Annotated in this window: 28 protein-coding genes; 10 read left to right on the top strand and 18 right to left on the bottom strand. The window is 37.7% G+C overall.

From position 1 onward, the window contains the following. Nucleotides 1–657 precede the first annotated feature (657 nt). Nucleotides 658–1,065 carry a DUF4332 domain-containing protein gene (locus tag ACOVQ4_RS07605; RefSeq protein ID WP_421820054.1) on the top strand — a complete coding sequence of 136 codons (408 nt, stop codon included), beginning with the start codon at nucleotides 658–660 and terminating at the stop codon, nucleotides 1,063–1,065. Between the two features lie 397 nt (nucleotides 1,066–1,462). Continuing rightward, on the top strand, nucleotides 1,463–3,085 hold the full coding sequence (locus ACOVQ4_RS07600) for an NADP-dependent glyceraldehyde-3-phosphate dehydrogenase (RefSeq protein ID WP_421820053.1): 1,623 nt from the start codon (nucleotides 1,463–1,465) through the stop codon (nucleotides 3,083–3,085). A gap of 245 nt (nucleotides 3,086–3,330) precedes the next feature. Here ACOVQ4_RS07600 and cdaA read toward each other — a convergent pair whose 3' ends face one another. From cdaA to rpoN, 6 genes are all read right to left on the bottom strand, one after another. After that, complete coding sequence (gene cdaA / locus ACOVQ4_RS07595) at nucleotides 3,331–4,113, bottom strand: diadenylate cyclase CdaA (RefSeq protein ID WP_421820052.1); 783 nt, start codon at nucleotides 4,111–4,113, stop codon at nucleotides 3,331–3,333. A 28-nt stretch (nucleotides 4,114–4,141) separates the two neighbouring features. Next, on the bottom strand, nucleotides 4,142–4,822 hold the full coding sequence (locus ACOVQ4_RS07590; RefSeq protein ID WP_421820051.1) for a peptidoglycan DD-metalloendopeptidase family protein: 681 nt from the start codon (nucleotides 4,820–4,822) through the stop codon (nucleotides 4,142–4,144). Between the two features lie 29 nt (nucleotides 4,823–4,851). Further along, entirely contained in the window at nucleotides 4,852–5,874 is a 1,023-nt protein-coding gene (locus ACOVQ4_RS07585; protein WP_421820050.1) for an SPASM domain-containing protein, read from the bottom strand. Nucleotides 5,875–7,141: 1,267 nt separating this feature from the next. Further along, the gene (locus ACOVQ4_RS07580) at nucleotides 7,142–7,921 is read right to left on the bottom strand and encodes an enoyl-CoA hydratase/isomerase family protein (protein ID WP_421820049.1); all 780 of its coding nucleotides are present in this window, start codon (nucleotides 7,919–7,921) and stop codon (nucleotides 7,142–7,144) included. A gap of 146 nt (nucleotides 7,922–8,067) precedes the next feature. After that, nucleotides 8,068–8,787 (bottom strand): hypothetical protein, encoded by a 720-nt coding sequence (locus ACOVQ4_RS07575; RefSeq protein WP_421820048.1) that lies wholly within the window; start codon nucleotides 8,785–8,787, stop codon nucleotides 8,068–8,070. 21 nt (nucleotides 8,788–8,808) lie between these two features. Beyond that, a complete protein-coding gene (gene rpoN / locus ACOVQ4_RS07570) occupies nucleotides 8,809–10,278 on the bottom strand; it encodes an RNA polymerase factor sigma-54 (protein ID WP_421820047.1) in 1,470 nt (489 codons plus the stop codon). A 372-nt stretch (nucleotides 10,279–10,650) separates the two neighbouring features. On the opposite strand from rpoN, the gene asnS reads away from it, so the two are divergent. The 3 genes from asnS (at nucleotide 10,651) to ACOVQ4_RS07555 (ending at nucleotide 13,465) form a co-directional block, all read left to right on the top strand. Beyond that, complete coding sequence (gene asnS, locus ACOVQ4_RS07565; RefSeq protein WP_421820046.1) at nucleotides 10,651–12,096, top strand: asparagine--tRNA ligase; 1,446 nt, start codon at nucleotides 10,651–10,653, stop codon at nucleotides 12,094–12,096. Between the two features lie 270 nt (nucleotides 12,097–12,366). Next, complete coding sequence (locus tag ACOVQ4_RS07560; protein ID WP_421820045.1) at nucleotides 12,367–12,834, top strand: nuclear transport factor 2 family protein; 468 nt, start codon at nucleotides 12,367–12,369, stop codon at nucleotides 12,832–12,834. A gap of 232 nt (nucleotides 12,835–13,066) precedes the next feature. Further along, complete coding sequence (locus ACOVQ4_RS07555) at nucleotides 13,067–13,465, top strand: diacylglycerol kinase family protein (protein ID WP_421820044.1); 399 nt, start codon at nucleotides 13,067–13,069, stop codon at nucleotides 13,463–13,465. Nucleotides 13,466–13,634: 169 nt separating this feature from the next. Here ACOVQ4_RS07555 and ACOVQ4_RS07550 read toward each other — a convergent pair whose 3' ends face one another. The 4 genes from ACOVQ4_RS07550 to ACOVQ4_RS07535 all read right to left on the bottom strand — a co-directional run bounded on the left by ACOVQ4_RS07550 (nucleotide 13,635) and on the right by ACOVQ4_RS07535 (nucleotide 22,501). Next, the gene (locus tag ACOVQ4_RS07550) at nucleotides 13,635–15,329 is read right to left on the bottom strand and encodes a CRTAC1 family protein (RefSeq protein ID WP_421820043.1); all 1,695 of its coding nucleotides are present in this window, start codon (nucleotides 15,327–15,329) and stop codon (nucleotides 13,635–13,637) included. Between the two features lie 468 nt (nucleotides 15,330–15,797). Next, entirely contained in the window at nucleotides 15,798–17,174 is a 1,377-nt protein-coding gene (locus tag ACOVQ4_RS07545; RefSeq protein WP_421820042.1) for a vanadium-dependent haloperoxidase, read from the bottom strand. 231 nt (nucleotides 17,175–17,405) lie between these two features. Then, nucleotides 17,406–19,289, bottom strand: coding sequence for a RagB/SusD family nutrient uptake outer membrane protein (locus ACOVQ4_RS07540; protein WP_421820041.1), 1,884 nt, complete (start codon nucleotides 19,287–19,289; stop codon nucleotides 17,406–17,408). A 14-nt stretch (nucleotides 19,290–19,303) separates the two neighbouring features. After that, nucleotides 19,304–22,501, bottom strand: a complete 3,198-nt coding sequence (locus ACOVQ4_RS07535) for a SusC/RagA family TonB-linked outer membrane protein (protein ID WP_421820040.1) — start codon at nucleotides 22,499–22,501, stop codon at nucleotides 19,304–19,306. Nucleotides 22,502–23,251: 750 nt separating this feature from the next. Here ACOVQ4_RS07535 and ACOVQ4_RS07530 point away from each other — a divergent pair. Next, entirely contained in the window at nucleotides 23,252–26,566 is a 3,315-nt protein-coding gene (locus tag ACOVQ4_RS07530) for a VCBS repeat-containing protein (RefSeq protein WP_421820039.1), read from the top strand. A gap of 200 nt (nucleotides 26,567–26,766) precedes the next feature. Here ACOVQ4_RS07530 and ACOVQ4_RS07525 read toward each other — a convergent pair whose 3' ends face one another. The 3 genes from ACOVQ4_RS07525 to ACOVQ4_RS07515 all read right to left on the bottom strand — a co-directional run bounded on the left by ACOVQ4_RS07525 (nucleotide 26,767) and on the right by ACOVQ4_RS07515 (nucleotide 30,942). Then, complete coding sequence (locus tag ACOVQ4_RS07525; protein WP_421820038.1) at nucleotides 26,767–27,744, bottom strand: DUF2167 domain-containing protein; 978 nt, start codon at nucleotides 27,742–27,744, stop codon at nucleotides 26,767–26,769. A 338-nt stretch (nucleotides 27,745–28,082) separates the two neighbouring features. Beyond that, a complete protein-coding gene (locus ACOVQ4_RS07520) occupies nucleotides 28,083–29,513 on the bottom strand; it encodes a circularly permuted type 2 ATP-grasp protein (RefSeq protein WP_421820037.1) in 1,431 nt (476 codons plus the stop codon). Between the two features lie 202 nt (nucleotides 29,514–29,715). Next, nucleotides 29,716–30,942 carry a serine hydrolase domain-containing protein gene (locus tag ACOVQ4_RS07515; protein WP_421820036.1) on the bottom strand — a complete coding sequence of 409 codons (1,227 nt, stop codon included), beginning with the start codon at nucleotides 30,940–30,942 and terminating at the stop codon, nucleotides 29,716–29,718. Nucleotides 30,943–31,127: 185 nt separating this feature from the next. Here ACOVQ4_RS07515 and ACOVQ4_RS07510 point away from each other — a divergent pair, with 185 nt between their 5' ends. After that, nucleotides 31,128–31,631 (top strand): DUF4494 domain-containing protein, encoded by a 504-nt coding sequence (locus tag ACOVQ4_RS07510; protein WP_095166543.1) that lies wholly within the window; start codon nucleotides 31,128–31,130, stop codon nucleotides 31,629–31,631. A 137-nt stretch (nucleotides 31,632–31,768) separates the two neighbouring features. Next, nucleotides 31,769–33,457 (top strand): PHP domain-containing protein, encoded by a 1,689-nt coding sequence (locus ACOVQ4_RS07505; RefSeq protein WP_421820035.1) that lies wholly within the window; start codon nucleotides 31,769–31,771, stop codon nucleotides 33,455–33,457. 255 nt (nucleotides 33,458–33,712) lie between these two features. Here ACOVQ4_RS07505 and ACOVQ4_RS07500 read toward each other — a convergent pair whose 3' ends face one another. Beyond that, complete coding sequence (locus tag ACOVQ4_RS07500; protein WP_421820034.1) at nucleotides 33,713–34,543, bottom strand: Rpn family recombination-promoting nuclease/putative transposase; 831 nt, start codon at nucleotides 34,541–34,543, stop codon at nucleotides 33,713–33,715. Nucleotides 34,544–34,873: 330 nt separating this feature from the next. Further along, nucleotides 34,874–36,271, bottom strand: coding sequence for a hypothetical protein (locus ACOVQ4_RS07495; protein WP_421820033.1), 1,398 nt, complete (start codon nucleotides 36,269–36,271; stop codon nucleotides 34,874–34,876). Nucleotides 36,272–36,445: 174 nt separating this feature from the next. Between ACOVQ4_RS07495 and rbfA the strand changes: the two genes are divergently transcribed. Both rbfA and ACOVQ4_RS07485 read left to right on the top strand, forming a co-directional pair. Beyond that, on the top strand, nucleotides 36,446–36,826 hold the full coding sequence (rbfA, locus tag ACOVQ4_RS07490) for a 30S ribosome-binding factor RbfA (protein WP_421820032.1): 381 nt from the start codon (nucleotides 36,446–36,448) through the stop codon (nucleotides 36,824–36,826). Nucleotides 36,827–36,968: 142 nt separating this feature from the next. Continuing rightward, the gene (locus tag ACOVQ4_RS07485) at nucleotides 36,969–38,177 is read left to right on the top strand and encodes an FtsX-like permease family protein (protein WP_421820031.1); all 1,209 of its coding nucleotides are present in this window, start codon (nucleotides 36,969–36,971) and stop codon (nucleotides 38,175–38,177) included. 44 nt (nucleotides 38,178–38,221) lie between these two features. Here ACOVQ4_RS07485 and ACOVQ4_RS07480 read toward each other — a convergent pair whose 3' ends face one another. From ACOVQ4_RS07480 to ACOVQ4_RS07470, 3 genes are all read right to left on the bottom strand, one after another. After that, the gene (locus ACOVQ4_RS07480; protein WP_421820030.1) at nucleotides 38,222–38,458 is read right to left on the bottom strand and encodes a hypothetical protein; all 237 of its coding nucleotides are present in this window, start codon (nucleotides 38,456–38,458) and stop codon (nucleotides 38,222–38,224) included. Between the two features lie 21 nt (nucleotides 38,459–38,479). After that, nucleotides 38,480–38,668, bottom strand: a complete 189-nt coding sequence (locus ACOVQ4_RS07475; RefSeq protein ID WP_421820029.1) for a hypothetical protein — start codon at nucleotides 38,666–38,668, stop codon at nucleotides 38,480–38,482. Between the two features lie 481 nt (nucleotides 38,669–39,149). Further along, nucleotides 39,150–40,379, bottom strand: coding sequence for a dicarboxylate/amino acid:cation symporter (locus tag ACOVQ4_RS07470; RefSeq protein ID WP_421820028.1), 1,230 nt, complete (start codon nucleotides 40,377–40,379; stop codon nucleotides 39,150–39,152). Nucleotides 40,380–40,681 lie beyond the last annotated feature (302 nt).

The raw sequence follows: 40,681 nt of genomic DNA, 5'->3' as shown, positions 1-40,681 counted from the left end.
AGGTATACTACTAGAAAGGCACTTAGATTTATCATTCATTTAATCTTTCCTGTTAAGTAGCAGGAAAGATTAAACTCACATTATCTTAAAAGTAAAAATTGAGTATAACCTTTTGATTCTGATTATATTACAATAACTGATATACTGTTAACTAATAACGTCTCTTTACTTACTCAATTAGGGAGTGCTAAATTATTTTTAACATTTGTGTGAAAAAGAAACCAATGAACTTATACCCTTTATACAAATAACATATTGCAAAAAACAAGGATTTTAAACTACTTGAATAGAAAAAAGCTTAAAAATCCTTGTTTTTTTTATAGATATATTTCTAAATTTACTCACAACAAGATAAAGCCTTGGTAGTAGTTTTTGAATCTCTAATATGTTAAATATTGCTATTGCTTCGAGTACTTCTTATAATACTCGTAAATCATACTTTCAACAATCAATAGTCAGTACTTGGCGTCTAAATCTTCTATCGTATTCTTGTAAATTAATTTTTCGAAAAGTCTAGCATTCATACAATATTTCAGCCTACGTAAGGTTAGCTTAAACAAGCTGAACACATTTGGCCTAGGATTTTTCTTTGTAAAAAATAGGCACAATCAATTACAACAATCTAACAATCAATCTTTTATTTAACTTTTAGAAAAAATGGCTTATAACATCTTAGACATTGAAGGAATCGGTCCTGTTTATGCAGAAAAATTAGCTGCCGTTGATATCAAAACTGTTGAACAATTACTCGAAGCTGGCGCTACCAAAAAAGGACGCTCTTCGCTTGCAGACACAACCGGGATTGATGAAAAACGTATTCTTCGTTGGGTAAACATGGCAGATTTGTTCAGAATCAAAGGCGTTGCAGAAGAAACATCTGACCTTTTAGAGGCAGCTGGCGTAGATACTGTAAAAGAGTTAGCAACTCGTAATGCCGCTAACTTACATGCTAAAATGCTAGAAACAAATGAGGCAAAAGGCCTAAGCGGCCGTGTTCCGAGCTTGTCACAAGTGGAAGGATTTATTGAGCATGCAAAAACTTTAGCGCCTGTGGTGACTTATTAATTTATCAAATTTTATCGTAGGAATATATCTTTTTATAGAGTAAAAATACCCTCAACATGGCTTTGTTACAGCAAGTGTTGAGGGTATTTTTTTGGCTCAATTTTTTTCCAAAACCAAAAAATAAAATGCTCAAAACAGAAACTTAGTACAGATAATTTAGCTTGTATACATAGAGCTATTGTGCAAAGCTGAAAAGATATTTTTTGAATAAAACCAATTCAAGATGGTAAAATTTCAATAAATCATCAAAGCCTGACGGATGAAATTAGCTTTTTATTGAACTTTGGCAAGAAATCAATCAGCGAAAATTGTACAATTCGTAGCATATTCAAACACTATAATAAAACTGTTAACTGAAACAAAAATTAATCTCAAGCCAATTTTTTTTTAGCGCAAAATGAACACATCCCAACTCGAAAATTTATTCCCTGCTGAAGCTGATATTCCAGCAGAATATAATATCACCGAGCCTATCGAGCAACGTGAATACTTGGTAAATGGTGAGATGCGTCAATGGACTGGTAAAACCCAAGATGTTTGGTCGCCTGTTTATGTAAAAACAGAAAAAGGATTAGAACAAAAACGTATAGGTTCTTATCCTATTACCGATGCCCCAGATGCCATCGAAGTACTATATGCCGCCGTAAAAGCTTACAACAACGGCCGTGGTGAGTGGCCGTCAATGAGCGTTACTCAGCGTATTGAGTGCGTAGAACGCTTTACCCAAAAAATGATTCAAAAACGCGATGAGGTGGTTAAATTGTTGATGTGGGAAATCGGTAAATCTTTGGGTGATTCACAAAAAGAATTTGACCGTACTGTACAGTATATCTACGATACCATCGACGCATTGAAGGATATCGACCGTAACTCTTCTACTTTCTTAATTGAAGAGGGTATTATCGGTCAGGTACGCCGTTCTCCTCTAGGAGTTGTATTGTGTATGGGACCATTCAATTATCCTTTGAATGAAACGTTCACTACATTGATTCCTGCCCTAATCATGGGGAACACCTTGTTGTTTAAGCCACCAAAACACGGTACTTTATTGCACTACCCATTATTGGAGGCCTTCCGTGATTCGTTCCCTGCTGGAGTAATCAACACCGTTTATGGTCGTGGAAACTCGGTTATTCCTAGCTTGATGGAGTCAGGCAAAATTGATGTATTGACCTTGATTGGTTCATCAAAAGTAGCAGATAAATTGAAAAAAATGCACCCTAAAGTAAACCGTTTGAGAGCAATCTTAGGTTTGGATGCAAAAAATGCTGCTATCGTAACCGAAAGTTCTGACTTAGAATTAGCCGTTAAAGAATGTATGCTAGGTTCGTTGTCATTCAATGGTCAGCGTTGTACAGCACTCAAAATTATGTTTGTTCATGAAACATTAATCGAGAGATTTAACCAACGTATGGCTGAAGAAATTGGCAAGCTAAAATTAGGATTGATGTGGGAAAAAGGTGTAAACATTACGCCACTTCCTGAGCCTAACAAGCCAGCCTACTTGAAAGAACTTATCGAGGATGCCAAATTACACGGCGCTAAAGTGATTAACGAAAACGGTGGCGAAAGCTTCAAATCTTTTGTTTTCCCAGCTTTACTTTCGCCTGTAACTAGCCAAATGAAAATCTGGCATGAAGAGCAATTTGGCCCAGTGGTACCCGTAGTTCCGTTTAGCAACATTGAAGAGCCAATCGAATACATTACAACCTCTTCGCATGGTCAGCAAGTTTCTATTTTTGGAACAGATATCAACCAAATCTCCGAATTGATTGATGCTGCTGTAAATCAGGTCTCTCGTGTAAATATCAATGCTCAGTGCCAGCGTGGACCGGATACATTCCCATTCACAGGTCGTAAAGACTCTGCCGAGGGAACTTTGTCTGTAACCGCAGCACTTCGTTCGTTCTCTATTCGTACGGTAGTAGCTACCAAGCAAACACCCGAAAACAAAGCTTTGGTCAACCAAATCGTTGAGAATCAAGAATCGAACTTCCTATCGACTCGATTTATCTTGTAGGTAAAAGTTATTGGTTATTAGTGTGATAGTTATTAGTGATTGTTCAGCTTGACTTCAATAGTAGAATTTCTCCAACTATTAGCCAATTATAGCTTTTACTCATCATAAAAACAAAATGGCTGTTTCAAATCTGAAACAGCCATTTTGTTTTTATGATGAGTTGTGAATGAATACTTGACAGCACCCTTCTGATTATGACCACCTTCAAATAACGGATATACGGTTAACGAATAGCCTCTTTTTACCTAATTCAATAAATACTCACCCAATTTTGTTTCCAAATCTTTACTAGACATATTTCTAAAAATACCTCCATGTGAAACAAATGAAATTTCGCCTTTTTCTTCTGAAACTACAATCACAGCAGCGTCGGTTTGTTCGCTCATACCAAAAGCAGCTCTATGCCTAAAACCTAAAGTAGGAGAAATTGTACCACTTTCAGAAATAGGCAACATACAACGAGCAGCAGCCAAGCGATTATTCTTGATAATCACAGCGCCATCGTGCAAAGGTGAGTTTTTATGAAAAATTGTCAACAGTAACCTTTTAGATACCTGAGAATCTATTTCGTCTCCCGACTCAATAAATTTCTTTAAATCATCTTCTTTTTCAATTACAATCAATGCACCCGTATGCGTAGCGGCCATAGTTCGGGTAGCCTCTACAATCGCCTGTAAATTAGAAACTTTTTCTTTTGAAATTTTTGGTGTATAAAATCTTTTCAAGATAGCATTTTCCTGAAACGAAGTTGACCTTCCGAGCATCAATAAAAAACGACGAATTTCTTGTTGAAATATTATTAACAAGGCCAGCACACCAACATTCATAAATTGCCCCAAAATGGCAGATAGCAATTCCATGCCAAAGGCAGTTGCTAACAGATAGACAACATATACGATGATAAAGCCAAAAAATATTTTATTCGCTATACTCCCCTGAATAAGTCGATATATTTGATAAAGCAAGAAGGCGACGAATAATACGTCGACTATATCTATAAAATCAATATTTAAAAAGCCAATATGCATATAATTTAAAGTTTTTGCGATTAAAGTATTAATATAAAGTGTCGGTTTTCAATATGATATGAGCATTTGGACAAATGGCTCGATAAAAGTCAATCTTAGATGGTTCGCATACGCCTGGAAAATCTCCGACCTTACCTAGCATATCTGTCATTACTTGAAAATGCAAGTGCGGAGGCCAGTTCCCATTTTCAGGAAAATTGCCGAATTCAGCTATACGCTGCCCCCTCTGTACAGCTTGCCCAATTCTTAAGTCCTGCAAGGATTGGAGACTTAAATGTCCGTACAATGTATAAAAAGTATACCCCTCGATGGTATGTTCCAAAATGATTGTAGGACCATAATCGCCAAAATTATCATTATTGGCAAAGCTATGGACGTAGCCCTCTATCGGGGCAAATACTGCAGTACCTGCGGGCGCCCAAATATCTACCCCCAAATGAATCGAACGAGCTTCTTCTGTCTGCTGAAAATGTTGGCTTCTACGATAAATATATCGATTTTCAAAGTATCCTCCTATGGCACAAACCGCTTCAACCTTCTGAATTTTTTCAAAGACATATTCAGTAAAAATAGCGGTATCTGTGAGGTCTATTTTTGCTAAATCAGCATTTTGTGCCGTAAGGTCTATTTTCAACAGTCGTTCTTTCGTCAAATCGAAAGGTACCACTGAGGCAAAATTTTGCTTTTTTAAAATATCTTCGAATAACATACTGATTTAAAAACCTTTAAAATACCGAATTAAGCCCACACTTGTGTGCCTTCTGTGCAATTTTTACACATTTCTATCTCACTCCTAGATTTTAAAACAATTTGTCTAAAACTTTGATAGGATTCTGCACGCCAAAGAGTCTTGAAAGAGGTTTGGCTCAAATCGCCTAATCGATGCTCTGCATCTTTATCGAAACAACATGGCACTACCAAGCCATCCCAAGTAATCACACAAGAATGCCACATTTTCCAACAATGATTGAGTAGCCTATTTTTTATTTGAAAACTACCATCTGCTTGTTGTTGATATCTGGCATATTTCTCAATGGTCGGAATAAGCGACGAGCCTTGCTCGTAGTCATAAATTTGGGCAGTTTTGAGCGCTACTTCGTCTACTCCTAGCTCTTTGGCCAAAGCCTTTACTTCTTCTATTTGGTGTTCGTTGGGTCGAACTACCAAAAACTGAAACACAATGTGCGGAGTAGTCGAATTCAAAGCCTTTTTCCATTTAATAATATGCTTTGTACCCTCCAACACCTTATGTAGTTTTCCACCAACTCTGTACTGTTCGTATACCTCTTGCGTAGTACCGTCTATTGATATAATCAAGCGATCCAATCCTGATTCCACCGTCTTTTTTGCTTGGGATTCGCTCAAATAATGGGCATTTGTGGAAGTTGCCGTATAAATTTTTTTTCGAGAAGCATACTGTACTAGCTCCAAGAACTGAGGGTGAAGGTATGGTTCGCCCTGAAAATAAAAAATTAAATACATCAAGGTATCCGAAAGCTCATCAATAGTTTGCTGAAATAGATGATCTGAAAGCATACCTGTTGGCCTAGTAAATGAACGCAAGCCACTCGGACATTCGGGACATCGAAGATTACATGAAGTAGTGGGCTCAAACGAAATACTAATCGGAAGTCCCCAATGATAGGCTTTACCCGTAAGTTTTGCAAAAAAATAACTCATGAAAACTTTCGTCGCATTAAAAATGCGCTTCCATGTAAATTTAGAGATAAAATTTAGTCCATCGGTAAGGTTTCTATTCATTACAGAGAAAACAAAATGTAGTGAAGATTACCAGCATCCTATTCAAAACACCACATCTGCTCGATTTAATTGAGAGTATCCAACTAGGTTCAAGTCTTTTTTTTGGACAAAATCTATTCAAAAGTAAAGGACTTGGTTTTGATTTCTATTAACCTTGCAAATTACTCAATAATTGTCAAAACATCGGTTTATAATCTCTATTTCCTTCGAAAAGACTGACGCTTTCTTAAATAAATAGGTAGAATCTAGGAAGTTCGTCGGAGAAAGGAGCACTTTGGCAGATAGACAATTTAGGTATTAGGCAATAAGCTTTAGGTCGTAGGCTAAAGAAAAAAGGTGTTTTTATAGAATTACAAAGACCTGTGCTTGCCTAGGCTTTAGGTATTCAGCAAAAATTTTCCATCGATACCTAAAACACAAAACATAAAAGTAGTAAGTACTAAAAAATCAAGAGATAAAGCTCCACTTTTTTTATACGCTTCAAGCCACTCAAAATATTCTGTAAGCTAAATTCGAATAGTTTTTATCGAAAAACAAAATGAATAAATGTTCGAGAGGATTCAAAAACAAATCACCTTATTTTCTCGAAAATCATGATTTTTCAACGGTAAATAAAGAATGGTTTCTAAATATTATATTTTTTTCACAAAAAAAGTGTGAAAAAAAATTGTTATTTCAACAATTCTAATGCAAATTGCTATGGTTATAGATGTCCTCAAAGCATACCGCCAGATGTGATGACGATATGATATAATTAGTGAAAATTATAACCTTACTTAATTTAAAACTAATTTCTTCATACTTGTTTTGGAGCAACAACTCCGCACGTCCTTGGCATTTCCAACCTAATCATTCGGACATCAACTTTACCAAGATTTTAATCATTAAATAAAGATATTTCGCTGCAAAAACAGCAATGATACTAACTAAGTAATCTTTTATTAGATTATTTTTTTATGGGTTCGGGTTACAGAAAAAGTCAAGAGTGATGCTCTTGACTTTTCTAATTTAACGACATTAATGAATGGTTTTTATTTTTGAACTTTCGACCCTGCACAAAAACATATCTTATGTTAAAAAAAGCAGTTAACACTCTTTGCCTTAAGTCTAAAACAAAAAACTTAAAGCTAATTGTTGAGCTCTCAGTTATTCACTAAAACATATCTTATTTTACTAAAAAAACATTTATCACTCTTTGCCTTGTGCCTGTTGCCTTGTGCCTGTTGCCTGTTGCCTAAAATCTAATTTTGCACAAATACATCATTCATTATCTTCCTTTAAATTGCGCTGGTCTTTTTTGTAGAAATGCAGATACCCCTTCCACAAAATCATAGCTCTGAGCTGCCTCGTCTTGATGAATAGCCTCCAGTTCCAACATTTGTTCAAGTGAAGAGTGTGATGATTGATTCAAAACTTTTTTGATAAGTCCAATAGCCTTAGTTGGGGCATTGGCATACTGCTGAGCAGTGGCCTCGAGGGCTTCTCTAAACTGATTTGCAGGCACTACCTTTGACACTAATCCAAGGCTCAAACATTCCTGTGCACTAAGTCTTCGTCCTGTAGAACATAATTCGAAAGCTCGCTGAGACCCAACTATCCTAGGGAGAAAATACGAAGACCCTGCGTCTATAATTAAGCCAATACTGACAAATATTTCGGACATAGCGGCATTCTCCGAAGCAATCAAAATATCACAAGCCAAAGCAAGCGAACATCCTGCCCCTGCAGCTATGCCATTTAGCCCTCCGATAATAGGCTTTGGAGAATTTCGCATAGCCAAAATCATAGGATTATAATTTTTCCGAAGAGATTGGCTAGGGAGTTTAATTTCTCCTAATCCCTCCTTCAAATCAGCACCCGAGCAAAATGCTCTCTCCCCTTCCGAAGTCAAAACAATAACTCTAACTTCTTCATCTTCGGAAGCAAGATTAACAGCCTTAGTAATCTCTTGAATTAAAGCGGGGTTGAGTGCATGATAAACTTCAGGACGATTAAGTACAATAGATGCAACGGCATCCTTAACTTCATATTTCAGTAAAGCAAACATAGATTTTCTGTTAAAAAGGTTTTAAAATCAATGCTTGAATTTCTTAAAAAAAAAATTGTTATGCAAGCATACTATTTTATTTATCTTTATCCTCAATAGAATATCCAACAAGTAAAACTGATTTAGGAAGCATTAATGAATTGAAACTACAATAAGATAAGCGTTGCAGAAAGGCTTATCACTAATCCTAATACTACGCCAGCAATGATTTGAGCAAGCGTATGAGCTGCTAATTGCAAACGTGCAGCCAATAAAAAACCCGCTAACAAAATCAAAAAACCAAAGGTATGTATTAATTGAGTTTCGGGATAATGAATGGCAACCCCCAATACTGCCCCTATAGTACCTGATATACCGACGGCATGGGCAGATATTTTCCAATACAGACTAATAAAAGCTACCACCGCAATAGAGAAAGTAATACTAGACATCAAAACTGCAATTTCGGGAAACTGGCTAATAGATTTGGTATAAAAAGCCGTGATAAGAGTATAAATAATTACCGTGATAAGATAAGGTAGGCGACGGTCACGAAGAGTTTGCATTTCGAGGGTTTTGATATAGCCCAAACGATAAATAAAGTAAATAGCCAGTGCAGGTACGATGAAAGTCTGTAGCAAAATTAATAACAGAAGCCCTTGTTTTAGACTTAAAAGACCAACTTTGGTAGCGCCACTAAAGAGATCCAGATTTGCAATAGCCACAGGAGCTTGATAAAATATAATCCCAAACAATAAGGTTGGCATTAAGAGAGGGTGCAACAAAACCGAGAGTATATATGCTAAACGGGTGTTCAATGTCTGTAAAAGTAAAAGTGAATGACGAAACGCTTTATTTGCTAGAGCAAATTTAAGACTATTCATCATTCACTTTTGTTTGGTTCACAATTAAAGTTGTTTACGAAGGCGCGCCACAGGAATATTTAGCTGTTCACGGTATTTGGCTACAGTTCTTCGAGCAATGTTATAACCTTTTTCGTTTAGATATTTTTCTAATTTATCATCCGAGAGCGGATTCTTTTTAGGTTCGTTTTCTATCAACTCTTTCAAAATATTTTTTACTTCACGACTCGAAGCATCCTCGCCCGACTCGGTAGAGATACCCTCCGAGAAAAAGTATTTGAGTAGATATAGGCCAAACTCTGTTTGCACCGATTTGCTACTTGCTACCCTAGATACGGTAGAAATATCCATTTCGATTTCATTGGCAATATCTTTTAATATCATCGGCTTGAGTTTTGATTCATCTCCAGTCAAGAAAAAATCCTTTTGATAATCAACAATTGCCTGCATGGTTTTCAAAAGTGTTTGCTGTCGTTGCTTAATGGCATCGATAAACCATTTGGCCGAATCTAGTTTTTGTTTGATAAAAGTAACCGTTTCTTTTATTGACTTATTATTTTTATCACTTTTATCATAAGTTTCTAGCATTTCGTGAAACGAAGTACTTACACGAAGTTCAGGGGCATTTTTTGAGTTAAGAAAAATTTCAAGTTTCCCATTATTATTTGTCAAGATAAAATCAGGCATTAAAAATTGTGTGACGCTAGAATCATCGTCAGAGGCACCTGGTTTTGGGTTCAACTTAGTAATCAACGAAATAGCCTCTTTCATGAGTTCATCGTTGATATTTAGGCGTTTTTGAATTTTCTCGTAATGCTTTTTAGAAAATTCGTCAAAGTATTCGTCAACTATCCGAATGGCATTCTGAACGCGTTCCTCATCATGCGGTTTGCGGTCAAGCTGCAAGAGCAAGCATTCTCTCAAATCTCTAGCTGCGATACCAGCAGGGTCAAACATTTGGACTGCTCGCAAAACCTCCTCTACTTCGGCAATACTAGTGTAGACTCCCTGTGTAAAGGCGAGGTCGTTGACGATAGCCTGCAAGGGACGTCGAATATAGCCATCGGCCTCTATAGAGCCGATAATTTGTTTACCAATAGTTTCCTTAGTTTCATCCAAGCGTAAAAATCCAAGCTGGGTAGTAAGATGGTCAGATAGGCTCTCTACCATCATAATAGGCATTTCCTTCTCCTCATCCTCTGTGCCATTCCCATCGCCCTGCATTTTGTAGCCACTGTAATCGTCATGGAGATATGAATCTATATCTAAATCTCTATCCTCAAAATCTGAAAACTCATCCTCTTTAAAATCATCAAACTCTTCATCAAACTCCTCTTTTTGCTCTTGGACGTCATTATCCATCTCCATACCTTCTTCTAAGGCTGGATTTATCTCAAGCTCCTCTTCGATTCTTGCTGCAAGCTCAAACGTTGGGATTTGTAGGAGCTTTATAAATTGAATCTGCTGCGGCGATAGTCGCTGCTGGAGCGACTGGTTTAAGGATAATTTTTGCATATTTTATGACATGTAAGGATTAATGTAGAAACATCCAACAAAATTGGTATAAGGTTTGTGGACACTCTTCTATTTCACCCTATAACAACTATCTTGCCATTTTTTTCAATAAAAATAATTAAGATGTTTGAAAAATCCCAAATACAAGCAAACATTCCGTACAAATAGTTACAAATCAGTATTTTACGAAAAATATTTTTTTTCTTAAAAAGACAAAAAACTTATGAAAAGCGATTCATCATTCGGTATTTGACAGAATTGTAAGTAATTTTGAAAAGTAGGCTTACCGAAAGGTAGTCAATTTGAGTAAAATACATACGTTTTGATGTATAAAGTGGATTTTTTTAATACATTTTTTTGTAAAACTAGACAATGCAAATCAAACAAATCTTAGCAGAAGCAGCCGTTGGCGCGGAAATTACGGTAAAAGGCTGGGTAAGAACCAAGCGTGAATCAAAAAACGTAACATTCATTAATATTAATGACGGTTCGGTAATTCACAATATCCAGGCTGTAGCTGAGGCAGGTGTTTTGAGCGAAGAAACCCAAAAGCTTATTACAACTGGTGCATGTGTAGCCATTACAGGAACTTTAATCGAGTCACAAGGTTCAGGTCAAAAAGTGGAGTTACAAGTAAAATCAGCACTTGTATATGGTACTGCTGACCCTGAGAAATACCCATTGCAACCTAAAAAACACTCGTTAGAGTTTTTGAGAGAAATTGGTCACTTGCGTCCTCGTACAAATACATTCTCAGCAATTCTTCGTGTTCGCCACACTTTGGCTTATGCGATTCATAAATACTTCAACGACAATGGTTTCTTCTATCTTCACACCCCAATCATCACTGGTTCGGATGCTGAAGGTGCAGGTGAAATGTTTCGTGTTACTACACTCGACCCTAAGAATCCTCCATTAAACGAAGACGGTTCTGTGAACTACAAAGAGGACTTCTTTGGTCGCGAAACCAATCTTACTGTATCTGGTCAGCTTGAAGGTGAGTTGGGTGCAATGGCTTTGTCGAAGATATATACTTTTGGTCCTACTTTCCGTGCCGAAAACTCTAACACCGCTCGTCACCTAGCAGAGTTCTGGATGATTGAGCCAGAAGTTGCTTTTTATGAGTTGGAAGACAACATGGCCTTAGCTGAGGATTTTACCAAGTATGTAATTAGATATGCCCTTGACAACTGCTACGATGACTTGGTATTCTTGGAAAGTCGATTAAAAGAAGAAGAGAAAAACAAAAAACAAGAAGAGCGTTCGGAGTTGGCGCTTATCGAAAAATTAAGATTTGTGATTGATAACGACTATGTCAAATTGACATATACCGAGGCAATCAAAATTCTATTGAACTCAAAACGACATAAAGAAGGTAAATTCCAATATCCTGTAGCTTGGGGTATCGATTTGCAGTCTGAGCATGAGCGCTATTTGGTAGAAAAACACTTTAAAAAGCCAGTTATCTTAACCAACTATCCAAAAGATATCAAGGCCTTTTACATGAAATTGGATGAAGTAACCGAAGATGTTCCGGGTCAAACTGTTCGTGCGATGGACGTGCTATTCCCTGGAATTGGCGAAATTATCGGTGGCTCACAACGTGAAGATAATTACGAAAAATTAGCTCAACGTTGCCAAGAAGTAGGTATTCCGATGGAATCTATCTGGTGGTACCTCGAAACTCGTCAGTTTGGTACAGCACCACACGCTGGTTTTGGAATTGGTTTTGAGCGTTTGGTAATGTTCGTAACGGGTATGACTAATATCCGCGACGTAATTCCTTTCCCTCGTACACCAAAAACTGCTGAATTCTAGGAACTAGTTAGTAGTTATATGTATATCTGTTATTTGAAAATAACCTGAAAGATATATCTTGTATGCTACAGAAATAAATAACGTTAAAGGTTGTGTTGATATTTGTAAAAATGTCGACACAACCTTTTTTATTATTCAGCATTTGTATCATTTATTTAAAATCCTGACATTGGCATTGTATTTCTTCAGCCATGGAAAAATGCTTGAAAATGAATATCTTTATTACAACATGCACTTCAGAGTAGACACACGCATTTAAACCTTTTTTTTATGAAAAAAATCATACTAACCTTCTTCTTCATCGCAGCAATTACAGCAACACTATCTGCTCAGTCTACCGACGAAAAAGCAGTAAAAGCGGTCATCGACCAGCTATTTACTGGCATGCAAAAGCATGATACGACTATGATTAAAGCGGTTTTTCACCCATCTATCCGTATGCAATCGATAGGAATGAGTCGTAAAACACAACAAATGGAACTTACCACCGAAAATGGAATTGCCGATTTTGTCAAACAAATTGGTTCGCTACCTGCCAGTTTGGCAATTGAAGAAAGATTATTGAGTTATGAAATCAGAATTGATGGGCAGATGGCAACCGCTTGGACGCCTTATGAATTTTATGCCAATGGAAAATTCAGTCATTGTGGTGTCGATGCCTTTCAGCTATTCAAAACTCCCGAAGGTTGGAGAATTATTGCCTTGGCAGATACTCGTAGAAAAGATTGTGGCAAGTAAATAGTAGTGCAGAGTTGTGAATTAAGAATTGTGAATTTAATTTCTAATCATTAGCATTTAACCGTATCACCTAGTTTGAGACTAAGTCTCGGACTAGGTGATACGGTTGTAGAGATACAATGATTTGCGTATTTACAATTTAGGCATATCGATTTAATAGCATTAATTTAGTAGGTCAGTTCAGGGGACTGGCCTTTTTTTAGTTATTTTGCGAGGGGAAACACCTTATTAAATGTCTTTAACTATTAACTATCCCATGATTCAATTTCTCAAATTTTTTAAAAGTCTTACTTATGCTTTTCAGGGCTTAGGAATGTTGCTAAAAGAAAATAACTTTCGGATACATCTGCTTATTTTCGGTTTTGGGCTTTTGTTTGGCTGGTTTTTCGAGATAAATACGGTAGAATGGCTCTTTGTGGTATTAGGAAATGGTCTTGCGATTGCTTCGGAAGGATTTAACTCTGCCATTGAAGCTATTGTCGATTTGGCTTCACCAGATTTTCATGCTTTGGCCAAAAAAGCCAAAGATATTGCTGCGGGTTCGGTTTGGATTACGGCTATGGCATCGATGACCTGTCATATTATAATCTTCCTACCCAAAATTATCGCTTTTGTAGAGCATTTTTTATAGAAATATGAATCATCCCAGATTTAGTGATTGAATGAAGAATGATTAGTATTCTAGCAGTAGAGACGCAATGATTGCGTCTCTACTGCTAGAATCTAAATTTTAACATAATCACTCATTCGCTAAATTAGGAATGACTCATGTTATTTATTCAAGGTTCATTCATAAAAATCTATTTCTTTTTGCTCACTTTTTTCCAAATAAAGTAAGCTCCTATCAGCACCAATAACACAAGAGATATTAGCAGCAATTTTGTCCAAACAAGAGGATTCACGTGTTCCTCCTCTGTAATGACTAACAACTGATTTACTTTTTGGTTTTTTAGCACTTGCTTATATCCACCCGTCCAATGCACAATGACTTCGTCGATTGTTGTAGCATCACCTAGTCCGAAGTGTGCAAAAGTGGCATTTTGGGATAAATGGCTCGAACCACCTCCATCAATTTCTCTAATTTGATGTTTGCCATTTACGACAATCTCAATCTTTGAACCAATCCCATGAGATTCAGCCTGAATACCCTGAAGAACAATTTTTATCCAATTTCCTTTTGCTCCATCATTTCGGAATAAATGCGTTACAGACACCGTAGGGAAGTTGGGAAGCACAGGTTTTTGATTGACAACCAACAAATCCAAATCTCCATCATTGTCATAGTCTAGTACCACCGAACCACGCCCTATCCCATAATCATTTAGGCCTTTGAGTCCAGCAAGATCTACAAACTTCCCTCCATTGTTTTCATAATAAGCATCTGCCATTGGTACACAATTGGGATTTAAGTCTCCATTGGCAACAAATAAGTCGAGGTCGCCATCGTGGTCAAAATCGGCAAAATTTGCGCCCCAGCTAATCGTAATTGTATTTACTCCTACTTCCGCTGATTTTTCAGAAAAGGGCTTACCGGGGCCGTTATTCACCATGAATTTATTGAATCGGATGTTTGTAAAAAAATAGTCCATCAAACCATCATTGTTGTAGTCACCAACCGCGGTACCCATCGAATTAATTTTCAAATCCATACCTAATTTTGGTGCAACATCATTGAAGTAACTCATAGGATATTGATTATCTAGCAGAAGATTTGGGGTACGCTTGTACCCAAAATCATGGTTTACTACCAAATCTTGATCACCATCGTTATCATAATCGGTAAAAACACCCCCAAAACCGAAGCCTTTGTGTGAAAGACCATATTTTGTATATTCGTCTTTGAAGCCTTTCCCTTCTTGATTGATTAACAAATACCCCTCTCCTATTTGATTTGCCCCAACAATCATGGAGGCATTAATCGTACTCAAATCGCCAGGATATTGGGTAAAATAATTTCCTACATACAAATCTGGATAACCATCGGCATTGACATCCCCAAAGTTGGCACCAGTGCTGAATGAGTTCAATTCACCCAAGCCAAACTCTTTCGTTGCATCTCTAAAGGTATTGTTTTTATTGTTGAGAAATAAAAGATTAATCTCACGAGGAATCACCTTTTTGGAGCCTTTGGAAGTAATAGTAGTAATGTATAAATCTACCCAGCCATCACGATTGACATCGGCAGCCACTGCCCCCTGTGTGAGGTATCTTTTGGTAACCGATAAGCCAGAACTTTGATAAATATTAGTAAAAGTACCATTCCGATTATTGAGATACAAGATATCATCGGCTTTGCCACCAGCAAGAAAAATATCGTCATAACCGTCTTTATTGATATCCAACACACAGGCTCCTCCACCCAAAAACCCTTCAAATACTTCGAATTGATGGTTAATGCCCGCTTGCTTCGTAACGTCCGTAAACATTTTTTGTCCTTGAACACAAGTGGTGCTCACAAGGAATAATAATCCTAATTTTAGTAAAGGTTTAATCATAGAAATTATGCTTAAAGAGCTAAAAAATTGTTGACTTTTAAAATGAGTAGAGCTGCCAGAACGGCGATAAAAAGTCAGGGAATGAATAGATACTCATTCCGATTTCAGGTGATACGAGAGGCTCAATAAAATAGTGTTAGGTGACAAACTTAAGCCTCAATCAATTATTGTTTTCAATACTTGTAGGTTTTAATTAGTAGGCATCTGTAAAGATGCATTAGGCAGTAAGCAATTAGCTAAAGAAATAAAAATGTTAGTTACACGACAAAATTGAATTTACTAATTCAAGACTAAGTTTTGGACTGATTTTTAAATAGCTTTAAACTGTGTTTAAAAATCTAATAAAAAAGTCAATACGCTTGAATCACACTTTCTCGTTTTGTCGAGCAATCTGATAAAAATATTTTTGTGAAGATTTTTACCCGATGCTTATTGCCTTATGCCTCTCGCAAGAATATTCTTTAAATCCTATTTTCCTTTGTGGAAAAGACTTTTTTGCCAAATTAATTTATTGATATTTTCGCCAATTTCCTTACCTTTTTGCAGGCCAGCATCATTATCCATGGGTGTGTGGATTCCTCCATAGAAACGAGAACGCGCCGTTTCGTCAGCGATTTCCCAAAGAGAATTAAAAGTACGAGCCTTAAATTCTGTATTGCGCAAACCGTCGGGTTTTCGGCCCACATGCGCATCGTCGACGATGGTGATAGTATTTCCGTACAGATTTCCCAAGACAGTAGCTGTTGCGGCAGCTTGAATAGCATGCCCAGAGGGAAAAGCTGGAAATGGAGGGTCTGGCCAAAAAGATTCCCAAAATTTATCGATATACTTTGGAATAAAGGTATTCGGACGTTCGGTAAAGAACTGATACTTCCATTTCCAACAATCGATAAATGCATCAGCTACTCCCATTCCTACGCGGGCATAGGTTTCGGCTGATTTAATCAAAGAAGGTTTGATTTTTTTTACAACCAAGGTAGCTATATAATACGAATGACCAGGAGGCGTAAAAGTTTCGTCTGGATCGTCGCCCCACCATACAGCAGCTTCTTTTTGTTGTTGAGTCAAGGCATTTCTTTGTCGGTAAACTGCCAAAAATTGCTGATAATATTCCGACTGAGGAACAGAGTCAAAGGGAATTGGTTTGGGAGCTACGATTTTATGGTCTGCTATTAGAAAAGTTCTATTTTTGCCCCAATCTGGATGTAATGGCGAACGACTAAAAGATTGGCTATACAATGGTGGTTGCCATCCGCCTAGTTTTTGAGGATAAACTCTTTTTTTATCAAAATTTCTTAAATATCCTTCATGCCCTCCATCAGTTTTAGACCATTCAAATATTTTGTGGGCCACCGCACGTCCATAAGCCACAGAGCGTTTTGTAATTTCGGGGTCTTGGATATTTACTGAACGCGCCTCTAGCAAAGCTTTCTCAAGTGAATCTATTTTTGCTTTATTCAAATCTGAGGTATGCTGATACATATCTTTGATGATTGCAGCTTGAGCAGCATTCATCGAAAGTATCCAATCATACTTTTGGTTGGGTTCGGGCAAAGGCAAGCTTGAAAGACTATCAAGCTGACCAGCCATCGAGGCATAGGTAGAGTCACTATGTACTACCGATTCATACATGGTAAGACCAATATACCCTAAACTTCTGGAAGCATAAGTTGGAGAATTCCCCGGCGTGTTTTTGGTGATAAATAGAGCCATTTCAGACCAATTTGTCGTATACTCATGGTCTTTTAAATCTTTCTGAAAAAACTGGCAACTGATACAAAAGCCAACGAAGGCAAGCAACATCACCCTATTCAAAACACCCAAGCCTTTTATTGAAGATTTCATTTTTCTATAAATTAATGTTGAAAGAGGAATGGCTAGTGATTTTATTCCTGCTTATAAAACCTAATTATTTACCGATTAGTGCACAATATAGGTATATTTTATATTGACAAAATCATAAAGTGAAATAAATCATTGAATTAGTAAGCTGGTGTATCTAAAGATATAAAACGCCTTAACCAAATTAGGCAGTCATTTCTGACTGCCTAACTGATATTTGGATTAGGGATAGGATTAATTCGTATATCCTGGGTTTTGAACCAATTTGGTATTTCTCAATACTTCATTTCTGCTCAAAGCACGATAATACATTTTATCATTCCAAGTACGAGTTTCGTTAGAAGTGTTATCTTCAACTGTATAGGTATAATTGTAGCGATTTTTGTCGTACTTGTACACCGCAGGAGCTGTCATACCCGGTTTGAGCTTAGCCTCGATATGAATAGATTTGATTCCACGGCCCACAGTAGATGCAGGAATCATCCAACGGCGAGCGTCATGATAGCGATGTTCTTCGTAAGATAACTCTATACGGCGTTCATTTCTCAATCTATCACGAAGAGCAGTACCCTTATCGTTTACGGCAGGCATCCCCACACGGAAACGAATTCTGTTAATCCATTTCAAAGCTTCAGCTTCATCACCCGTTTCGATACAAGCCTCTGCATAACTCAAGGCCATCTCGGTATAACGAATAAATGGCCAAGGAATCACCTGAGCAGACGATTGGTTATCAGCCAAGGCAGGGTTCGGGTCGATAAATTTACGAGTATAGTAGTGAGTACGGCTACCATTCCAGTTTTCGATGGCTGATTCGCGCGTATCGATACCGTTAAGAGTTCCACCTTTTCCGTCGTCATAGTAACCTGTTTGGATTTGGTTGGCAGGGTCTAGAGCCGTAACATCGGAAGGACGAGGCTTCCATGGAGCTCCATCATAAAGAACCGATACATAGAAACGAGGGTCACGGTTTTCGTAAGGAGCTGCTTTGTGAGCTGGATTACTCCAGTCAAACTTCGTACCATCCATCATTTCATAATCATCTACCAATTGTTGAATTGGTGTATTACCAGCCCAGTTGTGATAACCATTTGGTCCATTGTTGATACCATAGTGAATACCACCCAAAGGCCAGTTATCTTCTTGCGTGTACAAGGCTGTATGCGTACGTTGGAAAAGTAACTCTACCGATGCTGCAGCATCAGCCACGGCACTCTGCCCACCCATTGCAATAGCATTATAATTACTTTTTCCTTCTTCAGCAGATACTGGAGCTGTCAAGTTCAATTTATAACCCGAAGTTGCATCCAACACAGCTTTTGCAGCAGCTTTGGCAGCTTGCCAACGAGCAGCACGATCGCCTGAAGGGTATGCCAACAAATCAATATTCTGATATGAAGCCAATACTGAAGATTTAGCTTTGGCAGTTGGTCCATCATGCAAATCACTAGCTGCATACAATAATACACGAGCTTTTAGGGCCATAGCCGACAATTTGGTAGCACGACCAGGAGTTGCAGGTTTTCCATCAAGAAGTTTGATAGCATTATCCAAATCACTTATAATAAACTTCACACACTCATCATAAGAGCTTCTGGCTACGGTATAATCTTCATTCAAACCATAAGATTTACTAATCAATGGTACGCCACCGTAAAAGCGAAGTAACTGCTGATAGTAATACGCACGTAAGAAATAGGATTCACCAATCAAACGATCTTTGAGCGTAGCGTTATTAAAAGTTGCCGTTGGAAGGTTTTCCAAAGCCACATTTGCCTCACGAATGGCAAGGTACATTCTATCCCAGCTGTAGGTATCACTCGTCCAAGCAATATTGTTTGGGCTTTCGGTACCTTCTGTAAAAGTATTGATGTTACGTCCTGCGTGGGTAAACATCGCCTCATCGGTGTAGGCAGCTAAAGCTTGCTCTTCAAAACCACCATATCCTAAGAAAGAGTAGACATTGAAAACGAAAGCCTCCGAAAGAGGACCATCACCCCATGTTGCCGCACTCGAAATTTTATCTAAAGGTTTGGTATTCAAAAATTCTTGATCACAAGATAAAGTAAGGCCCATAAGAGCAGCAAACAAGCCTACTTTTATACTAAATTTCTTCATGTTAAATTACGTTTTTAGAAGGTTAGACTTAAACCTGCATTTACCACACGTGATTGTGGATAGTATACCCCACCTTGAGCAGTAGCTTCTGGGTCAAAGATTTTGTTTTTGTCGATAGTCAACAAGTTCAAAGCATTGACATACACTCTCAAGTTTCCTAATCTTAACTTCTCTGTAATATTACTTGGAAAATTATAGCCTAATTCGATGTTCTTCAAGCGAACATAGTTTTTACTAAATAAGTAATAAGTGTTGTTACCATAGTTACCACCTGTAAAATAGGTATCGCCTCTACTAGCCAAGCGCGGATGTACACTACTAGGATTGTCGATTGTCCAACGGTTATCGTATGAATATTTCAAGTAGTTACCAATGTCACCCGATTCTGTTTGGATACGGATAGCAGCACCAGTTGCACCTTGGAAAAGGACACTCAAATCAAAACCTTTGTAACGAACATCCAAAGTTGCCCCAAAGTTGAAGGTTGGAGTCGTGTTTTGATCCAATCTTACTTGGTCGTCACCGTTGATTTTTCCATCACCGTTTACGTCCTTAAACTTCATATCGCCAGGAATTAATCTTGACGTTACTGCCGAATAATCCAATTTGTTTGCATCAATTTCTGCTGTATTTTTGAATACACCATCATATTCATACACTAGATATCCGTTGATTGATTTGCCTTCCTGCAACTGATAACTTGGCGCGCCAGGAACTTCGTCCATGAAGATTACCTTATTTTTAGCATAACCACCATTTACAGAAGCTCTGAATGTCAAATCTTTTGAGGCTCTACCATTGTAGCCTACATTGAATTCAAAACCACGGTTATCCACAATACCTGCATTTACTGGAGGCAACAATGAGTTGATACCCGAAGAAGCTGGAGTAGAACCAGTTTTCTGAATCAAGATTTGATCTCTTCTGTTATAGAAATACTCAAATGTCAAGTTAATCTTGTTGTTCAAGAATGTTCCATCCAAACCAATGTTGTAGTTGTTGGCACGTTCCCAAGTAAAGTTCGGGTTAGCCAATACAGTTTCATACAAAGTAGTTACAACTTGGTTGTTGATTGGATACTGTCCAAAAGCATACGTCGATAAGTAAGCATATTCTTGTAATTGGTTATTAAAGAATACTTGGTCATTACCCATTTGGCCGTAAGACGCACGCAACTTCAAGTTATCGATACCTTTTACTTTGAAGAAATCTTCGTTAGAAATATTCCAACCTACCAATACTCCTGGGAAGAAGCCAAAACGATGAGCTCCTGGGAAGATATAAGAACCATCATAACGCCAGATATACTCTAACAAATACTTCTCTTTGTAGTTATACTGCACACGACCATAATAACCCAAACGAGCACGGTTGTAAGCACTACCACCTGTATTTTGCTGTAAAGAACCACCAGCAAACAATTGGTCAACCGCCGAAGAAATATAATTACGACGATAAGCAAAGAAGTTGTCTCCATCAAAAGTCTCACGAGTTACACCCGCCAAGAAACTCAAGTTATGATCAGCACCGAATTTCTTGTCGTAGTTAATCATAGCAGTCAAGTTGGTATTCAAGACATTGCTGTATGACTGTGTCAAACGAGGGTCAGTAAAATTAGAACGAATTGCTCCTACCAATTGAGGTGTTACACCGTCTGATTGATAAGTTTGTTTATCCCAATAATACAACATCCATGGCGTTTGCCAAGTCTTGCTCGTTTGGCTGTTTTTATCTACCGCACCAGATAAAGTTACTTTTAGTCCATCTACCCAAGGGTTTGTCAAAACAACCGAACCGTTTGTTTGAACATAATCAGTCGGGTTATCCACATAACCTGTAGCATTTGTGGTAATTACATAAGGGTTTTGACCGTTTTCAATATCTGGACCTGGCAAACCATTTGGCCAAACCTCAGGCTCGGTCGGACGACCACGCATCAACATACGGAAGATAGAACCAGCACTTTCGGTAGGGAATCGACGTTGCTCGCGACGAACCATGATACCTAAGTTAGCACTAATGTACTTATTGATTTTGGCATCAAGGTTTGTTCTAAAGTTGTACTGGTGATAATTAGTAGCTGAGTTTTTGTAGTAGGCATCTTGCGAAACATAACCCAAAGAAGCCATATAACGCATATTTTCAGACCCTCCAGACAATTGGAGATTGTGACGAGTCTGAGGAGTCCAAGTTTTGAACGCATCACCAAACCAGTCAGTATTTGGATAACGCCAAGGGTCCGAACCATCAGCGTATTTCTTTACTGCGTCTGGGCTATAGTTTGCATTGATTGTACCAACACCAGCCGTTGGAGATTTATAAGTGCCTGTACTCTGGATACTTTGCCAAGCGGCATTCCATTCGCCTGCAGGAATATTCTTATAAATTGGGAGCTCATTCATGATTTGAGCATACTCATAAGCACTAGCCATTTGAGGTATTCTAGCTGGCTGAGCCCAACCAAGGTTCATGTCGTACGTAATGGTTGGTTTACCTGTTTTACCTCTCTTTGTCGTAACCAAAATAGCACCGTTTGCCGCACGAGCACCATAAATTGCTGCAGAGGCATCTTTCAATACCGATATAGATTCGATATCACGAGGGTTCAAACGGCCTATACCACCATCACGGTCAGGAATACCATCGATTACAACCAATGGGCTACTGTTACCAAGAGTATTTGTACCACGAATAGAGATATTAGCGCCATCATTTCCAGGCTCACCACTTTGCTGAACAACCACCAAACCTGGCAAACGTCCTGCCAAAGAGTTTGAAAGATCTACTGCAGGTGATTTCAAAATTCTCTCTCCTTGTACTGCTACCACTGCACCTGTCACAGTTACTTTCTTCTGAGTACCGTAACCTACCACGACAACCTCCTCGAGAGACTTTACATCAGTCGCTAGCGATACGTCAACTACGGTACGGCCATTTACCGCAACTTCTTGCGATATAAAACCTACCGAGGTGATAACTAGGGTACCAGATTTACCTGCATTTACAGAATAAACTCCGTTGGCATCTGAAGTGGTACCAACACTGGTACCCTTTACCAAGATGTTTACTCCGGGTAAACCTTGCCCTTTGTCATCAGTGATTTTTCCTTTTACACTTTGGGCAAGTGTATTAGCAAAAACCATAAAAATGAACCCCAAAGTAAGAAAACAAATTTTCCGACTTTGAAGCTTCCACTGAGTAGAATTGATCATAATTTTTTATGTTATGGAATTGTAATGGGATTGGAATTAATACACGCAGATATTGAGGCAATGCTCAATCATGAACATGCGGTCGTTCGAAATTTTTCATAGTTATAATTACTTTAGATAGATATGGCCAAGCCATCATGTACAAGCTCGCCTAAGAAGGTGGCGACGTCTGAGCGCTCACTCCTTTTTTTAACAAATTAAGAAAATATTGTACTTTTTATACCCATACCTTTTGAATAAAAATTGAGATTTATTTCAATTTTTCTAGTTTTTGGTTAAAATTAGGCTGCGCAAATGTTTGCACAAAAGAAAGAAAATTTATTGCCAAAAATAGATTGATATGCAGACCTATTGATTAGTGTAAATATTACAATATAAAAGTGGAATAAACAAAAAGTGTGTTACTTAAATTTGTATATTTATTTACAATTAAAAATATAATTTTTTCAAACAAATACTCCATAAATTAAAGTTTTCCCACTCGTTTATCAACTATTAACTTTATAATGTCTTGAAATAAAATAGATATTCTTTGAATCTGTGTTTTTTGTTTGAACAAGGAATAATTGTTTTAATAAAGTTTTATTCATGACACTTTTGAATCTGTACAAACAAACCTTGCTTTTTTATTTCTTAACCTTCAAAAAAATCAGAAAAATTGGGTAGTTTTCAGTAATTAAAGCGCTTAATCGTTTGTAGGTTTCTCAAAACCAAATTTTCAAGACCCATTTAATCGTCTATTTAACAAGCATGAAATTTTTTTCCTATTCAATTATTTTATTAATCGGAACGAGCCTTCTATTGAGTTGCAGCAATTCGTCAGAGCCTCAATCTCAGGATGATTCCCCAGAAGAATTATTTACACTCTTATCTTCAGAAAAAACGCATGTCGATTTTCAAAACGTCATAGAGGAAGGACTCAACACCAATGTCTTGATGTATGAATACTTTTATAATGGTGGCGGAGTGGCTGTAGGTGATGTCAATGGCGATGGTTATGAGGATTTATATTTTACGAGTAATATGAATGAAAACAAACTCTATTTGAATAAATCGAAAATGGAGTTTGAAGATATCACCGTTCAAGCTGGCGTTGCTGGACATCAAGGCCCTTGGAAAACTGGCGTTACTATGGTTGATATCAACGGCGACGGCAAGCTTGATATCTATGTTTGTCACTCGGGTAATCTCAGACCTGAGAAAAAAGCCAATGAGCTTTTTGTTAATCAAGGAAACGATGCCAATGGTATCCCAAGGTTTTCGGAAGAAGCAGCAAAATATGGCTTAGATAGCCCTGCGTCGAGTACAAACGCCTATTTTTTTGATGCCGACAAAGATGGAGACCTTGACCTTTTTCTTCTAAATCACAATATCAAATCACTTCCAGTACTTAATTTGTCCGACACAGCCGAATTACTTAAGGTTGATGACTCGGTAAGTGGTTCAAGGTTTTATACCAACGATAAGGGATTTTTTAGAGATATTACCCATCAAGCTGGTATTCAGAGTTCTGCTCTTTCTTATGGCTTGGGCGCAGGTATTGCAGACTTTAACCAAGACGGTTGGCCAGATATTTATGTAAGTAATGACTATGCCGTACCAGATAGATTGTATCTCAATAATCAAAAAGGAGGGTTTTCGGAGGTTAGTCTTGAGCAATTAGGGCATACTTCTAACTTTTCGATGGGTAATGATGTGGCTGATATCAACAATGATTTGTTACCCGATATTTTTACCCTCGACATGCTTCCCGAAGATAATCGTCGCCAAAAACTACTGATGGCGCCCGACAACTACTATAAGTTTGATTTGAGTGTCCAATCGGGTTTTCATCATCAGTATATGCGTAATATGCTACATCTCAACAACGGAAATGGTTCATTTAGCGAAATAGGACAAGTTTCAGGCATTTCGAATACAGATTGGAGCTGGTCTGCGCTATTTGCTGATTATGACAACGATGGCTTGAAAGATTTGTATGTTACCAATGGTTATCTACACGACTACACCAATCTGGATTTTTTGAAATATATGGATGATTTTATAAAACAAAAGCAAGGAGGTTTTCAGCGTGAAGATGTTTTGGAATTGGTCAAAAAAATGCCTTCTTCAAATGTTAGTAACTATATTTTTAGAAATCAAGGAAATCTACAATTTACCAACTTATCTCAAAAATGGGGCTTGAGTCGTCCATCCAATAGTAGTGGTGCAGCTTATGCCGACTTAGATAATGATGGTGACTTGGATTTGATAGTGAATAATATCAATCTCCCTGCCTTTATTTATCAGAACCAAACTAAGCAAAAGTCTGATAATCACTACTTAGGAATCCAATTGAAAGGAAATACACCCAATACGATGGGAGTTGGAGCAACGGTTAGCATATACGCTGGAGGTTATTCTCAGCTTCAAACACAAATGCCTACTCGTGGATTTCAATCGAGTGTAAGTTTTGGTATACATTTTGGTCTAGGAAAAACACAAACAGTTGACTCACTGAAAGTTACTTGGGCGAGCGAAAAAGTTCAAGTATTGAAAAATGTAAAAGCAGACCAAGCCTTAGTTTTGGAAGAAAAAAATGCGACAGATATTACCCCAAAACAATCGGAGGTTAATACTTATTTTGTCGAAACTACCGCTCCTATTCAAAGCGCAGCGGCAAGTATCGTTCAAAATGATTTTAAGCGTCAGTCGCTACTTACACAAGCGATGTCATTTGTCGGACCTGTCATGATTAAAGCCGATGTGAATCAAGATGGACTAGAAGACGTATTTGTAGGCGGTTGTTTTGGTAAAACCAGTGAGTTATTTATCCAAAATAAAGCCAATGGATTTGGCAAGCAAAATGTTGCCACCAAAACCAATGCAGATATCAGCGATGCTATTTTCTTCGATGCTAATGGCGATGGGAAAGTGGACCTCTATGTGGCGTATGGCGGATATCGCAATTTCACCGAAAATGACCCATTGCTCCAAGACCAGCTATTTATCAACAATGGAAAAGGCGGATTTACCTTAAGTGCCTCTGCCCTGCCTGCTATGCCTGTCAGTACAGGTTGTGTAAGAGTAGGCGATGTAAATCAAGACGGAAAACCTGATTTGTTTGTTGGAGGACGAGTAATTCCGGGAAGATATCCAGAAACGCCACGAAGTTATATACTTATCAACCAAGGTAATGGCACTTTCAAAGATCAAACTCCAGCAGATTTACAAAAAATTGGGATGGTGACAGACGCCGCTTTTGTGGATTTGAATCAGGATAAAAAACAGGAACTCGTGGTAATAGGAGAATGGATGCCTGTTTCTGTATACAGTATTCAAGGAAATGTGGCAGAAAATCAGAGCAACAAGTATTTTGACAAAAACTATCAAGGTTGGTGGAATAAACTAATAGTAGAAGATTTGAATAACGACGGTAAACCAGAACTCCTACTAGGAAATTATGGTTTGAATAGCCAATGTAAAGTAAGTTTTAAAGAACCTGCAGAGTTATATTTCAAAGATTTTGACCAAAACGGAACGGTTGACCCCATTTTGTGTACTTACATTCAAGGAAAGTCCTATCCTTACCTTACCCGCGACGAATTACTGGAACAACTTACTGTTAAACGTAAAAAATTCACCAGCTATGACAGTTATGGAGATGCCACGCTGAAAGATATTTTTGACGAAACAGAACTCGAAGGTGCTACAAAGTTAACAGCCAATTATCTCAAGACAGGCTATTTCACTCTAAATCCGCAAGGAAAATTTGAAGAAAAGTCTCTTCCACTTGAGGCGCAGTTTGCACCAATTCATACGCTTTTGATTGTTGACTACAATAAAGATGGCAAAAAAGACTTAGTGCTAGCAGGTAATCAAAACATCACTCGCCTTAAATTTGGTAAAACTGATGCCAACTATGGTTTACTTTTACAAGGAGACGGAAAAGGAAATTTTGCAAGCATCCCACAAAACAAATCAGGTCTGAAAATCAAAGGGGATGTTCGTTCGGCAATACAGTTAGGCCAGACCATAGTTTTTGGTATCAATCAGCAAGCGCCAAAGGCTTATAAGATTCATTAAGAAACACAAGTGTTATTTTTTTATTAAAAAGCGGTCGAAAAATATGTTTTCGACCGCTTTTTTGATGCTACTATACTAGAAATAAATGGATTAGACGCAATCATTGCATCTCTACTGATAAAATACAAACTTTTACATAATCAGTCGCTCGCCCATCGCTAAATTCGGGATGACGCATGTTTTCCATAGAATACAGATAGTTAAACGGTTGGCTCTGTAGGCTCTTCAGGGCTTATTTCTTTCAGTACTTCACCCTCCTCTTCTTTTTTACCTGTAAAAAATCTCCAAATAGCAGACACTCCTGCACCGATGGCAACAATTAGCAGTTTACCAAATTTAAGAAGCGGCGCAAAAAACTTAGCTAAAACACCTAAAATCCCCAATTTTGCTAGAACCTTTCCTGCTACCAATCCACCTATACCTACAGCAGCAATCTTATCTGCACTAGGGTTAAAATCAGCATATTTGTTTCCATCAGTAAACTCTACAATATCAAGTACCTTATTGATATCTTTATTAACCAGCGGAAATTCAGCCATTCCAGCTACTGCATTGAGAACAAGTACTCCTTTTCGCCCTAAAATTCGTATATTGTAATTTAGGGTGTTTTCCGAGCCTCCTTCAAACTTAAGTTCTTTTGCCCAATGCAAAATTTTACGATTTTTGTCATAAAAAGGTTTGGCCGCCCAACCTACGATTTGAATAGCAGGATAACCCTCCTTTTTTCTTTCCTCATTTTCAGACTCTGTATCCTCTTGCATGTCTTTTAATAAATCATCATAATTAATTTCATCAGCGTCATCGTCTTTTACATAACCCAGTTCATCCCATTCAACTACAAAAGCATAGGCGTTTTCATCTGTGATTTTCATTTTTTCGGGTAAAATAATCCCATAAACTCCCTCGCTTGGTGGATTACCCCATAATTCTGTCAGTACTTGATTTGATTGTTCAGGATTAATGTATTTAAACCCAGCAGGAATCTTCAGTTTTGCCAAATTGTTGGAAAGTGTAATAGTACCTGTTTGATACTTGATTGCTGTTTCAACCGAATCAAGGTAGGCTTGTTGAGCTTTGAGTAGTTCAGCTTCTGTTAAAGTTTCTTTAGCTTTTTTTTGGGCAAAAGTATTCAGCCCTGTCAAGCACATCAGTGCAAGAAGTAGAAAAATTCTCTTCATAGGAAATTATAAAAGATTTAGTGAATTGTGATAATAGTTTACAGAAGCGAGCTTTGGTGTCGAAAAATAGGTTAGAATTTAGTAAGGTGAACTATCTTTCTTTGAAGCATCTCAAATGTAAGTTCCTGAAAATTAAGAATAAATTTTAATATTTTAAACTTTATTGAATAAAAAAACGAATTGCCATAAATACAAATCAATTGTGCATTTATGGCAATTCGTTTTTTTGAGAAAAAGTAAATTCAAAGCTAATAGCTTAGTCCTTTACCTAAGTACTCAAGCTAAATAATGAGCTGTGAATTTCGCAATGCTATACATGCAAAACTCAGCACTCATACCTAATACAACACCCATGTATCTTTAGAGCCTCCACCTTGAGACGAGTTTACTACCAAAGAGCCTTTTCGCAAGGCCACACGAGTTAAACCTCCCGGAATTACCTGAACACCATCTCCATAAAGAATATAAGGACGTAAATCTACGTGACGCCCTTCTGCATGGTCATCAATAAAACATGGTACACGCGACAACGAAATTGTAGGCTGAGCAATATAATTTCTTGGGTTTTCTATAATACGCTTTTTGAACAACTCTTGTTCTTCTTTCGTCGATTTTGGCCCAATCAACATACCGTAGCCACCTGCTTCGTTTGCTTCCTTCACTACGAGCTTTTCTATATTTTCTAATACATATTTGCAATCATCCTCCTCGCCACAAATGTAGGTTTCTACGTTAGGAATGATTGGCTCCTCGCCCAAATAGTACTTAATAATACGAGGAACATAAGCATAAATCACCTTGTCATCGGCAACACCAGTACCAGGAGCATTGGCTAAAGCCACACGACCAGCTTTATAAACATCCATCAAACCTGGAATACCAATCAGCGAATGAGGATTAAAAGTGTGTGGGTCTAAGAAAGTATCATCGATTCGACGATAGATTACATCTACAATCTGGAAACCTTTAGTTGTGCGCATTTTTACGTAACCATCATGCACTACCAAGTCACGGGTATCAACTAGCTCCACACCCATTTGCTGCGCCAAATATGAATGCTCAAAATACGCAGAATTATAAATCCCAGGCGTGAGTACCACAATAGTAGGATTAGGGCGATCACTGATATATTGCAACATTTGCAACAAGCGTGTTGGATAATCCGAAATAGGTTGAACTCTTGTTTTGCCTAGCACTTCTGGAAAAGTTCGCTTAAGGAGCTCACGATTTTCGAGCATATAACTTACTCCTGAAGGACAACGAAGATTGTCTTCTAGTACCATAAACTGACCATCATCACCACGAATCAAATCCGTCCCCGTAATATGAATCCAAATGCCTTTGGGAGGTTTAAGCCCAATACATGGTTTCAAAAAATTCTTAGAAGATTCTATCAACTCACGAGGGACAATACCATCTTTGAGGATTTTTTGGTCGTTGTAAATATCGTCCAAAAACATATTCAAGGCCGTAATGCGCTGAATCAAGCCTTTTTCAGTTTTTGCCCAATCGTCAGCAGCCACCACTCGCGGAATAATGTCTACTGGCATGATACGCTCAGTACCTTCGTTTTCGGAATACACGTTAAAAGTAATGCCCAAGGCCATCAACGAACGCTCTGCCGCTTGATGACGACGAAGAAACTCCTCAACGCCCAATTGCTCGGCACGTTCTTTGAAGGCTTCATATCCTATTCGTACATTTCCATCTGCATCGAACATTTCATCGTAAAATCCTTCTGTATTGTAATTATTGAAGCTAAAGTTCATAGGCTTTCTTTTAGTGTTTTGTTCAGAACGTAAAACCTAATTTATTAAAATTATATTTTGTTTCAAAATTGATTCACCAAACAATATTTTGAAAATAATAAATTTATAGTATTTTTTAAATGGAACATTATAAATTAAAAAGAATTTGTTTCAAAAATAAGTATTTTTACTTACTATATTTTTTTGAGTATTTTCAAAAATCTCAAAAAGCTTCCAAAACCGCCTTTACCATTCCATCCAAGGCCTTATTATCAATCCATCTTAGCACCATTACCAAATCATGCTCGGGGTCGACATACACCATATTGGTACCGTTTCCTAAATGATAATACACATTGGGCGAAGCACTCGGTAGCAATTTCTGATTTGTATTCAAAAACCAGTTCATATACCCGTAAGTAGGCTCGGCTGTAGTTGGCGTTAAGGCTTGTTTAATCCAATTTTCCGAAATAAGTTGTTGCTCTTTCCAACGCCCTTTTCTTAAACATAACAGTCCAAATCTGGCCATATCATAGGCATTGATAAACATACCGCCACCCCAATGTCCGCCACCACTCACCGATTGAACAGGCTGACCATCCAATACAATCCAAGCATTGCGATACCCCGTCCACCGCCAAGTATTCGAGGCTCCAATCGGGTCCATTATCATAGTTTTGAGTACCTGTGGCAATGGTTTACGCCAAACGCTCGTAGCTGCCAATGCCAAGGCATTTACTCGTACATCGTTGTATTCGTATACTGCTCCAGGAGCATGGCGGGGTCGGGTAGTCCATTCGGCAGGATTAGCACTTGGTCTGTCGGCCCATTCGGGTTTACCCCAGAGCGTTCCCTCCCAATCACTTGTTTGGCGCAATAAATGATCCCAAGTAATTTTACGATTATGTGGTGTATCAAAGGGTTTGAGCAATTCGGGTTTGCCATAATCCTCGGCTGGACGAGCAACGGGTTCTCCATAAACCTCAATCGGTGGAACATATTTATATACTGTATCATTGACAGAACCAATAAGCCCATTTTCAACAGCCAAACCAACCACAGTCGACAAAAAACTTTTGGTTACCGAGTGCGTCATATCGCAACGTTGTGGCTCGCCCCAAGTTGCAACGATATAGCCTTTATGAATAATCACCCCCGTAGGCTCGCCTCTTTCTGCAAAGGGTCCAATTCCGATACCATAAGGTTCTTTACCGAAAGTCTGGTAATGATTCACCTCCATATTTCGGGGATTCTTGATTTCATGCGATTTGGCAAACTCCATAGCAGCTTGGATTTTATCAGATTTTAAACCCACACTCTCAGGCGATTTTATCTGCCACTCTCTTGCTTCGGGATAGTATAGGATTGGACTAACTGAGACAGATTTTTTTTGTGAAAAACCTACTATTGATTCACAAAAAAAGAAAAGAACGAGTACAATTTTTTTCATAAGGTTTTTAGTTGGGATGCTTGTCGTCAGACTCAAATCAAAACGCCCTCCGATGCGTCAAATTTACAGTACATCTGTTGAGATTGGTTCTTGCAGAAAGAAAAAATTACCTTCTTCCATAAACAAAGAGGAATATTAAGAAAGTCTTAATAGTTTTGTACGCATAAAAACAAAACAGATTAATTATGGCAACTTGGTATTTGGCAAAAATTCGTTACCAGAGAGAGGACGAGGCAGGCTCATTGAAAACCATCAACGAAGCGTATTTGATTGATGCAGTATCTTACACCGACGCAGAGGCTAGAGTTTTTGAGATTGTAGCCAGCAATACACCCGAATTTCAAATTACAAACCTTACCAAAATGAAATTGAGTGAGGTGTTTTTTGAAGACAACAATGCCGAAACGTGGTTTAAAGCAAAAGTACAGTATATTTCTTTTGATGAAAAATCTCAAAAAGAAAAGAAAACAGCGCACATGATGCTCATCAATGCCAACGACCCAGGTGAGGTATATACTTTACTAAAAAAGAACTTAGGCAATCTCAACGATTACCAAATTACCGATATTAATATTACAACCATCTTGGAAGTATGCCCTTACGAGCCAGAAAACGAAATGCTTAAAAAAGGCAATTTTCGTCCAGTAGCAGAAGTATTGGCCGAACAAGAAGCTAATTCTCAAGCATAACAAGGTAGAAGATTTTTAGAAAAGGGTACATACACAATCGCTGTTTTGTACCCTTTTTGCTATTTTTGGAAAGAAGTAAAACGCTCACAAGCACCCTTATGCGATTGAGTATTCCTTACGCTTTTAAATTTTACAAAATGAACAATCAAGATATTCTGGATATTCTCGAACTAACAGTCAAATTATTGGAACTGCATGACGAGAATGAATTTAAAATAAAAAATCTCAGCTTTGCTGTTCGAGCATTAGACAAAGCTACCGAAGACTTTATCACTACTCCTGTAGCACAATTGGCGGCTATTCAAGGGGTTGGGAAAAGTACGGCTTCCAAAATCGAAGAAATTCGTACTACAGGACAACTTGCGGAGTTGAACGAACTATTAAATAAAACGCCAGAAGGAATTTTGGAGATGTTCAAAATCAAAGGAATTGGCCCTAAAAAAGTGCGCATGATTTGGCAAGAGTTGGGAATTACCGATACTCGTGAATTATTGCTAGCTTGTGAGAATGGCGAAGTGGCCAAACTCAAAGGTTTTGGGGACAAAATTCAAGAGAGCATCAAGCAATCTATTCTTTACAACCAATCCAATTCTGGTAAATTAAGAATGGAAAAAGGGCAAGAAATCGCCGATTTTATCCTTGATATCCTTGAGCCAGTTTTTGAACATGTTCAGATTGTAGGGGATATTCGCCGTAAAAACGAAGTGGTTGAGTCTATTCAATTGGTAGTGGGGCACGATCAACCTTGGGAGGTACAACAATTGCTCAACGCTACTCCTACCCTACAACAAAACGAAAAAGATTCGTCACCATTTACTTGGCGTGGCAATATCGAAGGCAAATTGATTCCTATCGAAGTGACTATTTGTCCCGAGAAACAATTTATCAATCAAGGCTTTATATTTAGTGCTTCAGCAAAACACTTGGCGAAGCATCATATTTATCAGACCGTTCAAAATCAAACTTTTGATTCTGAGGAGGCTATTTATGCCAAAGTAGGCATTCCATATATCATTCCTGAAATGCGAGAAGGAACATTTGAGTTTGATTGGATTCAAAAACACAACAACGACCAACTCGTAACTTGGGACTCGCTCAAAGGTATTTTACACAATCACTCTACCTATTCGGACGGGAAAAACACCTTGGCTGAAATGGCCAATTACTGTCGTGAATTGGGCTTTGAATATCTAGGTATTGCCGACCACTCCAAAACAGCCTCATACGCAAGAGGGCTCAACGAAGCAAGAATAGCAGAGCAACATGCCGAAATCGACCAGCTAAACGCACAATATGCCCTTGAAGACAAACCTTTTAAGATTTTGAAAGGAATAGAATCAGATATTTTGGGTGATGGTGCTTTGGATTATGATGAAGAAATATTAAAAAGCTTCGATTATATCGTGGCTTCGGTACATCAAAATCTGAAAATGACTGAAGAAAAAGCCATGTATCGTTTGATAAAAGCCATAGAAAATCCCTATACAACGATTTTGGGGCATCCAACAGGCCGATTGTTACTATCGAGAGCGGGTTATCCTGTAGACCATTACAAACTAATTGATGCTTGTGCTGCCAATGGTGTTGTGATTGAAATCAATGCAAGCCCTTATCGTTTGGATTTGGATTGGAGATATATTCAATATGCTTTGGAGAAAAACGTCAAACTGTCTATTAACCCAGATGCCCACGAAAAAGAAGGGTATTTTGATATGCACTTTGGTGTTGCCAACGCCCGTAAAGGTGGCTTAACAGCAGATATGACTTTTAACGCTTTGAGTTTATCCGAAATAGAAGAGTATTTGAGTGGTAGAAAAAAGAAATAGGCTCCGCTGTTTCAAGTTTAACAACTTGGAACAATAAATCAATGAAAGTCTCCGACTGCCCCACCAGCACAGCCAGTAGCAAAGATTGAATATTTTGTGTATTCAGTTTGAGCAAAGTCGCAGTCGGAGACTGCTTTTTATTCGGCGTTCCAAGTTCTTAAACTTGAAACAGCATGGAAACACTTTTTTGATAAAAATTAGTAGAACAAGCCAAATTCTCGAATTTGGCTTGACTTGTGTTTAAGAAGAAAAAAACTAGCCCATTAAGTGTTTTATTTCTTTTTCACTCAAGCCAGTTATATCACAAATCTGCTCAAGAGATAAGCCCATCTGTTTCATTTTTTGAGCGACTAATATTTTCTCTTTTTTTCGACCTTCTTCCTCAGCAGTTTTTACTACCTCCTTCACTTCAATGTAGGTCAGTAAACTTTCTTGATATTGTTCGTATTGCTCAGGAGTCATTTTGGCTAATTCAGCAACACTAAAGGCTTTTTCAAAAATATCTTCTTCTAAAATATGAGGAATAGAATCAAATGTATCTAAGTTTTTCAGAAAGTAAATCCACTTATCAAAATGTGTTTCTAATTCAGAAGCGTCTTTCTCAAACAGAGGCATTTGGATAAACTTAAAAGTCAAATTATCATAAAAAACATCTCCATCTTGATCTTTCAGTTTCACTGATCTTAAAAACTTTTGTCTTTCTTCCTGTTCATCGTATCGAAAGTCCAAAATAGCAATCATGTAGATAGGTGTCAATTTAAAATCCCAATCACCTCTTTTGGCTTGTTCACGAATGGGGATAGTTGCGTAAAATAGAGACCTATCCTTAAAAAAATTAACTTTGGCTTTTTGCATTTCAACGATAAACCTTTCTCCTTCCGTAGACTGACAATGAATATCAAAGATAGCTTTCCTATCCTGAGATAGTTCTCCGATAACCTCACCATTTCGAAATTGCAAATTGGCAATTTGATGATGCTTAGGCAACAGTTGATTCAAAAAATCAATTAGTAGGTCCTTATTTGCCTCTTCTCCAAATATTTTTTTGAACCCAAAATCAGTATATGGATTGATATATTTCGACATTTTCGTACAGCAAATGCTTTTATCGTTGAAAGTATAAATTAGTACCCCCGCTGTTTCAAGTTTAACAACTTGGAACAATAAATCAATGAAAGTCTCCGACTGCCCCACCAGCACAGCCAGTAGCAAAGATTGAATATTTTGTGTATTCAGTTTGAGCAAAGTCGCAGTCGGAGACTGCTTTTTATTCGGCGTTCCAAGTTCTTAAACTTGAAACAGCTATCGTAAAAGTTGAAGATACCCTTCTGATTATAAATATCTGCAAATGACCAATATACTGTTAACTAATAACGTTTTCCCACTTATTTACCTTAAATAAAACAACGCTATTTTTTACGAATTCAATAAATAAACACCTTTGCCATCAGCATGATAGCGACGAGCTAGTGCTGGTATTCTTTTAAAAAGTTTAGGAACCAAGTTAGCTTTGTCGATAATAACTTCTGGGGTATCTTTTTCAAAGTTTCTTAGGATACTTATCACGTTTTCGTAATTATCTAAATTTTCTAATTCATATTTTGCCAAGTTCCAGTTGAGGTAAGGCGTGGCTGCATAGTTATCGAGGTATTCCTCCATGCCATTCCCCAAAACAAGTACTTTTTTATTTTTAAAAGAAAATGAGCTATTTCGTTTAATCCTCAAATTATTTAGTTTGGCAAACGACTCGTTGCCATCGTTAGAACCTTGAAAATACAAAACAATCATTACTGCCAAACTACCCAAAAAGAGCGCCTCTGCCATGAGCGTTTTCTTAAAACTATTAAAAAAATGAGTAGCGAAAAACGCCAAGGCCGGCACAAAAATAATAAACTGCATTGGTGCCAAAAACGGCATCAGACCAATTGAAAGCAAGCCAGTCAAGCCCCAAAGCATCATGACCTGCTGACAACGTAGCTGAAAATTGACAAAACCCGTTGCATTTACTAATCTCAAAAAACCTAGAATACCAAAGGTAAATGGTAAAAATAAGGTAGCAATCAGTGTTCGAAAATCGTTGAGGTTATATTGTCGTATTTGAAATACCGAAGAAATAAAGATTTGGAAAAAATCATCGTAAGTGCCGTCCAAATAAAAAAACAGCCCCGTTAGAAACAATGGAAACAAAAAGCCAAAAATTGCTAAAGAATGTTGGCGCAAGGTAGCACCACTAAAGAACAACAAAGACGCAACGGCCCACAAAATAAAAACACATGCTGGCGGGTAAAACAAAGTAGCTATCCCAATCAAGAAACCTATTTCGAATACCTCATCCGTTGCCTCTAATCGATTGACTTGTTTTACAATTGTTCCAAAAGCCAAGAGCAAAAAGCTAGTTCCCATCAATACAGGCGAAAGCGTTGTACAATCGACCGAAATATTGAGGAATAGCGTATACATCAACCCTGGCAGGTAGCTTCTTTTAGGAAAAATATCCCTATTATTAATCACAACATTAAAATAAATTACTTGAAATGCAGCAACCAAAAAAGCCAAAACCTGATAGGCTAAAGGCGAACGCCCAACAAGACTATCTATCCCGGCATAAACCATCGATGAAAGCGGTGCGGTGTTGTCCCAAATATCCGAATACATCACAAAACCCTTGTTTATTTGCTCACCAACAAGCATCCACTGCAACTCTGGTACCAGTTCAGGAGCGCCATTGAGTAGTATAGGAATACGCGTCACAAACAACAAAATCAATAAACTGAATATTTGATAAAGGGCATTTACCCTGAAAAAGCTTAACATAACCAGAACTTTAATTGAAAGGTATTTTTCACGAAATTACAGTTAATCAAATTAAATTCCCGAAATTTGCATTAATATTACAATAGCCCCTCACAAATAACGGAGGTTACGAGCGTGCTATTGGCTTATTTATTCATAAAGGCTCGTGTAGCCGATTTGTAAAGATTAGCGGAAATGGATTCGAAAAGACAACAAAAATTTGCTCGCTTAATTCAAAAAGATTTGAGCGAGATTTTTCAAAAAGATATGCGTAATACTTTTGGCAATGCTTTTATTACTATCACAGATGTAAAAGTTACGCCAGACTTATCTATTGCTCGTATTTATTTGAGCTTTATGCTCGCCAATGATAAAGAAGGCTTGATGCAGGATATTCGTGAAAAAGGCAAACAAATCAGAGGTGTATTAGGACAAAAGATTCGACACCAAGCACGTATTATTCCTGATTTGGAATTTTATTTGGACGATACTGCCGAGTATGCTGCCAAAATGGATAGATTGATCTCAAGTTTGGATATTCCACCTTTGAAAGAAGGTGAACAAATTGGCGACTAACCTTTAGCCCTTGCCGAATTGCGCCTAATCGCAATTTGGCAAAAGCAAACAGTATTCTTGTTTCGAATTATGGATTTATGAAAATCCATAATTCGAAATTTCTTTTATCTCAGTTTATCTTATCTACTTAGAGCTAACTATCATGAATTTGCCTTTCTTTGTTGCGAAACGATATTTTATTGCTCGAAAAAAGACTTCCTTTATTTCACTTATTTCATGGATTTCGATGCTGGGTGTATGCGTTGGAACAATGTCCTTGGTGATAGTCCTGTCGGTATTTAATGGTCTTGAAGCTTTTCAAAAAGGGTTTTTTCGCAGTTTTGATGCCGAAATAAAGGTAAGTGCCAAAAAAGGGAAAAACTTTAGTTGCCCTCCTTCTTTTATCTCCAAACTTCAAGCAATCAATAGTGTGAGTAGCATTACGCAGGTTATTCAAGAAAGCGCCTTGATTCGATATAAAGAAGCTCAAATGGTAGTTACTCTCAAAGGGGTTGACGAAAACTTTCTCAAACAGCAACGGTTGAAATCCAGTATTATCGATGGCGAATTAAGGCTTGGTGGTGAGGGTATTTCTCATGCCGTTGTTGGCTCAGGAGTAGCCTTTACACTTGGTATCGACGTTGATGCTTTTTTTCCACTAGAAACATGGTATCCTCGTAATAACCATAGCAAAACTATTGATTTCAACTCAACAGAGGCATTTAATAGATTAAATTTACTTCCAGTAGGAATTTTTGCTATCGAGCAAGAATACGATAACAACTTTGTGTTTGTTCCACTCAATTTTGCTCAAGAACTATTTGAGTATGGAAACAAACGTACTTCTTTAGAAATCCAAGTAAAAGACCCTAAGCAAATCCCTGAAATCCAAAATGATATTCAGGAATTATTGGGTGAAGATTTTGTAGTACAAAACCAAGATGAACAACATGCCAGCTTGTTACGAGCTATCAAAATAGAAAAACTTTTTGTGTTTCTTACGCTATCCTTTATTATCGGAATAGCCAGTTTTAATATCTTCTTCTCGCTTTCGATGCTCGCTATTGAGAAAAAGCCCGATGTCAAAACCCTTCGAGCTATGGGAGCTTCAAAAAGTATTATCAAACGAATATTCTTGTATGAAGGTGCGATTGTTGCGTTTAGTGGTGCTTTAGTAGGCTTGGTGTTAGGTTTTACTATCTGCTGGCTTCAAAAAATGTATGGATTTGTTTCGATGGGAATAGTTGGCTCATTGGTGGATGCTTATCCCGTAGAAATGCGTTTTAATGATTTCTTCTTTACGGCGGTTGTCGTAATCATCATGACCCTTGCGGCTTCCTATTTTCCAGCCAAACGTGCGGTGAAATTTTAAAAAAATCTCTTCAGTTGTCTTGGTTTAAACTGAAGAGATTTTTTTTACTTTGTTCCATTACATCTATCAGGTATAACACCCACCATTTTTCGCCTTGCGGTGCTCTCCATAACCTCTGTCATCTCCATTCTATCTGTAAATAAGCCTGACTTAATATCACATTGGACATAGTACACTTTACCGCCTTCCAAATCGATTTGTAATTTTTCTTTATCAGGAATATTTAATCCTCCTGCTACGTTGGTAAAGGTACATTTCTGAGGAACTGTTCGGTACACCAAATAACGATTATTACTTAGGCGTCATAGCTCTACCCCATTTGCACGAATAGTAAAATTGACTAAGGCTCTCCAAAGTTGACTACCTCTGTAAAACACAACAGTAGCCGAATCAGGTGAAGAGCTTGGAAGAGGAAGAGGATTTTGGTCTTGACCAAAAGAACAGGTCGAACAACCGAAAATAATTAAACAGGCAACGAGTGTTTTTTTCATTGTAGAATTTTTTTGATGTATAAACGATTTTTATAATTTTTGATGAAGCTAGCTAATTTTCTTTATTCATAAAAGAATTTATTCTTCTGTTTATCAAAAACATGAGTCATCCCAAATTTTAAGATTGGGATTATCCTCCATAATTTTCATAAAAAAGGGGTCGGAATATATTTCCCGACCCCTTTTTTGAGGCTATCATGCTAGATTTACTTGGTTTGAGACGCAAGCATTGAGACGCAAGCATTGCGTCTCTACTCGGAGAATCTAAATTTTAACATAATCACTCATCCGCTCAATCGCTAAATTAGGGATGACTCATGTTTAACAAATATCGTGTATAAAGAACTATATTAAACCGTCTATTTCTGAAATATAACCTATTCTTTACCTTATTTTTTGTAAAAACAAAGGTATTTTACTCTATTTCCAAAATCAGAAATCCCCAATCTACAATAGTTTGAATTGCTTTGTACAGTCCTAATTACACATTCTGTAATTCACCCTCCAATTTAGATACCACACAAGTTGCCACGGCATTACCTGCTACCGAAGTTGCCGAACGTCCCATATCTAAGAATGGGTCGACGCCCAAAATGAGGGCAATTCCTTCCGTAGGTAAATCAAACATGGCTAGCGTTCCTGCAATTACAACCAATGAAGCACGAGGTACACCTGCGATACCTTTTGAAGTAATCATCAAGGTTAAAAGCATCGTAATTTGTTGTTCTAATGACAAAGGTACGCCATACGCCTGAGCAATAAAGCCCGTAGCAAAGGTCATGTACATCATTGAACCATCGAGATTGAAGCTGTAACCTAATGGCAATACAAAACCAATGATACGTTGAGAACATCCAAAGCGTTCTAAAGCCGCTATAGTTTGCGGGAATGATGCTTCAGAACTGGCAGTACTAAATGACAAAAACAAGGCATCTTTTACTTCAGCCAATAATTTCCAATAAGGGATTTTCATGACCAAGCAGATTGCCCAAAGTATGACAAATATGAAGAAAAGTAGCCCCCCAAAGAAACAAAGCAATAAGTAAGCATAGCTTACCAAAATGCCTAAACCTTTGCTTGCAACCACCGCCGTCATGGCACCCAACACCCCAAAAGGCGCAAGTTCCATCACATAACCTACTACTTTGAATACTGCCTCGGCTAATGAATCTATCGCTTTGATAATGATTTTACCTTTATCCCCAATAGAGCCTAGGGCAATACCAAAAAAGATTGAGAATACAACAATTTGAAGAATTTCATTTTCGGCAAGAGCTTTGAACAAACTATCAGGGAAAATATGTAAGATAAAGTCTTCTATCGACTTCATTTTGCTACCTGTAATGCCTGTATCTGTACCAGCTTGTGGGCGAGGCCATTGTTGCACTTCGCCAGGACGGGTTACGTTCACGACCACCATCCCAACAATTAAAGAAAGAATAGTTGCAAAATAAAAATACAATAAGGTCTTGATGCCAATACGACCTACTACCTTGAAATCCCCTAATTTGGCAATCCCTACTACCAATGTACAAAATACCAAAGGCCCAACAATCATCTTGATGAGCTTGAGGAATACCTTACTGAGGATTTGAAATTTTGATGAAATGGACGCCGCCGCCTCTGGACTCATACTCACATTCAGAAATTGTCCGATGGCTACACCAATCACAAAACCCAATAGAATTTTTGTCGTAATGTTTAATTTCATTTGATAAATGTTTAGTCTGTAATACGAAGTTTTCTTCCCATTAGAGAATGTTTAAATTTTATTAATCATTAAAAATGAAAAAGTTTATATTTGTTTATATGAAATCCTACTGTTTGAGCCGAAGGCGAGTTTAGGATTTCTTGACTTTCTTTTGTTACTTTTCTTGTGTCAAGACAAGAAAAGTAAGGAGTGTCGAAAGGAAATTGAGTTCTTTCAAAAATGCCAAATAAAATTTTCAAACATACTCTTAGTGGATTTTGAATTAACGAAATAAAGCAAAAAATCCACTCTTTGCAAATAGA

The sequence above is a fragment of the Flectobacillus sp. genome, assembly GCF_049240685.1.
Lineage (GTDB): Bacteria > Bacteroidota > Bacteroidia > Cytophagales > Spirosomataceae > Flectobacillus.
Note: the sequence above shows the minus strand (reverse complement) of the source record. Positions and strands in the feature narration are given on the sequence as shown.

Bases quoted from the DNA above. Each gene is read 5' to 3' on its own strand.
- ACOVQ4_RS07605 (WP_421820054.1), top strand. From the start codon at position 658: ATGGCTTATAACATCTTAGACATTGAAGGAATCGGTCCTGTTTATGCA.
- ACOVQ4_RS07600 (WP_421820053.1), top strand. From the start codon at position 1,463: ATGAACACATCCCAACTCGAAAATTTATTCCCTGCTGAAGCTGATATT.
- cdaA (WP_421820052.1), bottom strand. From the start codon at position 4,113: ATGCATATTGGCTTTTTAAATATTGATTTTATAGATATAGTCGACGTA.
- ACOVQ4_RS07590 (WP_421820051.1), bottom strand. From the start codon at position 4,822: ATGTTATTCGAAGATATTTTAAAAAAGCAAAATTTTGCCTCAGTGGTA.
- ACOVQ4_RS07585 (WP_421820050.1), bottom strand. From the start codon at position 5,874: ATGAATAGAAACCTTACCGATGGACTAAATTTTATCTCTAAATTTACA.
- ACOVQ4_RS07580 (WP_421820049.1), bottom strand. From the start codon at position 7,921: ATGTTTGCTTTACTGAAATATGAAGTTAAGGATGCCGTTGCATCTATT.
- ACOVQ4_RS07575 (WP_421820048.1), bottom strand. From the start codon at position 8,787: ATGATGAATAGTCTTAAATTTGCTCTAGCAAATAAAGCGTTTCGTCAT.
- rpoN (WP_421820047.1), bottom strand. From the start codon at position 10,278: ATGCAAAAATTATCCTTAAACCAGTCGCTCCAGCAGCGACTATCGCCG.
- asnS (WP_421820046.1), top strand. From the start codon at position 10,651: ATGCAAATCAAACAAATCTTAGCAGAAGCAGCCGTTGGCGCGGAAATT.
- ACOVQ4_RS07560 (WP_421820045.1), top strand. From the start codon at position 12,367: ATGAAAAAAATCATACTAACCTTCTTCTTCATCGCAGCAATTACAGCA.
- ACOVQ4_RS07555 (WP_421820044.1), top strand. From the start codon at position 13,067: ATGTCTTTAACTATTAACTATCCCATGATTCAATTTCTCAAATTTTTT.
- ACOVQ4_RS07550 (WP_421820043.1), bottom strand. From the start codon at position 15,329: ATGATTAAACCTTTACTAAAATTAGGATTATTATTCCTTGTGAGCACC.
- ACOVQ4_RS07545 (WP_421820042.1), bottom strand. From the start codon at position 17,174: ATGAAATCTTCAATAAAAGGCTTGGGTGTTTTGAATAGGGTGATGTTG.
- ACOVQ4_RS07540 (WP_421820041.1), bottom strand. From the start codon at position 19,289: ATGAAGAAATTTAGTATAAAAGTAGGCTTGTTTGCTGCTCTTATGGGC.
- ACOVQ4_RS07535 (WP_421820040.1), bottom strand. From the start codon at position 22,501: ATGATCAATTCTACTCAGTGGAAGCTTCAAAGTCGGAAAATTTGTTTT.
- ACOVQ4_RS07530 (WP_421820039.1), top strand. From the start codon at position 23,252: ATGAAATTTTTTTCCTATTCAATTATTTTATTAATCGGAACGAGCCTT.
- ACOVQ4_RS07525 (WP_421820038.1), bottom strand. From the start codon at position 27,744: ATGAAGAGAATTTTTCTACTTCTTGCACTGATGTGCTTGACAGGGCTG.
- ACOVQ4_RS07520 (WP_421820037.1), bottom strand. From the start codon at position 29,513: ATGAACTTTAGCTTCAATAATTACAATACAGAAGGATTTTACGATGAA.
- ACOVQ4_RS07515 (WP_421820036.1), bottom strand. From the start codon at position 30,942: ATGAAAAAAATTGTACTCGTTCTTTTCTTTTTTTGTGAATCAATAGTA.
- ACOVQ4_RS07510 (WP_095166543.1), top strand. From the start codon at position 31,128: ATGGCAACTTGGTATTTGGCAAAAATTCGTTACCAGAGAGAGGACGAG.
- ACOVQ4_RS07505 (WP_421820035.1), top strand. From the start codon at position 31,769: ATGAACAATCAAGATATTCTGGATATTCTCGAACTAACAGTCAAATTA.
- ACOVQ4_RS07500 (WP_421820034.1), bottom strand. From the start codon at position 34,543: ATGTCGAAATATATCAATCCATATACTGATTTTGGGTTCAAAAAAATA.
- ACOVQ4_RS07495 (WP_421820033.1), bottom strand. From the start codon at position 36,271: ATGTTAAGCTTTTTCAGGGTAAATGCCCTTTATCAAATATTCAGTTTA.
- rbfA (WP_421820032.1), top strand. From the start codon at position 36,446: ATGGATTCGAAAAGACAACAAAAATTTGCTCGCTTAATTCAAAAAGAT.
- ACOVQ4_RS07485 (WP_421820031.1), top strand. From the start codon at position 36,969: ATGAATTTGCCTTTCTTTGTTGCGAAACGATATTTTATTGCTCGAAAA.
- ACOVQ4_RS07475 (WP_421820029.1), bottom strand. From the start codon at position 38,668: ATGAAAAAAACACTCGTTGCCTGTTTAATTATTTTCGGTTGTTCGACC.
- ACOVQ4_RS07470 (WP_421820028.1), bottom strand. From the start codon at position 40,379: ATGAAATTAAACATTACGACAAAAATTCTATTGGGTTTTGTGATTGGT.